50 protein-coding genes and 1 pseudogene (2 of these 51 only partly in view) are annotated in these 56154 nt (G+C 72.7%); 19 read left to right on the forward strand and 32 right to left on the reverse strand.

From position 1 onward, the window contains the following. The 8 genes from AB0F68_RS19620 to AB0F68_RS19655 all read left to right on the forward strand — a co-directional run. On the forward strand, positions 1 to 148 hold the end of the coding sequence (locus tag AB0F68_RS19620; protein WP_357340091.1) for a metal-dependent hydrolase. The gene continues 662 nt to the left of window position 1, outside the view; 148 of the gene's 810 nt are visible here — the last part of the coding sequence; its start codon lies beyond the left edge, outside the window; its stop codon occupies positions 146 to 148. Then, the gene (locus AB0F68_RS19625; protein WP_357340093.1) at positions 145 to 1074 is read left to right on the forward strand and encodes an amidohydrolase family protein; all 930 of its coding nucleotides are present in this window, start codon (positions 145 to 147) and stop codon (positions 1072 to 1074) included. The genes AB0F68_RS19620 and AB0F68_RS19625 overlap by 4 nt, the downstream gene beginning before the upstream one ends. Positions 1075 to 1207: 133 nt before the next feature. Next, positions 1208 to 2323: a LacI family DNA-binding transcriptional regulator gene (locus tag AB0F68_RS19630; protein ID WP_357340102.1), complete on the forward strand. Its 1116-nt coding sequence runs from the start codon at positions 1208 to 1210 to the stop codon at positions 2321 to 2323. A 37-nt stretch (positions 2324 to 2360) separates the two neighbouring features. Continuing rightward, complete coding sequence (locus AB0F68_RS19635; protein ID WP_357340104.1) at positions 2361 to 3662, forward strand: extracellular solute-binding protein; 1302 nt, start codon at positions 2361 to 2363, stop codon at positions 3660 to 3662. A 67-nt stretch (positions 3663 to 3729) separates the two neighbouring features. Beyond that, positions 3730 to 4704 carry a sugar ABC transporter permease gene (locus AB0F68_RS19640; RefSeq protein WP_357340106.1) on the forward strand — a complete coding sequence of 325 codons (975 nt, stop codon included), beginning with the start codon at positions 3730 to 3732 and terminating at the stop codon, positions 4702 to 4704. Then, positions 4704 to 5582, forward strand: a complete 879-nt coding sequence (locus AB0F68_RS19645; protein WP_357340108.1) for a carbohydrate ABC transporter permease — start codon at positions 4704 to 4706, stop codon at positions 5580 to 5582. The genes AB0F68_RS19640 and AB0F68_RS19645 overlap by 1 nt, the downstream gene beginning before the upstream one ends. Then, complete coding sequence (gene yicI / locus AB0F68_RS19650; RefSeq protein WP_357340110.1) at positions 5579 to 7801, forward strand: alpha-xylosidase; 2223 nt, start codon at positions 5579 to 5581, stop codon at positions 7799 to 7801. The genes AB0F68_RS19645 and yicI overlap by 4 nt, the downstream gene beginning before the upstream one ends. Further along, positions 7798 to 9201: a GH1 family beta-glucosidase gene (locus tag AB0F68_RS19655; RefSeq protein WP_357340112.1), complete on the forward strand. Its 1404-nt coding sequence runs from the start codon at positions 7798 to 7800 to the stop codon at positions 9199 to 9201. The genes yicI and AB0F68_RS19655 overlap by 4 nt, the downstream gene beginning before the upstream one ends. A 3-nt stretch (positions 9202 to 9204) precedes the next feature. Here AB0F68_RS19655 and AB0F68_RS19660 read toward each other — a convergent pair whose 3' ends face one another. The 11 genes from AB0F68_RS19660 to AB0F68_RS19710 all read right to left on the reverse strand — a co-directional run bounded on the left by AB0F68_RS19660 (position 9205) and on the right by AB0F68_RS19710 (position 19425). Further along, entirely contained in the window at positions 9205 to 10245 is a 1041-nt protein-coding gene (locus tag AB0F68_RS19660) for a phosphotransferase (RefSeq protein WP_357340114.1), read from the reverse strand. A 36-nt stretch (positions 10246 to 10281) separates the two neighbouring features. Next, positions 10282 to 10614, reverse strand: a complete 333-nt coding sequence (locus AB0F68_RS19665; RefSeq protein ID WP_357340116.1) for a TfoX/Sxy family protein — start codon at positions 10612 to 10614, stop codon at positions 10282 to 10284. Positions 10615 to 10682: 68 nt separating this feature from the next. Further along, entirely contained in the window at positions 10683 to 10907 is a 225-nt protein-coding gene (locus AB0F68_RS19670) for a GntR family transcriptional regulator (protein WP_357340120.1), read from the reverse strand. A gap of 145 nt (positions 10908 to 11052) precedes the next feature. Beyond that, positions 11053 to 11811, reverse strand: a complete 759-nt coding sequence (locus AB0F68_RS19675) for a hypothetical protein (protein ID WP_357340125.1) — start codon at positions 11809 to 11811, stop codon at positions 11053 to 11055. Between the two features lie 59 nt (positions 11812 to 11870). Next, a complete protein-coding gene (locus AB0F68_RS19680) occupies positions 11871 to 12464 on the reverse strand; it encodes a nucleotidyltransferase family protein (protein ID WP_357340127.1) in 594 nt (197 codons plus the stop codon). Between the two features lie 143 nt (positions 12465 to 12607). Beyond that, positions 12608 to 14311 (reverse strand): bifunctional 3'-5' exonuclease/DNA polymerase, encoded by a 1704-nt coding sequence (locus tag AB0F68_RS19685; protein WP_357340254.1) that lies wholly within the window; start codon positions 14309 to 14311, stop codon positions 12608 to 12610. A 34-nt stretch (positions 14312 to 14345) separates the two neighbouring features. After that, a complete protein-coding gene (locus tag AB0F68_RS19690) occupies positions 14346 to 15146 on the reverse strand; it encodes a carbohydrate ABC transporter permease (protein ID WP_357340256.1) in 801 nt (266 codons plus the stop codon). A gap of 169 nt (positions 15147 to 15315) precedes the next feature. Continuing rightward, positions 15316 to 16257 (reverse strand): sugar ABC transporter permease, encoded by a 942-nt coding sequence (locus tag AB0F68_RS19695; protein ID WP_357340129.1) that lies wholly within the window; start codon positions 16255 to 16257, stop codon positions 15316 to 15318. 22 nt (positions 16258 to 16279) lie between these two features. Further along, complete coding sequence (ngcE, locus tag AB0F68_RS19700; RefSeq protein ID WP_357340131.1) at positions 16280 to 17692, reverse strand: N-acetylglucosamine/diacetylchitobiose ABC transporter substrate-binding protein; 1413 nt, start codon at positions 17690 to 17692, stop codon at positions 16280 to 16282. Positions 17693 to 17716: 24 nt separating this feature from the next. Next, the gene (locus AB0F68_RS19705; protein ID WP_357340133.1) at positions 17717 to 18466 is read right to left on the reverse strand and encodes an SIS domain-containing protein; all 750 of its coding nucleotides are present in this window, start codon (positions 18464 to 18466) and stop codon (positions 17717 to 17719) included. Continuing rightward, positions 18463 to 19425 carry a MurR/RpiR family transcriptional regulator gene (locus tag AB0F68_RS19710; RefSeq protein ID WP_357340135.1) on the reverse strand — a complete coding sequence of 321 codons (963 nt, stop codon included), beginning with the start codon at positions 19423 to 19425 and terminating at the stop codon, positions 18463 to 18465. Before AB0F68_RS19710 ends, AB0F68_RS19705 begins: the two co-directional genes overlap by 4 nt. A gap of 153 nt (positions 19426 to 19578) precedes the next feature. Here AB0F68_RS19710 and AB0F68_RS19715 point away from each other — a divergent pair, with 153 nt between their 5' ends. Continuing rightward, a complete protein-coding gene (locus AB0F68_RS19715; RefSeq protein WP_357340136.1) occupies positions 19579 to 20565 on the forward strand; it encodes a BadF/BadG/BcrA/BcrD ATPase family protein in 987 nt (328 codons plus the stop codon). Between the two features lie 335 nt (positions 20566 to 20900). Here AB0F68_RS19715 and AB0F68_RS19720 read toward each other — a convergent pair whose 3' ends face one another. The 4 genes from AB0F68_RS19720 to ngcE (AB0F68_RS19735) all read right to left on the reverse strand — a co-directional run bounded on the left by AB0F68_RS19720 (position 20901) and on the right by ngcE (AB0F68_RS19735) (position 24956). Further along, positions 20901 to 21557 carry a hypothetical protein gene (locus tag AB0F68_RS19720; protein WP_357340139.1) on the reverse strand — a complete coding sequence of 219 codons (657 nt, stop codon included), beginning with the start codon at positions 21555 to 21557 and terminating at the stop codon, positions 20901 to 20903. 108 nt (positions 21558 to 21665) lie between these two features. Then, a complete protein-coding gene (locus AB0F68_RS19725) occupies positions 21666 to 22571 on the reverse strand; it encodes a carbohydrate ABC transporter permease (protein ID WP_357340141.1) in 906 nt (301 codons plus the stop codon). Continuing rightward, positions 22568 to 23476 carry a sugar ABC transporter permease gene (locus AB0F68_RS19730; RefSeq protein WP_357340143.1) on the reverse strand — a complete coding sequence of 303 codons (909 nt, stop codon included), beginning with the start codon at positions 23474 to 23476 and terminating at the stop codon, positions 22568 to 22570. Before AB0F68_RS19730 ends, AB0F68_RS19725 begins: the two co-directional genes overlap by 4 nt. 61 nt (positions 23477 to 23537) lie before the next feature. Beyond that, a complete protein-coding gene (ngcE, locus tag AB0F68_RS19735) occupies positions 23538 to 24956 on the reverse strand; it encodes an N-acetylglucosamine/diacetylchitobiose ABC transporter substrate-binding protein (protein ID WP_357340145.1) in 1419 nt (472 codons plus the stop codon). Between the two features lie 209 nt (positions 24957 to 25165). On the opposite strand from ngcE (AB0F68_RS19735), the gene AB0F68_RS19740 reads away from it, so the two are divergent. Then, positions 25166 to 26569 carry an acyltransferase gene (locus AB0F68_RS19740; RefSeq protein ID WP_357340149.1) on the forward strand — a complete coding sequence of 468 codons (1404 nt, stop codon included), beginning with the start codon at positions 25166 to 25168 and terminating at the stop codon, positions 26567 to 26569. Here AB0F68_RS19740 and AB0F68_RS19745 read toward each other — a convergent pair. Together AB0F68_RS19745 and AB0F68_RS19750 are read right to left on the reverse strand one after the other, a co-directional pair. After that, positions 26541 to 28034: a CoA-acylating methylmalonate-semialdehyde dehydrogenase gene (locus tag AB0F68_RS19745; RefSeq protein WP_357340152.1), complete on the reverse strand. Its 1494-nt coding sequence runs from the start codon at positions 28032 to 28034 to the stop codon at positions 26541 to 26543. The genes AB0F68_RS19740 and AB0F68_RS19745 overlap by 29 nt on opposite strands. Then, positions 28031 to 29338, reverse strand: coding sequence for an aspartate aminotransferase family protein (locus tag AB0F68_RS19750; RefSeq protein ID WP_357340155.1), 1308 nt, complete (start codon positions 29336 to 29338; stop codon positions 28031 to 28033). The genes AB0F68_RS19745 and AB0F68_RS19750 overlap by 4 nt, the downstream gene beginning before the upstream one ends. 244 nt (positions 29339 to 29582) lie before the next feature. On the opposite strand from AB0F68_RS19750, the gene AB0F68_RS19755 reads away from it, so the two are divergent. Further along, positions 29583 to 30482, forward strand: a complete 900-nt coding sequence (locus AB0F68_RS19755; protein WP_357340159.1) for a glutamate cyclase domain-containing protein — start codon at positions 29583 to 29585, stop codon at positions 30480 to 30482. An 18-nt stretch (positions 30483 to 30500) separates the two neighbouring features. Here the strand turns inward: AB0F68_RS19755 and AB0F68_RS19760 are convergent, their stop codons facing one another. After that, complete coding sequence (locus AB0F68_RS19760) at positions 30501 to 31307, reverse strand: hypothetical protein (RefSeq protein ID WP_357340162.1); 807 nt, start codon at positions 31305 to 31307, stop codon at positions 30501 to 30503. Between the two features lie 6 nt (positions 31308 to 31313). Beyond that, the gene (locus AB0F68_RS19765; RefSeq protein ID WP_357340175.1) at positions 31314 to 32171 is read right to left on the reverse strand and encodes a hypothetical protein; all 858 of its coding nucleotides are present in this window, start codon (positions 32169 to 32171) and stop codon (positions 31314 to 31316) included. Between the two features lie 103 nt (positions 32172 to 32274). On the opposite strand from AB0F68_RS19765, the gene AB0F68_RS19770 reads away from it, so the two are divergent. After that, entirely contained in the window at positions 32275 to 33252 is a 978-nt protein-coding gene (locus AB0F68_RS19770; protein ID WP_357340177.1) for a hypothetical protein, read from the forward strand. 59 nt (positions 33253 to 33311) lie between these two features. Here AB0F68_RS19770 and AB0F68_RS19775 read toward each other — a convergent pair whose 3' ends face one another. Both AB0F68_RS19775 and murD read right to left on the reverse strand, forming a co-directional pair. Beyond that, positions 33312 to 33554, reverse strand: coding sequence for a hypothetical protein (locus AB0F68_RS19775; protein ID WP_357340179.1), 243 nt, complete (start codon positions 33552 to 33554; stop codon positions 33312 to 33314). A gap of 72 nt (positions 33555 to 33626) precedes the next feature. Then, a complete protein-coding gene (gene murD, locus AB0F68_RS19780; protein ID WP_357340181.1) occupies positions 33627 to 34973 on the reverse strand; it encodes a UDP-N-acetylmuramoyl-L-alanine--D-glutamate ligase in 1347 nt (448 codons plus the stop codon). Positions 34974 to 35175: 202 nt separating this feature from the next. Here murD and AB0F68_RS19785 point away from each other — a divergent pair, with 202 nt between their 5' ends. Together AB0F68_RS19785 and AB0F68_RS19790 are read left to right on the forward strand one after the other, a co-directional pair. After that, complete coding sequence (locus AB0F68_RS19785; protein WP_357340183.1) at positions 35176 to 36633, forward strand: transposase; 1458 nt, start codon at positions 35176 to 35178, stop codon at positions 36631 to 36633. Between the two features lie 36 nt (positions 36634 to 36669). Further along, complete coding sequence (locus tag AB0F68_RS19790; RefSeq protein WP_357340185.1) at positions 36670 to 38019, forward strand: hypothetical protein; 1350 nt, start codon at positions 36670 to 36672, stop codon at positions 38017 to 38019. A gap of 98 nt (positions 38020 to 38117) precedes the next feature. On the opposite strand, the gene AB0F68_RS19795 is transcribed toward AB0F68_RS19790, so the two are convergent. The 3 genes and pseudogenes from AB0F68_RS19795 to AB0F68_RS19805 form a co-directional block, all read right to left on the reverse strand. After that, the gene (locus AB0F68_RS19795; RefSeq protein WP_357340258.1) at positions 38118 to 38561 is read right to left on the reverse strand and encodes a helix-turn-helix domain-containing protein; all 444 of its coding nucleotides are present in this window, start codon (positions 38559 to 38561) and stop codon (positions 38118 to 38120) included. 153 nt (positions 38562 to 38714) lie between these two features. Then, positions 38715 to 40160 (reverse strand): annotated as a pseudogene (locus AB0F68_RS19800) (PucR family transcriptional regulator ligand-binding domain-containing protein); the annotation flags it as partial. Between the two features lie 53 nt (positions 40161 to 40213). Beyond that, positions 40214 to 41023, reverse strand: coding sequence for an RNA methyltransferase (locus AB0F68_RS19805; RefSeq protein ID WP_357340191.1), 810 nt, complete (start codon positions 41021 to 41023; stop codon positions 40214 to 40216). 111 nt (positions 41024 to 41134) lie between these two features. Here AB0F68_RS19805 and AB0F68_RS19810 point away from each other — a divergent pair, with 111 nt between their 5' ends. Beyond that, positions 41135 to 42973, forward strand: coding sequence for a thiamine pyrophosphate-requiring protein (locus tag AB0F68_RS19810; protein WP_357340194.1), 1839 nt, complete (start codon positions 41135 to 41137; stop codon positions 42971 to 42973). A gap of 4 nt (positions 42974 to 42977) precedes the next feature. On the opposite strand, the gene AB0F68_RS19815 is transcribed toward AB0F68_RS19810, so the two are convergent. Beyond that, complete coding sequence (locus AB0F68_RS19815) at positions 42978 to 43535, reverse strand: dihydrofolate reductase family protein (RefSeq protein WP_357340196.1); 558 nt, start codon at positions 43533 to 43535, stop codon at positions 42978 to 42980. Between the two features lie 129 nt (positions 43536 to 43664). Between AB0F68_RS19815 and AB0F68_RS19820 the strand changes: the two genes are divergently transcribed. Beyond that, positions 43665 to 44267, forward strand: coding sequence for a dTMP kinase (locus tag AB0F68_RS19820; protein WP_357340198.1), 603 nt, complete (start codon positions 43665 to 43667; stop codon positions 44265 to 44267). 15 nt (positions 44268 to 44282) lie between these two features. On the opposite strand, the gene AB0F68_RS19825 is transcribed toward AB0F68_RS19820, so the two are convergent. From AB0F68_RS19825 to AB0F68_RS19840, 4 genes are all read right to left on the reverse strand, one after another. Continuing rightward, positions 44283 to 46487 (reverse strand): transglycosylase domain-containing protein, encoded by a 2205-nt coding sequence (locus AB0F68_RS19825; protein ID WP_357340200.1) that lies wholly within the window; start codon positions 46485 to 46487, stop codon positions 44283 to 44285. A 112-nt stretch (positions 46488 to 46599) separates the two neighbouring features. Beyond that, complete coding sequence (locus AB0F68_RS19830; RefSeq protein ID WP_357340202.1) at positions 46600 to 47397, reverse strand: hypothetical protein; 798 nt, start codon at positions 47395 to 47397, stop codon at positions 46600 to 46602. 136 nt (positions 47398 to 47533) lie between these two features. Beyond that, positions 47534 to 48640, reverse strand: coding sequence for an SPFH domain-containing protein (locus AB0F68_RS19835; protein WP_357340204.1), 1107 nt, complete (start codon positions 48638 to 48640; stop codon positions 47534 to 47536). Positions 48641 to 48644: 4 nt separating this feature from the next. Next, a complete protein-coding gene (locus tag AB0F68_RS19840; protein ID WP_357340207.1) occupies positions 48645 to 49118 on the reverse strand; it encodes an NfeD family protein in 474 nt (157 codons plus the stop codon). Between the two features lie 91 nt (positions 49119 to 49209). On the opposite strand from AB0F68_RS19840, the gene AB0F68_RS19845 reads away from it, so the two are divergent. Next, positions 49210 to 50529, forward strand: a complete 1320-nt coding sequence (locus AB0F68_RS19845; RefSeq protein ID WP_357340211.1) for a serine hydrolase domain-containing protein — start codon at positions 49210 to 49212, stop codon at positions 50527 to 50529. On the opposite strand, the gene tnpB is transcribed toward AB0F68_RS19845, so the two are convergent. Next, on the reverse strand, positions 50510 to 51895 hold the full coding sequence (gene tnpB / locus AB0F68_RS19850; protein WP_357340215.1) for an IS607 family element RNA-guided endonuclease TnpB: 1386 nt from the start codon (positions 51893 to 51895) through the stop codon (positions 50510 to 50512). The genes AB0F68_RS19845 and tnpB overlap by 20 nt on opposite strands. A gap of 349 nt (positions 51896 to 52244) precedes the next feature. On the opposite strand from tnpB, the gene AB0F68_RS19855 reads away from it, so the two are divergent. Next, the gene (locus AB0F68_RS19855) at positions 52245 to 53708 is read left to right on the forward strand and encodes an NF041680 family putative transposase (RefSeq protein ID WP_357340217.1); all 1464 of its coding nucleotides are present in this window, start codon (positions 52245 to 52247) and stop codon (positions 53706 to 53708) included. On the opposite strand, the gene AB0F68_RS19860 is transcribed toward AB0F68_RS19855, so the two are convergent. Beyond that, entirely contained in the window at positions 53705 to 54526 is an 822-nt protein-coding gene (locus tag AB0F68_RS19860) for a DUF3097 domain-containing protein (protein WP_357340219.1), read from the reverse strand. The genes AB0F68_RS19855 and AB0F68_RS19860 overlap by 4 nt on opposite strands. Positions 54527 to 54687: 161 nt before the next feature. On the opposite strand from AB0F68_RS19860, the gene AB0F68_RS19865 reads away from it, so the two are divergent. Further along, positions 54688 to 55482, forward strand: a complete 795-nt coding sequence (locus AB0F68_RS19865) for a hypothetical protein (RefSeq protein WP_357340222.1) — start codon at positions 54688 to 54690, stop codon at positions 55480 to 55482. Between the two features lie 7 nt (positions 55483 to 55489). On the opposite strand, the gene AB0F68_RS19870 is transcribed toward AB0F68_RS19865, so the two are convergent. Then, positions 55490 to 56154, reverse strand: the 3' portion of a protein-coding gene (locus tag AB0F68_RS19870) for an HAD-IIA family hydrolase (RefSeq protein WP_357340260.1). 202 nt of this gene lie beyond the right edge of the window; only the last 665 of its 867 coding nucleotides appear in the window; its start codon lies off the right edge, out of view; its stop codon occupies positions 55490 to 55492.

The following is a 56154-nucleotide window of genomic DNA, read 5'->3' on the forward strand; positions in this document are numbered from 1 at the left end:
GATCGGGCTGCCCAACGGCATCGCGCTGCGTACCGGGAGCAAGGCCGAGACGATCGTGCTGCGCGCGGCGCTGACCGTGCTCGCCGTGCTCGCCGCGGTGGGGCTGGTCGCGCCCTCGGTGCTGCACCGGTTCAATATCGAGGTGTGACGGACCCGGTGGACGGCGAGGGGCCGGCGGACCACACCGGGCCGCCGGCCGAGGACGCGGCCGTGCCGGAGTTCTGGTGGCGGCTCGGGTTGCCCGGGCTCGCCGACGTGCACACCCACTTCCTGCCGCCCCGCATGCTGCGCAAGGTGTGGGCGTACTTCGACGCGGCCGGGCCGCTGGTCGGCACCGAGTGGCCGATCCGCTACCGGTGGGACGACGCGGCGCGGGTGGCGCACCTGCGTCGGCTCGGCGTGCGGGCGTTCACCGCGCTGGCGTACCCGCACCGGCCCGGCATGGCCGAGTCGCTGAACGCCTGGACGCTGGAGTTCGCGGCGCGTACGCCGGGTTGCCTGCCCTCGGCGACCTTCTTCCCGGAGCCGGCGGCCGCGCGCTACGTGGCGGACGCCCTGGCGGCCGGCGCCCGGGTGTTCAAGGTGCACGTCCAGGTGGGCGGCTTCGCGCCGACCGACCCCGCGCTGGACGCCGTGTGGGGGCTGCTGGCCGAGGCCGGCGTGCCGGTGGTGGTGCACGCCGGGCACGCGCCGGTCGGCACCGCCCACACCGGACCGGCCTCGTTCGCGGCGCTGCTCTCCCGGCACCCGGGGCTGCCCGCGATCGTGGCGCACCTGGGCGCGCCCGACTACTCGGCCTTCCTGAAGCTGGCCGAGCGGTACCGGCACGTGCGGCTGGACACCACGATGGCGTTCACCTCGTTCTTCGACCGGTTCGTGCCGTTTCCCGCGGCGGAGCTGCCGCGGCTGCGGGAGCTGGGGCTGGCCGGCAAGGTGCTGCTCGGCAGCGACTTCCCGAACATCCCCTACCCGTACGCCAGCCAGCTGACCGGGCTGGCCCGGCTCGACCTCGGCGACGACTGGCTGCGGGCGGTCTGCTGGGACGCGGCCGCCACGCTGTTCGACCTGGCCTGAGCCGGCCGCCGCGCCGGCGGCGGCATCTTGTCACCGGCTATTGACGTGCCCGCAACACCTGGCCTACCTTGCTGTCGAAACGCTTCGTCGAAGCGCTTCGACAACCGCCCGGAAGCGCCGGAGGAGGTGTGGGATGGCCACCATGCAGGACGTCGCCCGCCGCGCCGGCGTGTCGGTCAGCACCGTGTCGTACGTGCTCACCGGCGCCCGCCCGATCTCCCAGGCCACCCGGGACAAGGTGCACGCCGCGATGGCGGACCTGGACTACCAGCCCAACGCGATGGCCCGGGGGCTGGCCAGCCGGCGCAGCCGGATCCTCGGGCTGCTCATGCCGATGGACGAGCGCGGCTTGGGCGCCACCGAGACCGCCTTCGTCACCGGCGCGGCGGCCGCCGCCAGCGCCGCCGGCTACCACCTGGTGCTCTCCCCGATCGGCGCGGGTGACAGCGACGAGCTCCGCCGGCTGGCCAGCCAGCGGATGATCGACGGGGCGCTGCTCATGGAGGTGCAGCTCGACGACCCCCGGGTGGACCTGCTGCGCGAGCTGGGCGTCCCGCTGGTGCTGATCGGGCGCACTGCCGACACCACCGGCCTGTCGTACGTCGACATCGACTTCGACCGCACGGTCCGGGACGCCGTCGACCACCTGGTCGGGCTTGGGCACCGGCGGATCGTCTACGTCAACCACTCCACGGCGACCATCGCGCAGGGCTACGGCCCGGCGCTGCGCACCCGGGATGCCTTCGTGGCGGCGATGACCGGGCACGGCCTCGATCCACTCATGATCGCCGCGGAGGACAGTGCGGCCGGCGGGCGGGCCGCGCTGAGCGACGCGTTCGGCCGGGCGCCCGACCTCACCGCGGTCCTCGCCATGAACGAGAACGCCGTCTTCGGCATCCTCGGGGAGCTGGTCGGGCGGGGTCTGAGCGTGCCGGGCGACGTCTCGGTGATCTCGATGGTCACCTCACCCCAGGTCGCCGAGCTGGCGACACCGGCGCTGACCGCGATGACCTCACCCGGCTCCGCGCTGGGCCGGATCGCGGTCGAGACGCTGCTGCGGCACCTCGATGCCGGCAGCGGCGAGATCCACCAGCAACTGCTCCCCTGCGTCCTGGAGGTCCGCGGCTCGAGCGGACCACCCGGTGCGGCGGGTGGCGACAGCACCACCGGGGCCGGGCCTGCCAGGCCGGCGCCGGCGCGTACCGAGGAAGCAGCCCGCCGCCGCGCTGCCACGCGACGACGGGCCTGAGGGAGTACCGGCTCGATACTCATCAAGGAGACTAGCAATGCAGCGACTCCGGAGAGTCGCCGCGGCGGCCGTGGTGGCCGCGCTCGCGGCGACCGGCGTGACCGCCTGCGGCGACGACGGCGAAGAGGGCAGTGGGGCGAAGGTCCTCAAGCTCTGGCACTACGAGAGCGCCAACAGCGCGATGGGCGTCGCCTGGGACAAGGCGATCGAGATCTTCAAGCAGGAGCACCCCGGCGTGGAGGTCCGCTTCGAGCGCAAGGCGTTCGAGCAGATCCAGCAGAACGCCGGCATGATCATCAACTCGTCCGAGGGCCCGGACATCATGGAGTACAACAAGGGCAACGCCACCGCGGGCCTGCTCTCTTCCCAGGGCCTGCTCACCGACCTGACCGGCGAGGCCACCAAGCGCGGCTGGGACAAGGCGCTCAGCCCCAGCCTGCAGACCACCGCCCGCTACGACGACAAGGGCGTGATGGGCTCGGGCAACTGGTTCGGCGTGCCGAACTACGGCGAGTACGTGATGGTCTACTACAACAAGGACCTGTTCACGAAGTACGGCGTCAAGGTGCCGACCACGCTCGACGAGATGACCGCGGCGATGGACACCTTCGTCGGCAAGGGCGTCACCCCGCTGGGCACGGCGGGCGCCGAGTATCCGGCCGGGCAGCTCTTCTACCAGCTCGCCCTGTCGAAGGCGGACCGGGCGTTCGTGAACGACTACCAGCTCTACAAGAACCCGGTCGACTTCCACGCCGACCCGCTGAAGTACGGCGCGGAGACCTTCGCGCAGTGGGTGGGCAAGGGCTACGTGTCGAAGGACTCCGCCAGCGCGAAGGCGGAGGACATGGGGACCGCGTTCATCGCCGGCAAGACCCCGATGATCGTCTCCGGCAGCTGGTGGTACGGCCGGTTCAAGGACGAGATCAAGTTCGACTGGGACACCTTCCTCTTCCCCGGCAACAAGCTCAACGCCGGCTCGTCGGGCAACCTCTGGGTGGTCCCGGCCAGCAGCAAGGCCAAGAGCCTGGCGTACGACTTCGTCGACATCACGCTGCGCCCGGAGGTCCAGGCGCTGATCGGCAACAACGGCGGCGTCCCGGTCGCCGGTGACCCGACCAAGATCAGCGACCCGAAGGACAAGAAGCTGATTGAGAACTTCAACGCGATCAGCGGCCAGGACGGCCTGGCCTTCTACCCGGACTGGCCGGTGCCCGGCTACTACGACGTGCTCGTCTCCGGCTTCCAGGGGCTGATCAACCGGTCCAAGTCGCCCGAGCAGGTGCTCGACGCGATCGCCAAGCCCTACCAGGACGGCGTCGCGGAGATCAAGCGCGACTGACGACGGCGCGGGGCGGCGGCGCCCGGCGCGACCGGGCGCCGCCGCCCCACCGCGGAAGGACCCTCCCATGGCAGTGCCCGACACCGTGGCCGCCCCCGAGCGCGCGACCACGCCACCCCCGCCGGCGGTGACCGCCCGGCGTCGCCGCCCCCGCCCCGACCGGGCGTACTGGCTCTACCTGCTCCCCGGCGCGGTGCTCTTCCTGCTGGTCATCGGCGGCCCGCTGGCCTACACCGGCTACCTCTCGCTCACCCGCTGGTCCGGGGTCGGCGACCCCACCTTCATCGGCCTGGAGAACTACCAGAACCTGCTGCACGACGACGTCTTCTGGGCCTCGTTCCGCAACACCCTGGCGATGATCGTCGCCATGGTGGTGCTGCCCACCCTGATCGGCCTGGTGCTCGCCGCGGTGCTCTTCGACGCCATCGGCCGCCGGTTCCGGCCCCGCACGGCCGCCGCGCTGCGGGCCGCCTTCTACCTGCCGCAGGTGCTCCCGGTCGTGGTGGCCGGCATCGTCTGGGGCTGGATCCTGCGGCCGGACGGCGCGTTCAACGGGCTGCTCGACGCGGTCGGGCTCGGCGCGCTGCGGCACGACTGGCTCGGCGACCCGGACACCGCGCTGCCCGCGGTGATGGCGGTGATGATCTGGGTGCAGATCGGCTATCCGGTGGTCGTCTTCATGGCGGCGCTGGAACGGGTCGACCCGGAGCTCTACGAGGCCGCCGAGATGGACGGCGCCGGCTGGTTCCGCCGGTTCCGGGCGATCACCCTCCCGCAGATCCGGCCCGAGACGTTCGTGGTCGGGCTGACCTGCACCATCGCGGCCATGAAGGTGTTCGGGCCGATCTACGCGCTCACCCGGGGCGGGCCGGAGAACGCCACCAACGTCCCGTCCTACTTCGCCTACTACACCTTTTTCAAGAAGCTGCACGTCGGCTACGGCTCGGCGATCTCCATGGTGCTCACGCTGATCATCGTGGCGGTGAGCGTGCTCTTCATCCGGGCGCAGAACCGGGCCGAGCGACGGGACGGAGGGCTCTGATGGCCGTCACGACCACCCCGGCCGCCGGCCGGGCCCCACGGGTCCGGGACCGGCACGACCGCGGCGCCGGCCGCTGGGCGGTGCTCGCCCTGGTCACCGTTGCGGCGCTGGCCATGCTGGTGCCGTTCGCGTTCATGCTGCTCAACGCCTTCAAATCCCCCGGCGACTACTCGACGAACGGCCCGCTGAGCTGGCCGTCGGAGTTCTACACCAAGGGGTTGCGGACCTACTGGGAGCAGGTCGACTTCCCGGTGAAGCTGTGGAACTCGGTCCTCATCTCCGGCTCGGTCGCCGTGGCCGGCGTGCTGGTCTCCCTGCTGAACGCGTACGCGCTGGGCATCGGCCGGGTCCGCGGCCGGCTCTGGATCATCGGGCTCTTCCTGCTGGCCAACATGCTGCCGCAGGAGGCGCTGGTCTACCCGCTCTACCACTTCGCCAAGGAGGCCGGGCTCTACAACACCCGGCTCGCCGTGATCATCATCTTCACGGTCATCCAGAGCGCCTTCGGCACCTACCTGCTCGCCTCGGTGCTGAGCACCTTCCCCCGCCAACTGCTGGAGGCGGCGGCGCTGGACGGCGCCGGCAAGTGGCGGATCCTCTGGCGGGTGGTGCTGCCGAACCTGCGACCCACCCTCGCCGTGCTGCTGGTCTTCTTCTTCATCTGGACCTGGAACGAGTTCCTCATCCCGCTGGTCATGCTCATCGACAACCAGACCCAGACCGTCCCGGTGGCGCTCGCCTCGTTGCAGGGCGACCGGCTGATGGACGCCCCCACCACCAACGCCGGCGCGCTGCTCAGCCTGGTGCCGGCGATCCTGTTCTTCCTCATCTTCCAGCGCACCCTGGCGCGCGGCATCACGGCAGGAGCCGAGCGATGAAGTTCACCGACGGGTACTGGCAACTGCGCCCCGGGGTCCGCGTGCTGCGGCCCGGCACGGTCGAGTCGGTGGAGCCGGACGAGCGCGGATTCACCGTGTTCGCCCCGACCGGCCGGATCGCCGGACGCGGCGACACCCTCAACCGGCCGGTGGTCACCGTCCGGTTCTTCTCCCCGGCGCCCGGGGTGATCGGGGTGACCATCGGCCACCACACCGGCGGGCTGCCCAAGCAGCCCCGCTTCGCCCTCGCCGACTCCGCCGAGCACCCGGTGCACGTCGAGGTCACCGGGCTGCACGCCCTGCTGACCACCGGCGAACTGACCGTCCGGGTGGCCCTCACCGGCCGCTGGCGGGTCGACTTCCTGCGCGGCGACCGGCTGGTCACCTCGTCCACCGAGCGTAGCGTCGGCATCGTCACCGACGCCGAGGGCGGCACGTACGTGCACGAGCGGCTCACGCTCGGCGTCGGCGAGACCATCCACGGCCTCGGCGAGCGGTTCGGGGCGTACGTCAAGAACGGCCAGACCGTCGACATCTGGAACGCCGACGCCGGCACCGCCAGCGAGCAGGCGTACAAGAACGTGCCGTTCTACCTGAGCAGCGCCGGGCACGGGGTCTTCGTCGACCACCCCGAGCACGTCTCCTTCGAGATCGGCTCGGAGGTGGTGTCGCAGACCCAGTTCAGCGTGGCGGGGCAGTCGCTCACCTACCACCTGATCGACGGCCCCACCCCGAAGGACGTGCTGCGCCGGTACACCGCGCTGACCGGCCGCCCGGCCCGGGTGCCCGCCTGGTCCTACGGGCTCTGGCTGTCCACCTCGTTCACCACCTCGTACGACGAGAAGACGGTGAACGAGTTCATCGACGGGATGGCCGAGCGGGACGTGCCGCTGTCGGTGTTCCACTTCGACTGCTTCTGGATGCGCCAGTTCCACTGGGTCGACTTCATCTGGGACCCGGCGACCTTCCCCGACCCGGAGGGCATGCTGCGCCGGCTGCACGAGCGCGGCCTGAAGGTCTGCGTCTGGATCAACCCGTACATCGCACAGCGGTCGTACCTGTTCGAGGAGGGCCGGCAGGCCGGCTACCTGGTGCGCCGGCCGGACGGCTCGATCTGGCAGTGGGACATGTGGCAGGCCGGCATGGCGCTGGTCGACTTCACCAACCCGGACGCGGCCGCCTGGTACGCCGGCAAGCTCAAGGTGCTGCTCGACATGGGCGTCGACTGCTTCAAGACCGACTTCGGCGAGCGGATCCCGACCGACGTGGTCTGGCACGACGGCGCCGACCCACAGCGGATGCACAACTACTACTCCTACCTCTACAACAAGACGGTCTTCGAGCTGCTGGAGGCCGAACGCGGCGAGGGTGAGGCGGTCCTCTTCGCCCGGTCGGCCACCGCCGGCGGGCAGCAGTTCCCGGTGCACTGGGGCGGCGACTGCGAGTCCACCTTCGAGGCGATGGCCGAGTCGCTGCGCGGCGGGCTGTCGCTGGCCGCGTCGGGCTTCGGCTACTGGAGCCACGACATCGGCGGCTTCGAGGGCACCCCGGACGCCACGGTGTTCAAGCGGTGGATCGCCTTCGGGCTGCTCTCCTCGCACTCGCGCCTGCACGGCTCCGGCTCCTACCGGGTGCCGTGGGCGTTCGACGACGAGGCGGTGGACGTGCTGCGCCACTTCACCCGGCTCAAGCTGCGCCTGATGCCGTACCTGGCGGCCGCCGCCGAGGAGGCGCACCGGGAGGGCCTGCCGATCATGCGGCCGATGCTGCTGGAGTTCCCGGACGACCCGACCACCGCGTACCTCGACCGGCAGTACATGCTCGGCCCGGACCTGCTGGTGGCGCCGGTGCTGAGCGCGGACGGCCAGGTGACCTACTACGTGCCGGCCGGCACCTGGACCCACCTGGTCACCGGCGAGCGGGTGAGCGGCCCGGGCTGGGTGACCGAGAAGCACGACCCGGACAGCGTGCCGGTGCTCGTCCGGCCCGGCGCGGTGATCCCGACCGGGGCGCGCGACGACCGGCCGGACTACGCCTGGGCCGACGGCGTGCGGCTGCGGCTGTTCGCGCCGGTCGAGGGGCAGCGGACCCGGGTACGGGTGCCGGCCCCGGACGGCGGGCCGGGCGCCGAGTTCGAGGTGCGCTACCGGGACGGTGCGGCCGACGCCGAGCTGGTGTCGGGGTCTTCGTCGGGATACGTGGTGGAGGTGACGGGATGAGCAGGGTCGAGTTTCCCGAGGGCTTCGTCTGGGGTACGGCCACGGCGGCCTACCAGATCGAGGGGGCGGCGAAGGAGGACGGCCGGGGACCGTCCATCTGGGACACCTACAGCCACACGCCGGGGCTGACCCGCAACGGGGACACCGGCGACGTGGCCGCCAACCACTACCACCGGTGGGCGGAGGACCTGCGCCACCTGGCCGAGCTCGGGGTCGGGGCGTACCGGTTCTCGATCTCCTGGCCCCGGGTCCAGCCGGGCGGTGCCGGCCGGCTCAACCCGGCCGGGGTGGACTTCTACTCGCGGCTGGTGGACCGGCTGCTCGAGCTCGGCATCCAGCCGGTCGCCACGATGTACCACTGGGACCTGCCGCAGGAGCTGGAGGACGCGGGCGGCTGGCCGGCCCGGGACACGGCGCTGCGGTTCGCCGACTACGCCGTCGGGATCGTCGGGGCGCTCGGCGACCGGGTGCACACCTGGACCACGCTCAACGAGCCGTGGTGCTCGGCCTACCTCGGGTACGCCTCCGGCGTGCACGCCCCGGGCCGGACCGAGCCGGCCGCGGCGCTGGCCGCCGTGCACCACCTGAACCTGGCGCACGGCCTGGCCGGACGCCGGGTCCGCGAGCTGGCCCCGGCCGCCCTGCTCTCGGTCACGCTGAACCTGCACGTGATCCGGCCGGCCTCGGACTCGGCCGCCGACCACGACGCGGTACGCCGGATCGACGCGCTGGCCAACCGGGCGTTCCTCGGCCCGATGCTGACCGGGGGGTACCCGGCCGACCTGCTGGCCGACACCGCCGCGGTGACCGACTGGTCCTTCGTGCAGGACGGCGACGAGCGGACCGCCGCCGTGCCGCTGGACGTGCTGGGCGTCAACTACTACTCCAGCACCCTGGTGCGGGCCTGGGACGGGACGTCGCCCCGGTCCGACGCCGACGGGCACGGCGCTTCGGCCCACACCCCGTGGGTGGGTGCCGGCGACGTCGACTTCCTGCCCCAGCCCGGTCCGCACACCGCGATGGGCTGGAACATCGACCCGGGCGGGATGAGCGAGCTGCTGCTGCGCCTGCACCGGGAGCACCCGGACCAGCCGCTGATGATCACGGAGAACGGGGCGGCGTTCGAGGACGTGGTCTCCCCCGACGGCGCGGTGCACGACGACCGGCGGGTGGACTACCTGCGCCGGCACGTCGGCGCGGTGGCGGACGCGATCGCGGCGGGCGCCGACGTCCGCGGCTACTTCGTCTGGTCGCTGCTGGACAACTTCGAGTGGGCGTACGGGTACGACCGCCGGTTCGGCATCATCCGGGTCGACTACGAGACCCAGGCGCGCACCTGGAAGGACAGCGCCCACTGGTACCGGCGCCTGGCCACCACGAACCGGCTGCCGGACGCCTGACGGTCACCGGAGCTGCTCGTCCGCCCAGCGGGCGAGCAGCTCCAGCACCGGCCGGCGGCCGGCGAAGATCGCCGCCTCGTCGCGCCGGTCGTAGGTCTGGCCGGTCGCGCCGCCGGCCCGGTTGAGCATCACCGGTGCGAGCCAGAAGTACTTGGCCGCGCCGGTGAGCCGGACCGCACGGGCCGCCAGCACCGGGTCGACCGCGCCGCGCAGCCCCTCGACGTAGCCGGCGAGCACGGCGTCGGCGACTTCGGGCAGGCGCGCGATGTCGACCAGACCGTCGAAGAAGGTGTCCAGTACGAGGTTCGCCGCGTCCTCACCGATCGGCCCCGGCCCGACGAAGGACCAGTCCAGCAGCACCGGGCCGCCGTCGCTCAGCACCAGGTTCGTCGGCCAGACGTCGTGGTGGCAGAGGGTACGGGGAAGACGGTCCGTGGCCGCCAGCAGTTCTTGCCGCCGCTCCCAGAGCCCCCGCAGCGCGGCCCGCAGCGGTGCGGGCCAGGCCGCCACGGCGACGGGATGGTTCCACGGCACCGGCTCGGTCACCGGGCGACTCAGCGTGTAGTCGCGCAGCCAGTCCCGGGCGAGCCAATCGTGGCCGGACAGCTCGCCGGTCCGGCCCAGCCAGTCGGCGTGCGCGGCCCCGAGCCGGCGGGCCAGCTCGGCGAAGTCGCCCACCGTGCCAGCGGTCCCCGGCCGTCCGTCCGCCTCGGCCAGCCACAGCGCGACCGTGCCGTCCGGCCGCTCCTCGACCGCGAGCACGCCTGGCCCGGCCAGGCCCGCGCCAGCCCAAGCGGTGGTGGCGAGCCCGCTGCGGTACGCCTCGACCTCGCGCCGCCAGTAGTTCCAGTGCCCCGGATCGGCGCTCGCCGCCCAGTGCGCCGGGCCGGCGTCGCCACCGGGCGGCGTGATCAGCTTGAGCACCGCCGGCCGTCCGTCCCGGCGGGTCCGCCAGATGCCGCCGGTCACCCCGTTGAGCGGGTTGTGGGTCAACCCGTCTGCCGGCACATCGGCGGGGACGAGGTCGGGCGGGGGGCGGGTCATCGCGGGCAGCCTACCGGCGGAACGAAGGCGGTCGCATCACTTCGCGGGCAGGGTCCCGGCGTAGCGGAGCCCTCGATCAACCCACCGGGCCAGATCGGCACCATCCGCGCAGGCCGATGGATCCACCGTGATCCAGCCACGCATCGGCCGCCCCCGCATCACCGTCGCCTGTGCGCCGGGCTCCTCCTCCAGCCGCTCGGACTCCGCCGGGTCGACCCGGACCATGAGGCCGCCGGCGCCACGGACGACCACCGCCATGTTGCCGTTCACCATCATCGCCAGGCCACCGAACATGCGCCGCTCGGCAAGTCCGGGTTCGCGCCCGACCAGTTCTCGGACCCGGTTCGCGAGGTTCTCGTCATACGGCATCCCCGCATCCTGACACCCACGTGAGCACCGATGGCCGCCCGGACGGACAGATCGGGACGACGCTGCGTCTATTCAGGCTCAGCGACAAACACGCCATGGCCCTGCTGCCCGTAGATCAGATTGCGAGCATGCAGTTCCCTAACTGCCCGATAGGCCGTTGACCGGGCCACGTTGTACAGCTCGCCGATCTCTGAGACCGACGGCAGTTGTTGCCCTGGCGCGTACTCGCCCGAACGAATCCTGCCCTCGATGTCATCCGCTACGCGCCGGTAGTGCGGTGGTCTGGTTGGCATGATCGGCTCTCCGGAACTTCAGCGGAGATCATGTTTCCAGCCCGGAGGCGATCAGGACAAGCCGACAACCCAGGTAACAGAAGACGCCGAGGACTTGACCACAGTGAGACCTACGCCCCTCGGCCACGGAGAGCTCTGTCGACGGTCACGGCCTGGGCAGGTCGGCGCAGAGCTTCCTCGGGAAGGCCGGCGCGGCAGTGCGGACACGTCCGCAACCGGCCTCCGTCGAACTGGCGATCGTGGCCCAGCCGCGCTCGCCGGTCCAGCGCAGGAAATAGCGGCGCACGTTGACCGACGGCGTGCAGCCCGGCCTCGCCTCGGCACCGCACGGCACCGGATCGAACGGCACCGTCATGACCAGCCAGGCGCCGTCGCAGCCCTCGGGCGAGCCGACGGAGTGCCGGGACACGTCCATGCCGCGGACGGCGACGCTGATCCACGCGGGGTCACAGTGGTCCGCCGGCATCGGATCGCAGCCGAACGCCGGGTCGCAGCGGCGGTACTCCGCACCGTCGCGTTTCCACGGCTCCTGGTTGAGCACGACGAGGCGGCCGGCGATCGGCCCTGGAGCCGTCAACGTCACCTCGCCAGGCGTGTGGGTGGGGCAGGCACCTACCACCTCGGACAGGCGCGAGTCCTGCACCACGTTGGCGTAGATGCGGTTGTTCTCCTCGGTGAAGTAGGTGATTCGCGGACTTCGGGAGCATCCGTCGGCGTCACCCAGCAGCGCCACGGTCAGCACGAGCGAGCGCGGGTCGGGGCTGACCCGAACGGCGGTGACGTCAGCCTGGTAGGTGACCCAGCGGGTGTCCCCGGAGGAGGCGTCCCGCGCGGGCGCGGCGCCCGGCTTGGCGCAGCTCACGAGCGCGGCCAGGCACAGCAGGGCGGTAACGAGTCGACGCATGGCAACGAGTATCGGCCGCCCCGCGGACCCGGCACATCCGTACGGGTACTCAGCCCACCTCAGACGCCGACCCGCTGCTCCGGGATGCTCAGGCCGTAGAGCGCCATCAGCTCCGGGCTGTCGATCCGGCTGCCGTCGGCCACCGAGTCGCAGGCGATGTCCACGATCTGGTCCTTGTGCGCCAGCAGGTAGGGCCGGGCGCCGACGTCGGCGCTGGCCAGCGTGGCGATGCCGGACCAGTGCCGGCGGCCGAAGAGCATCGGGTAGCCGCGCAGCCCGTCGTAGGTGGCGCAGACCAGCACGTCCGGGTAGGGCAGGGCGGCGACCCGGCGGATCGCCGCGGCGGTGAGCCCGGGCATGTCCACCGGCACCACGACGACCGCCTCGATGGTCTCGTCGGTCAGCGCGGCCAGCCCGGCCCGGATCGAGGAGCCGACCCCGGTCCCCCAGGCCCGGTTGACCACCACGGTGGCGGCGGTCAGGTCGGTCGTCTGCCGCACCTGGTCCGCCGCCGCGCCCAGCACGACCACGACCTCCACGCAGCCCGCCTCGGCCATCGTGTCGATCATCTGGCTGACCAGCGGCTTCTTCCCCTGGTGCAGCAGCGCCTCGGGCCCGCCGATCCGGCGGCCCCCACCAGCGGCGATGATCATTCCTGCGATCCGGTTCAGCGGTGCCCCCTCGACCTGGGGGATGGGCCGGAGGCAGCAGCGCCCGGTCCGTCCCGTCGTACGCACACCGGGCCCAACGAGCGCGCCCGGGAGCGGGTAGCGGGGCAAAACGGAAAATTGACCGACTATGCCGCGTCGGCGTAGCAGTCCACGACGGACAGGTCGAGCGGGAAGCGGACCGGCGTCTCGCCGAACAGCAGCCGGGTGGCCCGCTCCCCGGCCTCGGTGACCGCGGCGGCGACCGACTCGGCCGCCTCGGCTGGGCAGTGCACGATCACCTCGTCGTGCTGGAAGAAGACCAGCTCTGCCCGGGTGCCGGCCAGCTCGGTGCGGAGCGTGGCCAGCAGCGTGGAGGCCCACTCGGCGGCGGTGGCCTGGATGACGAAGTTGCGGGTGAACCGCCCGCGCGAGCGGGCCGCCCGGGCGCGCGGGCTCTGCGGATCCGCCCCTGCGTCCGCCGCCGCCTCGTCGCCGTCGTCGAAGCCGGCCGACCCCGGCGGGCAGGTACGCCCCAGCCACGACCGGACCAGCCCGCCCGCCTCGCCGGTGCGGGCGGCCGCCTCGACGTGGCCGAACGCGGTCGGGTAGTTCTTCCTGAGCACCGCCAGGGCCGGCACCGCGGCGCCGCCGGTCTGCCCGTACATGGCGCCGAGCAGGGCCACCTTGGCCCGGGCCCGGTCACCGGCGAAGGCGTCCCGGGCCAGCGCGGCGTAGAGGTCACCGGCGCCCCCGGCGGCGGCCAGCCGCTCGTCGCCGGAGACCGCGGCGAGCACCCGCGGTTCGAGCTGGCCCGCGTCGGCCACCACGAAGGTCCAGCCCGGGTCGGCCACCACGGCCCGCCGGATCACCTTCGGGATCTGCAACGCCCCGCCGCCCCGGGTGGCCCACCGGCCGGAGACCACGCCGCCCGGCACGTACTCCGGGTGGAAGCGGCCGCCGGAGACCCAGGCGTCGCGCCAGGCCCAGCCGTGCGCCGTCCAGATCCGGTAGAGCTCCTTGTATTCCAGGACCAGCGGCACCGCCGGATGCTCCACCCCGCGCAGCACCCAGGCCCGGGTGTTCGGCACCTCCACGCCGGCCCGGGCGAACGCCTTCAGCAGCTCGGCCGGAGAGTCGGCGTGCACCTGGCGGACGCCGAACGCCTCGGCGATCCGGGCAGCCAGCTCGGCCAGCCGGCGGGGCGGCCCGCCGACCGGGGACGCCTCGCCGAGCAGGTCGGCCAGGATCGCGTCGTGCACGTCGGCGCGCCAGGGCAGCCCGGCCGCGCCCATCTCGGCGGCGATCAGCGCGCCCGCCGACTCGGCGGCCACCAGCAACCGGAACCGGCCGGGGTGCCCGGTCCGCGCGATCCGGGCGAGCTGGTCCGCGTACACCCGGGTCAACGCCGCGACGCCCGGGCCGGGCGGGCCGGACGGCGCGTCGAAGAGCGCGCCCTGGCCGTGGCCGGGCGGCTCCGGCGGGCGGGGCGCCGGGTCCGGCGGGACCGGCGCCCCGGTGAGCCGGGCCCAGGCCGCAGCGAGCGAGCGCGGCTCGCCCCAGCGGCCGGCGTGCCCGAGCAGCAGCGCCTCGGTCAGCTCGACGTCGTGGCACCGGTCGAGCCGGACGCCGGCGCGCAGCAGCGCCGGGTAGAGGGTGGCGCCGGTGGCCCAGACCCAGCGGGGCCGGTCGGCGGCCTCCCGGGCGGCCACCGCGGCGGCCAGATCGGCCACCGGCTCGGCCGGGCCGGTGGGGCGGCCGGCCGGGTCGAGCGGTTGCAGCACTCCGCCGCCCCGCTCGTCCGACTCCACCGCCACCAGCACGGACGCGATTCTGCCCGGCCCCTCCGACAGACGTGGGAGGGACCGGGCAGCGGGGTTGCGGGGGTTACTTGCCGACGCCGGCGGTGAGGCCCGACTGCACCTGGCGCTGGAACACGATGTACACGATCAGCACCGGCAGCATGGCCATGGTGACCCCGGCGAAGAGGCCGGACCAGTCGGACTTGTAGCCCTGGTTGACCGAGAGCTCGATCAACCCCTGGGCGATCACCTGGTGCTTCGGCTCGCCGGCGACCGACTGCATGAGCAGGGTCGGCAGGTACCACTGGTTCCACTGGCCGAGCACGTTGAAGATGCCGATGCTGATCAGGCCGGGCTTGGCCATCGGCAGCATCACGCTGAAGAACGTCCTGGTGTGCGAGGCGCCGTCGACCTGGGCCGCCTCGGCGATCGTGTCGGGCAGCGTCCGGAAGAACGAGTGCATGAAGAAGACGGTGAACGACAGCGACCAGGCCACATAGACCAGAATCAGCGTGACGTGCTTGTTCGGGCCGAGCAGCGGAAACACCACGTTCATGTTGTAGACGCCCTTGAACAGTGGCACCGCGGCGAGGTAGACCGGCAGGGTCAGCCCCGACAGGAACATCCAGTAGATCAGCCGGTTGCCCCTGAACTCGTAGCGGGCCAGCGCGTACGCCGCCATCGAGCCCAGCAGCATCGTCAGGGTCACGCTGAAGACCAGCACGAGCAGCGTGTTCAGGAAGAAGCTGTCGATCCCGGCCGTCCACGCCCGGGCGAAGTTGTCCCACTGCAGCGACTCGGGGATCAGCGAGAGCGGCTCGCGGATCACCTCGGAGTCGGTCTTGAGTGCGGACATCACCACCCAGAGCAGCGGGTAGACCACCATGATCGCCCACACCGCCAGGAACAGGTGTGAGAAGCCGTTGAATATCCGGCCGCCGATGCTGCCGGCGGTGGATCCCGCCCGTCGGCCCCCTGCGGGACCGGTCGGCGGCGCCGCGTCGGGTCGCCTCTGGTCGGAGGTGTGGGTCACCGTGCTCATCGTCCAGGCCTCCTCAGAACTCGATCCGCTCACGGCGGGTAATCCTCAGCTGGAGGGCGGCCAGCAGGATGGTGAAGATGGCCAGCGCCACGGCGATCGCGCAGGCGTAGCCGAACTGGCCCTTCTGGAACGCGTTGAACTGGATCACCGAGGCGAAGATCTCGCTGGCGTGGTTCGGGCCGCCCTGGCTCGGGGTCATGACGAAGACCAGGGCGTACATGTCCAGGGCGATGAAGCCCAGGTAGACCCACGCGACCGAGATGGTGTCCCGGAGCAGCGGCAGGGTGACCCGGAAGAAGGTGTGGAACCGGCCCGCCCCGTCGAGGATCGCCGCCTCGTAGATGTCCTTCGGGATCGACTGCATGGCCGCGGAGAAGAGCACCATGTAGAAACCGGCGCCGCTCCAGACCGCGATCAGCAGCAGCCACCACAGCACCGCCGGGACGCCGAGGAACGGCTCCGGGTCGGCCGTGAAGGCGATCGGGTTCTCCGCGTCGATCAGCCCGATCTTGATGAGCAGGCCGTTGATCAGGCCCTGCTGGTCGGTCCGGTAGATCTGCTGCCACATGACGGCGATGACCACCAGCGACAGCACCTGCGGGAAGAAGAAGATGACCTTGTAGAGGGCGGAGCCGAACACCCCGCGGATGCCGGCCCTGTCCTCGCGTCCGCCCACGTTGAGCAGAAACGCGAGGAACAGGGCCAGCGCGATGGTGAACAGCGGCACGGTGACCAGGAAGAAAACGTTGTGCCAGAACGCCTTCCGGATCAGCTCGTCGGAGAGCAGCCGGACGTAGTTGTCCAGCCCGACGAAGTTCTGGGAATCCGAATACCCGCCCCAGTCGGTCAGCGAGTATCCCGCCGCCTGCGCGAACGGCCACACCACGTAGAACAGGTACAGCGCGACGGGCAGGGCCAGGAAGCCCGTGACGAAACGCGCGACTCCGTGCCGCATTGGACTCACTCTCTCCGTCTGATCAGGCGGTGCGGGTCTGCTTCTTGATCGACGAGTCCTTGGCGACCTTGTCGGCGGCCGCCTGCATCTTGTCGACGAACTGCTGCGCGGTGAGCCGGCCGGCCATCAACTCCTCGGAGAGGTTCTGGCTCTCCTTGTCCAGGTCGGCGTAGAAGTCCTGGAACTTGACCGAGATCAGCTCGGTGCCGCCGTTCTTCATCAGGTTGTTGGCGCTGGCGAGCGCGGTGTCCTGCACGTTGTCGCCGGAGCCCTTGGTGGAGGCCAGCGACTTGGTCAGCTCGGCGAACTTGGCCGAGCCCGCCTTGGACAGCATCGCCCGCAGGAACTCCTTCGCGGCCTCCTTGTTCGGGGCCTTGCTCGGCACGACGAAGCCCTCACCGGACGCCGCGAACACGTCCTTCGGCGCCTTGTCGTCGGCGTTGTGCCAGTAGTCGGACAGGGTCAGCTCGAAGCCCGGCGGGATGGTGGCGGCCATCTCGTTCTTCAGCCACGTGCCGACCTGGATGAACGCCGCCTTGCCGTCGAGCCAGGCCTGCTGCGACTGGGTGTGGTCGAGCTTGCCCGGCAGCAGCAGCCGGTCCTTGACCAGCTTCTCCCACGGCTCCAGCGCCTTGAGCACGCCGTCGGCCTTCCAGGCGTTCTCCTTCAGGTTGTCGATGTCGACGACGACCTGCTTGCCGGCGGTCTTCCAGATGCTGGCCATGAGCGCCCAGCGCGGGTAGTAGCCGTGCGCGGCGTCGTGCACGTACGGCGCCATGCCCTTGGCCTTGATCTTCGGGGCCAGGGCGAAGAACTCGTCCCAGGTGGTCGGCGCCTGCCAACCCTCCTTCTTGAACAGCGCGGCGTTGTACCAGTTGCCCCACACCGTGTAGGCCACGTTCACGACGTAGAACTTGCCGTTCTGGGTGCCGTCGCCGACCGTGCCCGGCAGCAGCGAGTCCGCCACGGTGCCCTCGCCGTCCCAGGCGGGCGCGGTGAGCAGGTCGTCGAGCGGCTCGATGGCGCCCTCGTTGATCAGCGTGCTGCGGTCCATCATGTCGGCGCCCGAGTTCATGACCAGGTCACTCGGCTGCGTCGCCATCTTCGGCTGCTCTTCGGTCTTGATCTTCTGAGTGGAAGACATGTTGACCGTGACGTTGGGGTGCTTGGCGCTGAAGATGACCTTGTCTTCCTTGGCCCACTGGTCGCCCAGGCCGCCGTTGAAGACGACCACCTTGACGGCGCTGCCGTCCTTGACGCCGAACGGGTTGTCCTTGCTCTTGGCCGCGCCGCCGGTGTCGGACTTCTCCGGCTCGCTGCCGGCGCAGGCGCTGAGCAGGCCCATCGCCGGGGCGGCGAGGAGGCCGGCCGCGGCGGCCCGCTGAAGCAGGGTCCGGCGGCTGAGGTCGCCGAGGTTCTCGGGGGTAACCGACATCTTTGTCTCTCCTTGTGTGACGGGTCAGGCGGTCCGCCGGAGGCGCCCGGCGTACCGCGACTCGAGGGCGAGGTTGTGCTCGTCCCCACCGGGGACGTTGGCGGAGAGGTAGATAGGGGGTACCTCACCGGCCTGGTGGAACCGTCGCACGACCTCGGCGGTCAGCAGCTGCGCCAGCAGCGCCGCGGTGACCGACGAGACCGCACAGACCGCGCCGCCGCCCTCGAGCGGCAGCAGTGCGTCGCCGTACGGCGCGCCATTGTCCAGCACGACGTCGGCGAGGTCGGCGAGCCGCTGACCGGACGGGTGCCGCGGGGCGACCCGAGCAGTGTGCTCGACCGAGGTGACCGCGATCAACGGGTGGCCGTGCTCCCGGACCAGCGTCGCCAGCTCGACCACCGAGCCGTTGATGCCGGACTGCGAGGCGACCACGAACACATCCTCCGGCTGCGGCGCCGCCAGGGCGTAGAGCTGGTGCGCCACGGCCGGGTCGCGTTCCAGCTTGGGGTCGGCGAGCACGTCGCGGGGCGCGTCGCCGTGCAGCACGAGGTCGTGCAGGGAGAGTCGGTTGGTCGGGACCAGGCCGCCGGCCCGGGCCACCAGCTCGGCGGCGAAGGCCTCGGAGTGGCCGGCGCCGAAGGCCTGGAGCACGCCGCCGGCGCGCAGCCCGCGGGCGATCACGTCGGCCGCCCGGTCGACCGCCTCCGCCTGGGTGTCGACCAGCCGGTCGAGCACCGGGCGGACGGCGTCCGCGTAGCGCTGGGCACTGATCATGAGGTGGCCCCCTTCTCGGCCTTGTGCCCGTCGACGGCCTGGGCGGTACGCCGGAAGGCCGCGTGGGCGCGGTCGTGGGTGCGCTGCGCCACCGCGATGTAGAGCAGGTCGAGCACCACGAGTTGGGGGTGCCGCGCGGAGAGCGCGTCGGGCCGGAAGGTGGTGGCCTGGCTGGCGGTGACCAGCACGATGTCGGCCAGCTCGGCCAGCGGCGAGCGGGGGAAGCCGGTCAGCGCGACGGTGGTGGCTCCCCGACTGCCGGCCTCGGCGAGCATCTCGATGGTCTCCCGGGTCTGCCCGGTGTGCGAGATGCCGAGCGCGACGTCGCCGACGCCGAGCAGCGCGGCGCTGGCCAGCCCCTCGTGCACGTCGCTCCAGGCCCAGGCGGCCACCCCGATGCGGTGCAGGCTGAACTGCATCTCCTCGCCGACCAGGGCGCTGCCGCTGGCGCCGAAGATGTTCACCCGGCTGGCCCCGGCGATGGCCACCGCCGCCCGCTCCACCTCGCGGAGGTCGAGCAGCGCGGCGGTGTCGTGCATGGCCCGGGTGTCGGCGGCCATGATCTGGTCGAGCACCCGGGACAGCGGGTCGCTGGGCTGGATCTCCCGGCCGATGTCGACAGTCCAGCCCGCCGAGCGGGCCCGGCCCGTCTCCGCGGCGATCCCGAGCCGCAGGTCGGCGTAGCCCTCGAAGCCCATGGCCCGGCAGAAGCGGGTGATGGTCGCCGGCGAGGTGCCACTACGCTCGGCCAGCTCGACGATCGTGGCCCGGGCCGCCGCCTCCGGGTCGCTGAGCACGTGCTCGGCGACCCGGCGCAACGCCCCCGTCAGCTCCCCCGCCCCGGCCCGGACCCTGGCCAGCACGCCGTCGGAGGAGACGATCACCGCACCCCGCCGGTCGACCGCGTCGGCGTCGACCACCGCGGTCCCCGCGGGGGTGTCCACCTCGTGATCAACCATGGGATGCCTTTCGGAAAAGAGTGTTAACTGTTAGTGGTAAAAGTTCTTACTGAAGGCCCCTCTGTGTCAAGAGCGTGGGCGAAGTTTTCAAACTGTTACCTGGCGCACAGCCCGGATCTTGCGCCCGGAAGCCCGGCCGACCAGCATGAAGGGATGTCGGACACCGTCGTGGTCGGCCTCGACGTCGGGGGTACGTCCACCCGCGCCGCCGCCCTCACTCTCGACGGGTCACGCCTCGGCACCGGACGCGCCGGCGGCGGCAACCCGACCAGCCACGGCGCCGAGCGGGCCGCCGCCGAACTCCTCACCGCGCTGCGCGCCGCGCTCACCGACGTCGACCCGACCCGGGTCCGCGCCGGCGTCATCGGGCTGGCCGGGGCCGGCCGGCTCCTCGCCGATCCGCAGGGCCGCGCCGCCTTCGACCGGGCCTGGGCCGACGCCGGCCTGAGCTGCCCGTACGCCGTGCACGGCGACGCCCTGGTCGCCTACGCCTCCGGCACGGCGGCCCCGGACGGCACCGTGCTCATCGCCGGCACCGGCGCGATCGCCGCCCAGGTACGCGACCTGCGCCTCGACCGCACCGCCGACGGGCACGGCTGGCTGCTCGGCGACGCCGGCTCCGGGTTCTGGCTGGGCCGGGAGGCGGTCCGCGGGCTGCTCACCGACCTCGACCGGGCCGACCCGCCGGGCGACCTGGCCCGCCAGGTGCTCGCCGAACTGACCGGCACCACCGAGGTGGCCGCCCGCCCCCGGGCGACCGCCGAGGCGGTGGTGCAGGCGGTGACCCGGCGACCCCCGGTCGAACTGGCCCGGCTCGCGCCGCTGGTCGTCGCGGCGGCCCGCGCGGGCGAGCCGACCGGCGTGGCCCTGGTCGCCGAGGCGGCCGCGCTGCTGGCCGAGAGCGTCTCCCGGATCCGGCCGCCCGGCGCGACCGACCCGGTGGTGCTCGGCGGCGGCCTGCTCACCGGGGACACCCCGCTCGCCGCCGCGGTCCGCGCCGAACTGGCCCGCCGGTGGCCGGACGCCCCGCTGCGCAGCGCCGGTGACGGGGCGGCCGCGGCCGCCTGGCTGGCCGCCCGCGACCTGCCCGAGGTCGCCGACCCGGCGGCACTGCACGCCCTCCTGGTCCCCCCGGCCTGAGCCGCACCACCGCCGCGCCAGCTTGCCCGGCCCCTGGAACTCGACGACGTTTCGCAGTGCCGCAGGCTTGTCCACCCGGCCACGCTGGCTCCGGATCTTGGAGAGTTGTTGTTCACCACGAACGGTAAGTCGCCAAGATCTGATGTACGGCGGGCGGAGGAGGAACCGATGCGGGCGACCGGGGCGCGATAGCTCGAATCGGTGGTCAAAATCGGTCAGACCCCGCGAGCCGGCTCCGCCAGCTTGCCGACGTGGCACCTTGGGGCGGGGGCCGAGACGAAAGCAGCGGGCCGGTCGACAGCGTGTCGACCGGCCCGCTTCGCGGGGTGCGAGGCTCAGGCGTTCGGGTAGCCCGGGTGCCCCTGGGGCTGGCTGTACTGACCCTGCTGCTGGCCGTACTGGCCCTGGGGCTGGCTGTACTGACCCTGCTGCTGGCCGTACTGGCCCTGGGGCTGGCCGTACTGACCCTGCTGCTGGCCGTACTGACCCTGGGGCTGGCCGTACTGACCCTGCTGCTGGCCGTACTGGCCCTGCGGGGCCTGCTGGCCGTACGGCGCCTGCGGGTGGCCGGGCTGGCCCGGCTGCTGCGGGGCCTGGCCGTAGTGGCCCTGCGGCGCCTGGCCGTACGGGTCGGGTTGGCCCTGCGGGGCCGGCCAGCCCTGGGCCGGCTGGCCCGGGGCGGACGGGGCGAACTGGCCGGGCTGGGGCGCGCCGGCGAACTGGTGCGCCGCGGCCTGCTCGCGGGCCTCCTTGCGGGCCTTCACCGCGCGCACGATCAGCAGGATCGGCAGGATGAAGGCGTAGAAGAAGATCGTGTACCTACTGCCCACGGGAGCGAGGAACATCAGGTAGAAGCCGTAGCCGAAGAAGCCGAGGCCCACGACGACGTTCAAGATCCGAGAGCCGGTGCCCTGCTCCTTGATGGCGATGCCGATGGCGACCATCGCGATGCCGCCGAGAATCAGCAGGAGCTCGTAGACAAGTTCAAACATGTGATTCCTGTCGATCGGTGAAGGTGCCGGCCCACGATAGAGGAGCCTTCAGCGGTCCCGCTGCCCCGTTGCCTGTGGCAACCACCACCTCACGGCAGCCGGGGCACCTCACTTGAGCTGACCGGCGGTGAGGCCCGCCTGGATCTGCCGCTGGAAACTCACGTAGACCACCAGGACCGGCAGCACCGCGATGGTCAGGCCGGCGAAGAGCTGGGCGTAGTCGCCGGCGTACCCCTGGTTGACGGCGAGCGCGTTGAGCCCCTGGGCGAGCATCCACTTCGACTCGTCGCCCTGCATGAGCACCTGCGGCAGCAGGAACTGGTTCCAGTGGCTGAGGAAGTTGAAGATCCCGACGCTGATCAGTCCCGGACGCGCCATCGGCAGCATCACCCGGAAGAAGAGCCGGAAGTGGCCGCAGCCGTCGATCAGCGCGGCCTCGGCGATCGCGGTCGGCAGGGTGCGGAAGAACGCGGTCAGGAAGAACACCGTGAACGGCAGCGAGTAGGCGGTGTAGACCAGGATCAGGCCGGTCCAGGTTCCGAAGAGGCCGGCGTTGCGGACCACGAAGAAGAGCGGCACCAGGGCGAGGAAGACCGGGAACATCATCCCGCCGACGAACAGGTAGTAGACCACCTGGCGGCCACGGAACTCGTAGCGCGCGAAGACGTACGCGGCGGCGGCGCCGAGGAGCATGGTCAGGGTCAGCGAGCCGGCCACCACCACGGCGCTGTTGAGGAAGTAGCGACCGATGTGCGCCTTGGTCCAGGCCCGCGCCCAGTTGTCCAGGTGCAGCGCCCCGGGCAGCCCCCACGGGTCGGTCAGGATGTCGCTGTTGCTCTTCAGCGAGCTGAGCACCATCCAGGCCAGCGGCAACACGGTCATCGCCGCCCAGAGCAGCAGAAAGCCGTGCGAGAAGACGTTCGCCACGCCCAGTTCCCGGCGCGGCGGCCGGCCGGTCGTCGGCTCGGCGAGCGCCGCCGGGGCCGGCCGGGTGCCGGAGTCCACACTGGTCATGAGTACTCGATCCGATCGCGCCGGGCGGCCCGCAGCGCCAGCACCGCCACCGACAGGGTCAGGAAGAACATCACCACGCCGATCGCCGAGGCGTAGCCGAACTTGGTCTCGCTGCCGAACGCGGTGTCGTACATCCGCATGCCGATCACGTCGGTGGAGAAGTTCGGGCCGCCGTTGGTCATGAGCTGGACCAGGATGAACCCGTCCAGCGCGGCGATGGCCAGGTAGATCCACGCCACCTGGACGGTGTCCCAGAGCAGCGGGATGGTGATCTTGCGCAGCATCACCGCCCGGGACGCCCCGTCGAGCATCACGGCCTCGTAGATGTCGCGCGGGATGGCCTGCATGGCCGCCCCGAAGAGCACCACGTAGAAGCCGACGTTGCTCCACACCATCACGGCCAGCACGCACCAGAAGGCGAACCGCGGGTCGCCCAGCCAGGCCGGGGTGGGCAGGCCGAGCGCGTGCAGCGCGCCGTTGAGCAGGCCGCTGCGCGGGTTGTAGATCTCCTTCCAGAGCAGCGCGATGATGACCACCGAGAGCACCTGCGGGAAGAAGTAGACCAGCTGGTAGATCGCGGTGCCCCGGACGCCGGTCACGCCGGCCCGGCCCTTGCGGCCGCCCATGGTGAGCATGGTGGCGAAGAACAGGCCGAGCGCGATGGTCAGCACCGGCACCACGAGGAGCAGGACCGCGTTGTTCGTCAACGCGTTCCAGACGTAGCCGTCGTGCAGCATGGTGCGGAAGTTCGCCATGCCCACCGGGTCGGCCTGCGCGGAGTAGCCCAGCCAGTTGGTGGTCGAGATCTGAAAGGCCTGAAGGTACGGCGAGAGCACGAAGACGCCGTACAGCACCAGCGGCGGCAGCAGGAAGCTGACGATCAGCGGGTATCTGCCATGTCGCACCTGGCGACCCCTCCCTGGTTCGACCGGTGGGGGTGGGCGGACCCACCCCCACCGGGGCACGTCACGCGGCCCGCTTGTACTTCTTGATCGAGCTGTCCTGGGCGATCGAGTCGGCGCCCTTCTGGCACTGGTCGAGGAAGTCGGCCGGCCCGATCCGGCCGCTGAAGAACTCGCCGCAGGCGGCGTCGACCAGGTTGCGCTCGAGCTTGCGGTAGTAGTTGTTGTAGACCCAGTTGAAGCCGTTGGACCCGGACGCGTCCAGCGCCTTTACCACGGTGCTCAGCCCGAACGGCAGCTCGACGCCCTCGGTCGTGCCGGCCACCACGGTGAGGCTGGCGACCTTCTTGGTGAAGTCCTGGGCGCCCTTCTTGGACAGCATGGTCCGGAAGTACTCCAGCCCGCCGGCCACGTTCTTGGCCTTGGCCGGGACGATGAACGGCTCGCCCGCGGTGCCCCGGATCGCCTCGAACGGCAGCTTGTCGCCGCTGCCCAGGCTCGGGGTCGGCGCCACGGTCATGTTGAAGCCGGCCGGGGTGACGTCCTTCTGCTCGCTCTCCAGCCAGGAGCCGCAGGAGATGAAGGCGGCCTTGCCCTGGCACCAGGCGGTCTGCGACTGCTTGTGGTCCAGGCCGGGCGAGCCCTCCAGGATGTACTTGTCCTTGACGATCTGGTACCAGGCGTCCGCGGCGGCCTTCATGGCGTCGGACTTCCAGGCGTTGGGCTCCAGGTTGTCGATGGCCAGCGCCACCGACGGCCCGCCGAGCTTGATCGCGGTGGAGATCAGCGGCCAGCTCATGTAGCGCGGGTGCAGGCCGGCGTACGTCCAGGGGGCGATGCCGGCGGCCTTGATCTGCTTGCAGAGCGCGATGTGCTCGTCCCAGGTCTTGGCGTACTGCCAGCCGCGGTCGGCGAAGAGCTTGGTGGAGTGCCAGATGCCGTACACCGTGTAGGTGTAGTTCATCACCAGGAACTTGCCGTCGTAGGAGCCGACCTCGACGGCGCCGGGGAGCAGGGTGTCCTTGACCGTCTTGCCGGGGATGTCGAGGCTGGGCGCGGCGAGCAGGTCACCGAGGTCGGCCAGGGCGTTCTGGGAGACCAGGCCGTTGGGATCGATCTGCCCGGCGCCGGAGTTGTTCACCACGTCCGGCGGGGTGCCGTCGACGAAGCGCGGCTGGAGCGTCTTGCTGATCTCCTGGGTGGCCGAGTGGTTGATCTTCGCCTTCGGGTACTTCTCCTTGTACATGGCCTCGTGGGCCTTGGCGTACTCCTCGCCGAAGCCGCCGTTGAAGATCACCACCTCGAGCGGGGCGTCCTCCTTGACACCGAGCGGGTTCTGCTCGCTCTTGGTGCCCTTGTAGGCGCTGGAGTCGCCCTTGTCGTCGTCGCCACCGGAGGTGGCGCAGCCGGCGAGCAGGCCGGCGGCGGGGGTGGCCAGGAGGCCGGTGGCGGCGGTCCGCCGGAGGATTTCACGCCTGTTCATCGCATCTCCTCGGTTCGGGTACGCACGGCCCGCCGGGTCTGGGGGAACGGCGGCCGCGGCGTCGAGGCTCTGGGGGTGTCAGCTGTTGCTTGTCTTCAATTCAGTTGATGTTGCTGAAGAATTTCTACGGCAGCGCGGCCCGGACCACAAGACCTCACGACCGAACCGTTATCCGTACCAGTTGGCGGCGGCTGGCATAGCCTGAGCCCATGCGCCGCCTCCGGCAGCTCGCCGAACGCACGCCGGCCGGCCGGGAGCGCTACGTCGACCTGCTGCGGGCGCTCGCCATCACCATGGTCGTGCTCGGCCACTGGGGCGTCACCGTCATCGACTACGACCGGGCCGGCCGCCCCGCCGGCCACTCCGCCCTCGGCGACCTGCCCTGGGCCTGGCCGCTGACCTGGGTGGCCCAGGTGATACCGGTGTTCTTCCTGGTCGGCGGCTACGCCAACGCCGCCTCGCTGACCGCCCGCCGCGACCGGGGCGGCACCGCCACCGGCTGGCTGATCGACCGCAGCGCCCGGCTGGTCCGGCCGACCACCGCGCTGCTGGTGGTGCTGGCGGCCGGCGCCGCGGCGGCCACGCTGCGCGGCGCCGACCCGGCCCAGGTCCGCACGGTGGTCTGGTTCGCCACCATCCCGCTCTGGTTCCTGGTGGCCTACCTGGTGGTGGTGCCGCTGACCCCGCCGATGTACGCCCTGCACCGCCGCTTCGGGCTGGCCGTGCCGCTGGTGCTGATCGCCCTGGTCGCGCTCGGCGACCTGGGGCGGATCTTCGGCCCGGCGGGCCTGGCGACCGGCAACTACCTGTTCGGCTGGCTGGCCGTACATCAACTCGGCTTCGCCTGGTACGACACCCGCGCCCCGGCCGGGCGCCCCGACGACCCGACGGCCGGGCCGGTCGACGCCAGGCCGCGCGGCCTGCTCGGGCGCCGGCTGCCGCTGTCCCGCCGGGCGGGGGCGGCCCTGCTCGCCGGCGGGCTGGTCGCGCTGGTGCTCCTGACGGTGGTCGGGCCGTACCCGGTGGCGATGCTCAACGTGCCCGGCGAGCGGCTGGACAACGCGGCCCCGCCGAGCCTGGCGCTGCTCGCCGCGGCGGCCGCCCAGCTCGGCCTGATCCTGCTGCTGCGCGAGCCGGCGCAGCGCCGGCTCCGGCGCTCCCGGCCATGGCAGGCGGTGATCGCGGTGAACGCCGTGGTGCTCACCGTCTTCCTCTGGCACCTGACCGCGGCGGTGCTGCTCACCGGGCTGCTGGACGCGCTGGGCGTGCTGCCCACTCCCCCAGTCGGCTCGGCGGCCTGGTGGGGCTGGCGGATCCCCTGGCTGCTCGCCCTCACCGTGGTGCTGGCCGCGCTGGTCGCCGTCTTCGGCCCGATCGAGGCCCGCACCCGCCGCCCGCCCGCGACCGGCCCGGCCGGCGAGGGCGCCCGCCGGCTCCGCACCGCGCTGGCCGTCCTCGGGTACGCCGGGCTCGTCACCGGGCTGCTGCTGAACAGCCTCACCCGCAAGGCCGCGCCCGAGCCCCTGGGGCTGCCCGCCCCGGCGCTGGTGGCGTACCTGGCCGGGGCGGGAGTGCTGCGGCTGCTCAGGTCTGGGTGGGGAAGCCGAGGTTGACCCCGCCGTGTCGCGGGTCCAGCCAGCGGCTGGTGACCACCTTGCCCCGGGTGAAGAAGGCGACCCCGTCGGCGCCGTGCGCGTGCAGGTCACCGAAGAGGGAGGCCTTCCAGCCGCCGAACGAGTAGTAGGCCATCGGCACGGGAATCGGCACGTTGACGCCGATCATGCCGACCTCCACCTCGTGCTGGTAGCGCCGGGCGGCCCCACCGTCGTTGGTGAAGATCGCCGTGCCGTTGCCGTACGGGTTGGCGTTGACCAGCTCGACCGCCTCGTCGTACGAGCCGACCCGGACCACGCTGAGCACCGGGCCGAAGATCTCGTCGGTGTAGATCGACATCTCCGGGGTGACGTGGTCGAAGAGGGTCGGGCCGAGCCAGAACCCGTCGACGTCCCCGTCCGGGGTCACCTCGCGCCCGTCCACCACCGGCACCGCGCCGGCCGCGATGCCCGACTCCACGTAGGAGCGGACCCGCTCGGCATGCGCGGCGGTGACCAACGGGCCCATGTCGCAGCCCCGCCGGCCGTCCCCGGTGCGCAGCCGGCCCATCCGCTCGGCGATCCGGGCGACCAGGGCGTCGGCCACCGGCTCCACGGCGACCAGCGCGGAGATCGCCATGCACCGCTCCCCCGCCGAACCGAAGCCGGCGTTGACCGCCGCGTCGGCGGCCAGGTCCAGGTCGGCGTCCGGGAGCACCACCATGTGGTTCTTCGCCCCGCCCAGCGCCTGCACCCGCTTGCCGGCCAGCGAGCCGCGCTGATGCACGTACCGGGCCACCGGGGTGGAGCCGACGAACGACACCGCCTTCACACCGGGGTGGTCGAGCAGCGCGTCGACCGCCTCCTTGTCGCCGTTGACCACGTTCAGCACGCCGTCCGGCAGCCCGGCCTCGCTGAACCACTCGGCCAGCAGCAGCGCCGCGCTCGGGTCCTTCTCGCTGGGCTTGAGCACCACGGCGTTGCCGCAGGCGATCGCCACCGGGACGAACCAGAGCGGCACCATCACCGGGAAGTTGAACGGGGAGATCACCGCCACCACGCCCAGCGGCTGCCGCAGGCTGTACGAGTCGACCTCGGTGGAGACGTTCTCGCTGAAGCCGCCGCGCAGCGCCGAGGGGATGCCGCAGGCGTACTCGATCACCTCCAGGCCGCGCTGCACCTCGCCGGCGGCGTCCGCGAGGACCTTGCCGTGCTCGGCCGTGATCACCTCGGCGAGCCGGTCGCGGCGGGCGTTGACCAGCTCGCGGAAGGCGAACATGACCGCGGTCCGCTTGGCCAGCGAGGCGTCCCGCCAGGACCGGGCGGCCCGCTCGGCCGCCTCGACGGCGCTCGCCACGTCGGCGGCGGAGGCCAGCGCCACCTGCCCGGTACGCCGTCCGGTGGCCGGGTCGAAGACGTCCCCGCGCCGCTCGGAGTCCCCGCTGACCCGCTTTCCGTCGACGAAGTGCCCGATGGTGGTGGTCATGCGGTCACCTCCGCGGCGACGGAGGAACGGATGGCCTCGACCAGGATGGCCAGGCCCTCGCGGGCCTCGTCCTCGGTCAGGGTCAGCGGTGGGCCCATCCGCACCACGTTGCCGTGCAGGCCGCCCTTGCCGACCAGCAGGCCGCCCTCGCGGCAGGCCTCGAAGACCCGGGTGGTGAGCGCCGGGTCCGGCTCGGTGGTGCCCGGGCGGACGAACTCGACGCCGAGCATGAGGCCCTTGCCGCGGACCTCGGCGACGCGGTCGAGACCGGCGGTGGCGGCCCGCAGGCCGTCGCCGAGGATCGCGCCGACCCGCGCCGCGTTGGCCTGGAGGTCGTGGTCGAGCAGGTAGTCGAGGACGGCGTTGCCGGCCGCCGTGGAGACCGGGTTGCCGCCGAAGGTGGAGAAGCTGATCGCCGGCACCGCCTCCAGCACGTCGGCCCGGCCGACCACGCCGGCCAGGGCGAAGCCGTTGCCGATGCCCTTGGCGAAGGTGAGCAGGTCCGGGGTGACCCCGTGCGCCTGGTAGCCCCAGAAGTGCTCGCCGGTGCGGCCCCAGCCGGTCTGCACCTCGTCGGAGACGAGCAGGATGCCGTGCTCGTCGAGCACCTTCTTCCAGCCGGCGAAGAGCCCGTCCGGGCCGTGCACGAAGCCGCCGACGCCCTGGATCGGCTCGGCGATCAGGCAGGCCACGTCGCCGGCGGTCTGGGTGGCGAGCACCTCGCGCAGGTCCTCCACCGCCGCGTCGATCCGGTCGTCCTCGTCGAGCCGGGCCAGCAGGCCGCGCAGCCGCTCACCCGAGTGCAGCCAGGCCACCTGGAGCGGGTTGAGCGCGCTGGCCGACCAGCCCCGGTTGCCGGTGACGCCCATGGCCGCGTACGACCGGCCGTGGTAGCTGTTGCGCACGGCGAGGATCTGGTGCGAGCGGCGGTAGTTGGTGGCGACCAGCAGGGCCGCCTCGTTGGCCTCGGTGCCGGAGTTGGTGAAGAAGACCCGGGCGTCGGGGATGCCGGAGACCCGGGCGATCTTCTCGGCCAGCTCGACCTGCTGCCGGATCAGATAGAGCGTCGAGCTGTGCACGATGCCGGTGCGCAGTTGCCGCTCGACCGCCTCCCGGATCTCCGGGATGTCGTAGCCGATCATGTTGGTCAGCACGCCGCCGAAGAAGTCCAGGTAGCTGCGTCCGGCCGCGTCGGTCACCCGGCGGCCGGAGCCGGAGACCAGCTCGAGCGGTTCGGCGTAGTAGAGCGGCATCCAGGACGGGAGCACGGCCCGGTGCCGGGCCAGCAGGTCGTCGGAGGTCATCGGCGCACCCTTCAGCGGCGGTTGGTCTCCGCACGCTCTCACCACGGGGAGGCAGGGACAACTGTCACTGTGTAGCGCAGCGGGGCTGCCCACCTGACACCGCGTCAAGCGACCCACTGCGGTTTCCGGAGCGCAATCCGAGCGGCATGCATCATTTCGCTGGTCGGCGGCCTGCGCGACCACTTGATCCGCAGTGGTGGAGCCGAGTGTCTACCCTGGGCCCGTCGCCGGCGGAGGGAGCGTCATGCGGGTCGAGGAAGCCGTCGCCGAGCTGGCCCGGGTCGCCGCCCGGGAGGTGGGCCGGGGCAGCGAGGCGCTCGCCGTACCGACGGCCGGCGGGCTGCTCACCGCCGCCCGGTCGCTCGCCGGCCGGCCCGCGCCGGACGCCGCCGTGCTGACCGGCTTCTTCATCCCCGGCGCCGACCCGCCCGCCGCCGAGACCGACGGCCCGATCGGCGCCGTGCAGCTCGCCGCCGCGCTGCGCGCGCTCGGCGGGCAGGCCCGGCTGGTCACCGACGCGCCCTGCGCGCCGGTGGTCGAGGCCGCGATCGCCGCCGGCGCGCCCGGCGTCCCGCTCGACGTGGCGCCACTGCGCGGGTACGACGACTGGGCCGCGACCATGCTGCCCCGTTACGCGCGCCTGTCGCACGTGATCGCCTGCGAGCGGGTCGGCCCGGGCGTCGACGGCCGGCCCCGCAACATGCGCGGCGAGGACATCGGCGGGCACAGCGCCCCGCTCGACCGGCTCTTCACCGCCGGGCCCGCGTTCCGGATCGGCATCGGCGACGGCGGCAACGAGCTGGGCATGGGCCTGCTGCCGGCCGAACTGGTGACCCGGGTGGTCGACCGCGGCGAGCGGATCCGCTGCGTGGTCGGCTGCGAGACGCTGCTGGTCGGCGGCACCTCCAACTGGGCGGCCGCCGCGCTGGTCGGCGCGCTGGCGGTGCTGCGCCCCGAGGTGCCCGCCCTGCGCGAGCTGCTCCGCCCCGAGTGGTCCGCCGAGGTGCTGACCGCGATCGTCGCGCGGGCCGGCGCCGTGGACGGCGTACGCCGGCGGGCGACGCCCAGCGTGGACGGCCTGGACTGGCCCGCGTACGCCGAGCCCCTGGCGCGGATCGCGGAGCTGGTGGCGGCCGCGGCCTGAACCCCGGCGGCGGGTCGGTCAGGTGGCCGCGGGGCGCTCGGGGCCGGGCAGCGGCCGGCGGCCCGGACGCGGCTCGACGCGCTCCGGCCCGGTCTGCGCGGCGGCCGGCGGGGCGGGTCGGCGGCGGGGCAGGTGCAGGGCGGCGGAGACCAGCGCGAAGGCGGCCCAGCCGCCGGCCAGGGCGAGGGCCGGCGAGGTGTCCTGGAGGTAGTGGTAACCGGCGAGGAAGCCGATCAGGCCGAGGCTGTTGCGGGCGAAGTGCCGGCTGAACTCGGCGAGCTGGTGGCGGGCCTCGACGGCGACCAGCACCCCCGAGTAGGGGAAGGTGACCACCATGCCCCGCAGCAGCTCGCCGAGCAGCCCGGTGAGCAGCGCGCCGACGAAGATGACCACCAGCTTGACCGGCGCGGCCAGGCCGTCCCGCCGGTTCTCCGCCGGCCCCGGTGGCGGCGCGGCGGCGGCCCGGCGGCGCAGCAGCACCATGGTCAGCGCCCAGAGCGCCACGGTGCCGGCCAGCGCCGCCTCGAACGGCACCGGCACCGCCAGCACTCCGGCGCTGAGCGCCACGTAGACCGCGACGCCGGCCAGGTCGGCCAGGAGGATCGGCCAGCGCAGCCGGCGGTGGGTGAGTGCCACCGTGACGAAGAAGAGGTTGAGGCCGACCACCCCGAACAGCTGCGGCCCGTCCACCCGGTGGCCGGTGGTGATCAGGGCGAGGGTCATGGGCAGCGGCAGGCTGTAGACGAACGCGCGCACCCGGACCGAGCGGATCACGCTGACCGCCCAGACCACGGCGGTCACCAGCAGGACGGCACTCCACGTCATGGCGCCTCAGTCCTGGAAGGTGGCGATGTCGGCGCAGAGCCGGAAGGCCCGGGTCAGCCGCTCCACGTCGGCCGGGTGGACGGAGAACTCGTTCTCGCTGATCTCGCCGTGCGCGGTCATCTTGGCCTCCCAGCAGCTCGACCCGTCCCAGACCGCCAGGTTGATGTGCAGGTGCGGGCTGACCGCGCCGAGCGGCAACAGGCCCACCCGTACGCCGGCCCGCCGTTGCGTCTCCACCAGCTCGGACAGCTCCGGGCTGAGGGTGGCGTAGGTGAAGATCCGGGTGATTCGCACGCCCCGCTCCAAGGCGGCCAGGTTGGCTTCCCAGTAGCGCCGGCCGACATCCCCGCGCCACCAGCTCAGCTCGCCGCTGACCCGGGGCATGACGTTGGTCAGCGCGACCAGCTCCCGGGTGCAGTCCCGGGTGGCGCCGAGCAGGTCCTCGTCGTCGTCGCCGCGCCGGATGATCCGGCCCGCGGCGAGCTGCTCCGCCTCCCGGCGGAACTCCTCGAAGCGCCGCTGCGCCTCGGCCGCCACCCGGGTCCCGGCGTGCCGCTCGGCGGCCTCGCGGAGCGCGCCGGCGAGCTGCGGGGTGGCGCGGACCAGCCAGGGCGGCCCGTCCAGCAGCGTGCGCAGGTGGAACCGGCGCTCGGCCCGGGCCAGCGAATCGAGCACCAGCGAGATGGTGATTCCCATCAGCCCGGCGAGCAGCGACTCGACCCCGGTGGCCGCGTTGGTCAGGTCGAGCGTCACGGACAGCAGGATCGAGAGCGTGATGCCGACCAGAGCCACCGGGTCGGTGTGCGCGACCAGCCGCACCAGGTTCTCCGCCGAGCCGCTCCGGCCCCGCGCCCGTCGCCGCATCGCCTCACCCGCCATCGGCCACCCCCGATCACTCGTGTGCTCAGCGTAGCCACGATCCACAACGGCCGGTCGGCCGCCGCCCGCCGCCGGTAGCATCCGCCTGGTGCGGACGACGGAGGTGGCGCTGCCGGCCGGCGCGGCGGGGACGACCCGGGCGGAACTGGCGGCGGGGATCCGGGCCTGGGCGGACTCGCCGCCGATGCGGGCCCTGGTCGGGCACTTCGGCGGCGACTGGCCGGCCGGAGACCTGAGCGCGGTGCTGGCCGGGCTGGACGACTTCTCCGCCCGGCACTGGGACTTCCGCGACGGGCGGGAACGCCCCGACGCCCGGGAGCCGGCGTTCGACCCGGCCACGGTCGGGCTGGTGCTCGACGCGGCGACGGCGCTGGGCCTGGTCCGGGCCGTCCCGCCAACCCTGCCCCGGTACGCGCACCTGCTCGTCCTCGGCGGCCTGGCGCACGCCTGCCTGCGGCGCACCGCGTACGCCGCGCACCTGGCCCGGGCGGTCGCCGGGGTCGCCGGCGAGGTGGCGGTGCTGGGCAGCTTCCGGCCCCTCTCCCCGGTCGAGTCGCGGCTGCTCGCCGACGTCGGGGTGCACGGCTGCACCACCGAGGTGGACGCCCTGGACGCCGGGGTGCGGCTGGCGTTCGGGGTGGACGCGCCGAGCGAGGAGACCGGCGAGACCGCGGACCACCCGCACCGGGCCTGGTCGTCGCGCACCTACCGGCCCGCCGGGCTGCCGCCGGTCCGGGTGCTGGCCGCCCCGTCCAGCGAGCCGGACCACCGGCGGGCGCACACCGCCGACACCCAGCGGTTCTGGGCCGCGCACGTCCGGCTGCGCGCGGACGATCCGGTGCTGATGGTGACGGCCCCGATCTACGTGCCGTTCCAGCACTGCGACGCGCTGCGCACCCTCGCCGTGCCGTTCGGCTGCGGGATCGACACGGTCGGGGTGGATCCGGCGCTGGCCCCGCCGGTCCCGGTGCCGGAGCCCACCCTCACCGCCGGGCGCTACCTCCAGGAGATCCGCTCGGCGGTCCGATCGATGCGCGCCCTGCACACGGCACTGGCGGCCGGCTGACCGGCGCACGGCGGGGCCGGTGCCCGGCGAACCACCGCGCACCGGCCCGTGGACGGGGGTCAGTTGACGTAGACGGGGTTGCCCGCCTGGGTGGCGTCCTGCACCGGCGAGTACGTCGCGGAGAAGTACGCGGTGCCGAAGCAGAGGCTCGGCCCTGACGACTTGGTCAGCACCTGGTTGGTGAAGGCGATCGAGTTGGTGGCGTTGGCCGCCGTGCCGGTGATGCTGTTGGTGCCGGTCCGGTAGACGCAGGTGATCGGGCCGAGCAGGCTGTTCAGCAGGACCGTGCTCTGGATCGGCACGCCGGCGGACGACGCCGACCCCGCGTTGCCGCCCGGCGCGGAGTCCCCGGCCCCCGGCCGACCGGGGCTGAGTCAGCGGGCGGTGTCGACCACCGCCTGCGCGAAGACCTCGGAGCGGTGCTCGTAGTTGCGGAACTGGCCGTAACTCGGCGCGGCCGGGGAGAGCAGCACCACCCCGCCGGCCGGGGTGAGCTTGCGGGCCAGCCCCACGGCGGCGACGAGGTCCTCGGCGATCTCCGTCCGCACCGCCGGCAGCCCCGCCAGGGCGTCGACGATCCGGGGGCCGCTGTCCGGGATGCCGATCACGGTGATCTCCCGCTCGGCCAGGTGGTCGCGGAGCGGGGTGTAGTCCAGCCCCCGGTCCGTCCCGCCAACGATCACGGTCAACGGCCGCCCCTCGTACGCGTCGATCGCGTGCATGGCCGCGTACGGGCTGGTGGCCAGGGTGTCGTCGACGAAGGTGAGCCCGGACGCGTCGGGAATCTCGGTGAGCCGGTGGGCGAGGCCCTGGAACCCGGCGACCGCGATGGCGAGGCTGTCCTTGCCCGCCACCACGTCGACGCCGAGCGCGTCGAGCACCGCCAGCGCGACGCAGAGGTTGCCCTCGTTGTGCCGGCCGACCAGGGGCAGCACCGCGCGCGGGAAGAGCGGGGTGTCCCGCAGGTGGAACCAGGGGGCGCCGTCCGGGCCGCTCGCCACGTGGGTGGTGTCCGGCGAGCCGGCCCGGACCGCCGCCCGGTCTCCCAGTTCGAGCGCCAGCCGCGGGTCGGCGCCGTTGACCACCACGGTGTGCGGGCCGTGCGCCAGCAGGTTGAGCTTGTCCCGGTAGTACTCCCGCTCGCCGCCGTGCGCGTCGAGGTGCTCGGGGAAGAGGGCGGTCACCACGGCCACCCGGGGCGAGTCGGTCAGGTCGGCGCACTGGTAGCTGGAGAGCTCCAGCACGTACAGCCCCGCCTCGGGCAGGTCGAGCAGCGGCACGCCGATGTTGCCGCCGAAGACGTTCGGCCGGTCCATCGCGGTGAGCAGGTGGCTGATCAGGCTGGAGGTGGTGCTCTTGCCCTTGCTGCCGGTCACCCCGACGGTCCGGTCCGCGTGGTCGGCCATCCAGAGGGCGCTGCCCTGGGTGACCGGAACGGCTCGACGGCGCAGCTCCATCATCCACGGGTGGGTGTTCGGCACCCCGGGCGAGCGGACCACCACGTCGGCGGCGGCCAGCCGGGCGAAGCCCTCCTCACCGGTCACCAGCGGCGCGGCCTCGGCGAGCGGGCCCTCCCACGGCAGGGTGAGGAAGTTCGCGCTGTCGTCGACGGCGACCAGGCCGGCCGGGCCGTGCGCGGCGATCGCGGTGACCGCGGCCCGGCCCTCCCGGCCGGCGCCCCAGACGGCGACATGACGTCCGCGCAGATCAGACAGGCGCACAGGCTCTCCTCGTTGACATCCTCCCCCTCATGAAGAATGAGGGCGATTCCAGCCTATACAGGCTGAGGTTCACGGCCGTTCGAACGGCTGGTGGCCGCTGTCGCCCATCCGGCACCGGCTGTTCTTCGGGGGCAGGGGATTCCGCCCTGTCCTGCAGCGACGTTAACTGTTGTGTCGTAGGTGGCAGGCATGCTGTGGGGCTGTGGGGAGGTTTACCGCGTTCCGGTTCACAGCTGACCCGTCACCGTCGCAGGTGGTGGTGTTGGTCCGTCATACGGGGGCGGCTCGGTTCGCGTTCAACCAGTGCCTGGCTCTGGTGAAGGACGCCCTGGATGCGAAGCATCGGGGCGGGTCGGTGGTGGTGCCATGGTCGGGTTTCGACCTGATCAACGCGTTCAACTCGTGGAAGACCTCGGCGCAGGCGGGTCGCCGCTTCGTGGTCGACTCGGCCGGTTCGGCCGAGATCGTGGCGACGGGGTTGTCGTGGCGGACGCAGGTGTGTCAGCAGGTGTGTGAGGAAGCCGCTGTCGACTTGGGCCGCGCCCTGACCGCCTGGGCCGACTCCCGGCGGGGGAAACGGCCGGGCCGCCGGGTGGGGTTCCCGACATTCAAACGCAAGAGCCGCACCCAGCCGTCGTTCCGGATCCGCTGCAAAACCAAGGCGGGTCGGGCGAGCATCCGGGTGGGGGATCCGACGGCGGGGCCTCGGAGTATCTGTCTGCCGAGGATCGGGGTCCTGAGGGTACGGGAGGACACCCGCCGACTCCGGCGGATGATGCGCACAGGCCGAGCCCACATCCGGTATGCCACCGCCTCGTGCCGGGCCGGCCGATGGACCATCACCGTGACAGTGGAGGCGGCGGATTTGCATCCCGCCCGCCAGCACCCGCCCCGCCCCGACGCCGACTGCGGTGGTTGGGTAGGCATCGACCGAGGCCTCGCTGCCCTCGTCGTGGCCGCCGACACCACCGGCCGACAGCGGCTGCGCGTCACTGATCCACCGCGCCCGCTGCGGACCGCCCTGCCCCGGCTACGGCGGCTATCCCGCCAGGTCACCCGCAAACAGCGAGGCTCGCGCAATCGGGCCGAGGCGGTCGCCCGGCTGACTCGTGCCCACCACCGTGTCGCGAATGTGCGTCGCCACTTTCTGCACAAGGTCGCCAACCGGCTGGTCAAGACCCACGACCGGCTGGCTCTGGAAGACCTGTACACCGCCGGTCTGCTGCGCAACCGGCGTCTGGCCGCCGCCATCTCCGATGCGGGTTGGGCTGAACTGGCCCGCATCATCGGCTACAAACAGCGCTGGCGGGGCGGGCAGGCCACCCGGGCGCCCCGCTGGTACCCGTCCACCAGAATGTGCAGTGCCTGCCGCACCATCGGCCCCGCCCTACCCCTGTCCATACGCATCTTCCGCTGCGACGAGTGCGGGCATACGGCGGACCGGGACGTCAACGCGGCGGTCAACCTCGCCGTCTGGGCCGAGCAACACCTTGCCCAGACCCGGGACCCCGAAGCACGAGGCCCGGTCACCAACGCCTCCCGAGGGAACGGCTCTGGCCAGCGCCCACGCGCCGGCGCAACCAGCCCTGATGATGGAGGAACCCCACCGCCACGAACACCCGCGACGGCAGGGACGCCCGAGAAGGGCGGTGTCTCATGACCCAACGGACTATTGAGACACGCTGTAGTATGGCGTGTGCCCAACGAGCAGCTCCGGCGGATGGACGCCTTCACCTTCCCGTCCTACTCGATCGACTTCGCCACCGGCGAGGTGTTGTTCGACTACGCCCTGACCGGCCCCGACGGCGAGCAGCGGTTCACCGAGGTGGTCACCCTTCCCCTGCCGGCGGAGCCGGTGTCCGACGAGACCGCGGCCACCCTCGCCCGGGTCCTCGAACTGCTGCACGTGGTCGCCGGGGTCAGCTACTACAAGGCCGCCGCGCCGCCCCGGCTGGTGCTGCCGGCGCCGCTGGGCGCGGCCGCCGCCGAGCTGGTCACGGCCGTCTACACCAAGGGTCTCGCCGAGTACGCGTACCGCAACCAGCTGCCGCACGTGCTGGAGCTGCGCCCGGAGGTGCCGGCCGGCGAGGTCGCCGCGCCGCGCGTGTACGACGACTCGGACCGCCGGCCGCTCTCGGCCGTCGGCGGCGGCAAGGACTCCATCGTCACGCTGGAGGCGCTGCGCCGCGCCGGCTTCGACCCGGTGCCCTTCTCGGTCAACCCGAACCACGTCATCGTCTCGGTCAACGAGGCGTCCGACCTGGTGCCGCTCGCCGCCCGCCGGCGGATCGACCCGGTGCTGTTCGACCTCAACGCGGCCGGCGCCCTGAACGGGCACATTCCCGTCACCGCGATCAACTCGCTGATCGCGGTCGCCACCGCCGTGCTGCACGGGCTCGGGCCGGTGGTGATGTCCAACGAGCGTTCGGCGTCCGACCCGAACCTGGTCTGGCAGGGCCACGAGATCAACCACCAGTGGTCCAAGGGCGTCGAGGCGGAAGGCCTGCTGCGGGCCGCGCTGGCCGAGCACGCCGGCCTCACCGAGCCGTACTTCTCGCTGCTGCGGTCGCTGTCCGAGCTGCACATCGCCCGGCTCTTCGCCGAGACCGACCGGTACGACGCGGTGGTGACCAGCTGCAACGCCGCCTTCAAGCTGCGCGACGCGAGCGAACGCTGGTGCCGCGACTGCCCGAAGTGCCGGTTCGTGTTCCTGGCCATGGCGCCGTTCATGTCCCGCGACCGGATCACCGCCATCTTCGGCGGCGACCTGCTGGCCGACGAGTCTCAGATTCCCGGCTACCGGGAGCTGCTCGGGGTGGACGGGCACAAGCCGTTCGAGTGCGTCGGCGAGGTCGAGGAGTCGGTGGTCGCGCTGAGCCTGCTCGCCGAGCAGGAGCAGTGGCGCGACGCCCCCGTGGTCCGCGCCCTGGTCGACGCGGTGCCGCCGACGGCCTGGTCGGCCGCCGCCACCTCCGACGTCTTCACCCCCGGCGGCCCCACCTACGTCCCCGCCCCCTACGCCAAGGCCCTGACGGCCCTCACCTGACCCTGCCCACCCACCCCGCCCGCCCCGTTGATCATGAGGTTAGCGGGGCGGATCGCCCGGATTGTCGCCGCCAACTTCATGATCACCGAGGATGGCGGTCAGGGGGTGCGGACGGCGTCCAGGGCTAGCAGGGCCACGTGGAGGGACAGGCACTGCTCCACCGAGTCGAGGTCGACGTCGAGGATGCGGCCGATGCGGGCCAGGCGTTCGTAGAAGGCCGGCCGGGACAGGTGGGCGGCGGCGGCCGCGGCGGACTTGTTGCGGCCCTGCTCCAGATACGCGCGGAGGGTGCCGAGCAGTTGCTCCCGGGGGTGCTGGGCGTCGTACGCGAGCAGCCCGCCCAGCTCCCGCTCGACGAAGGTCTGCAACCGCGGCTCGTCCCGGAGCAGGTGCAGCAGGCCGGCCAGCCCGACGTGCGGGAGCCGGAAGTAGGGCAGGTCCCGCCGGTCCCGCCGGGCCGCCTCGGCGATCTGCCGGGCCTCGACCAGTGAGCGGCGCGCCTCCCGCAGGCTGCCCACCCCGGACCCGGCCGCGACGATCACGGCCGGGCCGGCCGGGCGCGGGCGGGACGCCGGATCCGCGGCGCGCAGCGCGCCGACCGTCCCCGTCCGGGCGGCCGAATCGGCGGGGCGGGCGGACCGGGGCGTCGGCGGGCGGGCCGGGTCGGCGTCGAGGCGTACCCGGCGCAACGCGGCGGCGAACGCGGCGAGCGCCTTCTCCTCGGCGGCCGGGTCGGGCAGCGCCAGCAACGCGCCGACCGCCTGGTCGTCGACGGCGCTGGTCAGCGCGGTGAGCTTGGCCTCGCGCAGCGCCTGGCCGACCGCCTCGGCGAGGTCGCGCAGCCGGGCCGGACCGGCCTCGGGGCCGGCGTCCGGGCCCGGGCCGCCGCCCTCGGTCGGGTCGTCGGCCCGGTGCCGGACCACCACGCCGACCAGGTGGCGGCGGTCCAGTGTCACGCCGAGCGCCTTGGCCCGCAGCGCCACCTCGTCCACCGGGCGGGAGTGGTCGATCAGGGCGGTGAGCAGGGTGCGGTGGATTTGGCGTTCCAGCCCCTCGGCGTCGCGCCGGATGAGCCGGCCCAGGGCGAGGGTGGAGGCGGCCCGCTCGATCAGGATGGTGAGCCGGGTGGGTGGGGTCGCGCCCGGTCCCCCGCTGAAGCCCGGGTCCCGACGCGGATGCGGTGGCGTCCAGCCGCCGACCGGCGCGGTGTCGACCGGCGCCGCGTCGACGGACGCCGCGTCGACCGGGGCGGCGCCGGCGCTCGGCTGACCGCGGTCGGCGTCGTACCCGCCGGACGGCCGGCCGGTCGCCCCGGCGGCGGCCTCCCCGGCCGTCGTGGCCGGGAAGGCGTCGGACGCCGGTCGGTCATCCGCGCCGGCCGACGGCCGGTCGGGACCGCGCGTGGTCAGCTCGTCGCCCCCGGCCGGCCAGCGCAGCAGCAGGCGCCCCCAGTCCTGGCCCCGGGCGCCGACGGTGGTCACCAGCCACCCGCTGTCCGGGTCGTACGCGGTGCGCCCGGCCGGCCGGATCCGCCGGGAGTGCTGCTCCCAGCCGTCCAGCAGCAACTCGGCGTTCTCCCCCGCCGGGTCGTACGCCAGCACCTGCCGGGACAGGTTCTCCAGCACCACCGGGCAGCCGGCCAGCTCGGCGGCCTGCCGCACCACCTCGGCCGGCTCGGCGCCCTCGACCGACAGCTCGGTGAACCGCTGGTGGATCTCCTCGGTGGCGCGCAGCTCGGTGAGCTGGGCGTCCACGATCAGCGCGTGCACCGCCTCGGTGATCCGCACGAACGGGGTGGCCCGGCGCAGCTCGACCAGGGGCAGCCCGCGCCGCTCGGCGGCGGCCGCCATGACCCGGGGCACTCCGCTGACGTAGCGGCGGCCCAGCTCCACCACCAGCCCGGAGACCCCGACGTCGGCCAGGTCGCCGATGAACGCCCGCAGCCCGGCGTCGTCGGCGGGCAGCCCGATCCCGGTGGTGAGCACCAGCTCGCCGCCGCCGAGCAGGGTGGCGATGTCGGGCACCTCGGCCACGTGTACCCAGCGCACCGGCCGGTCCAGGCCCGCGTCCCCGGCGACCAGGCGCGGCGCGCCGTGGCGCACCGGCACCAGGGCGAGCACCTCACGGACGGTAGGGAACACGGGCGACACGCTACCCTGCGTCACCGCCGATTCCGAGCGCCGCCGGCCGGGGGTCACAGCGGGTCGTCGCGGCCCAGCTCCCAGCAGGCCACCGCGGTGGCGGCGGCGACGTTGAGCGAGTCCACTCCGCGCCGCATCGGGATCACCACCCGGACGTCGCTGGCGGCCATGGCGGCCCGGGTGAGGCCGGCCCCCTCGGCCCCCATGAGCAGGGCCGCGCGGGCCCGCTGCCCGGCGTCCAGCCGCTGGATCGGCACCGCGTCCGGGGCGGGCGTCATGGCCAGTACCGTGAAACCCGCCGCCCGGACCTGGCCGAGCGCGTCCGGCCAGGGCTCCAGCTTCGCGTACGGGATGGCGAAGACCTCGCCCATGCTGACCCGGACGCTGCGCCGGTAGAGCGGATCGGCGCAGGTCGGCGAGAGCAGCACGGCGTCCACCCCGAGCGCCGCCACGGCCCGGAAGATCGCGCCGAGGTTGGTGTGGTTGTTGACGTCCTCGAGGATGACCACCCGCCGGGCGGTGGCCAGCACCTCGGCGGCGGACGGCAGCGGCTTGCGGCGGAACGAGGCGAGCACGCCCCGGTGCACGTGGAAGCCGGTGGCCCGCTGGAGCACCTCCTGGGTGGCCGCGTAGACCGGGGTGTCGCCGGTGTCCAGGTCGGCGAGCTGGTCCACCCGCTTGGCGTCCACCAGGTACGACCGGGCCGGGTAGCCGGCCCGCAGCGCCCGCCGCAGCACCAGCTCCCCCTCGGCGATGAACAGCCCGTGCGGCGGCTCCCAGCGGGTCCGCAGCTCCACGTCGGTCAGCGCGCGATAGTCGGCGATCCGGTCGTCGTCGGGGTCGGTGATCTCGTGGACGGGCACCGGACGATTCTGCCTGGTCCGTCCGGTGGGTCCGGCGCGGCCTCGGGTTTCCGTCGCCTTGGTCGGGGAACGGAGCCCGGGAAACCGGACGGCGACGAAGGGACCACCACGATGAGCGCGGACCCCACCGGCGACGGCCGGCTGCCCCGGGACGCCACGGTCGCCGACTACATCGTGGCCCGGCTGGCCGAGTGGGGTGTGCACCGCTACTACGGCTACCCCGGAGACGGCATCAACGGGATGACCTCCGCGCTGCAACGGGCCGCCGGCCGGGCCCAGTTCATCCAGGTCCGGCACGAGGAGACGGCCGGCTTCGCGGCCAGCGCCCACGTTAAGTACGGCGGCGGTCCTCTGGGCTGCGTGGTGGTGACCAGCGGTCCGGGCGCGATCCACGTGCTCAACGGCCTTTACGACGCCAAGCTCGACCACCAGCCGGTGGTGGCGCTGCTCGGGCACACCGCGCTGCCCGCCGAGGGCGGCGGCTACTACCAGGAGGTCGACCTGCTCGCCCTCTACAAGGACGTGGCGTCGGCCTTCCTCGCCCAGCTCGACGACCCGTCGCAGGCGCGGCACCTGGTGGACCGGGCCTGCCGGACGGCCCTGGCCCGGCGTACGGTCACCGCCCTGGTGCTCCCCTCCGACGTGCAGGACGAGCCGGCGGTGCCGGAGCCGCCGCACGCGCACGGCTACTACCACACCAGCGCGGTGCCGAGCAGCACGCCGACCGTGCCACCGGAGGAGGAGGTGCGCCGGGCGGCCGAGGTGCTGCGCGGCGGGCAGAAGGTCGCCATGCTGGTCGGGCAGGGCGCCCTCGGCGCGGAGGACGAGGTCCGCCGGGTCGCCGACCGGCTCGGCGCCGGGGTCGCCACCGCCCTGCTCGGCTTCGCCGCCGTCGACCACCGGGAACCCTGGGTGACCGGCGCGATCGGCCTGCTCGGCAGCCGCCCGAGCTGGCAGCTCATGCAGGAGTGCGACCGGCTGCTGATCGTGGGCAGCCAGATGCCGTACTCGGAGTTCTACCCGCCGCAGGGGCAGGCCCGGGCGGTGCAGATCGACCTGGACGGCAGCCGGATGGGGCTGCGCTATCCGACCGAGGTGAACCTGACCGGCGACGCCGCGCCGACCCTGCGGGCGCTGCTGCGCGAGCTGGGCACCGGGCCGGTGCCGGCCACCTGGCGGGCCACGCTGGCCGACGCCACCGGGAAGTGGCGGCAGGCCCAGCGGGAACTGGCCGAGCAGACGGCCGACCCGGTGAACCCGCAGCTGCTCTTCGCCACCCTGGACGACGCCCTGCCCGACGACGCCATGCTGGCGGTGGACTGCGGCACCGCGACCGCCTGGTACGCCCGCCACGTCCGGGTCCGCCCCGGCATGCTGGCCAGCCTCTCCGGCACCCTGCTCTCGATGGGCGGGGCCATGCCGTACGCGATCAGCGCGAAGTTCGCCCACCCGGACCGCCCGCTGGTCGCGCTGATCGGCGACGGCGCGATGCAGATGAACGGGGTCAACGAGCTGATCACCGTGGCGAAGTACTGGCGGGAGTGGGCGGACCCCCGCTTTGTGGTGCTGGTGCTCAACAACCGCGACCTGTCCTTCGTCAGCTGGGAGCAGCGCTCCGGCGAGGGGACGCCGATGTTCCCGGCGAGCCAGGACCTGCCGGACGTGGGCTACCACAAGTGGGCCGAGGTGCTGGGGCTCGAGGGTGTGCTGGTCGACTCCCCCGACCAGGTGCCGGACCTGTGGCAGCGGGCGCTCAGCGCCGACCGGCCGGTGGTGGTGAACGCGGTCGTGGACCCGGCCGAGCTGATGCTGCCGCCGCACTCCACCGTCGAGCAGGCCCGCAAGACGGCCGCCGCGGTGCTGCGCGGGGACAGCGACCGGACGGAGATCCTCCGGCGGGGACTGCCCTCGGTACTCGCCACGTACCGTCCCCGCCGCCGCGACCGGTGAGGCGTCAGGCCCGCTCGTAGCGCAGCAGCACCGACCGCCCGTCGAAGCCCCGGGTCCCGGTCAGCCGCAGGTCGAGGCGGTCCTTGCCGGGGAAGACCGGGGTGCCGCCGCCCAGCACGACCGGGTGCACCACCACCTGGTACTCGTCGATCAGCCCCAGCTCGGTCAGGGCCGCCGCCGCGCCGGCGCCACCGGTGAGCAGCAGATCCCTGCCCGGCTGCGCCTTCAGCTCGGCGACCTCGGCGGCCAGGTCGCGGCCGATCACCCGGGCGCCGTACTCGGCGCTCTCCAGCGTGCGCGAGATGACGATCTTCGGGGTGCGGGCCCAGATCGGGGCGAACCGCAGGTCGTGCGGGTCCTGGGAGATCTGCTCGGCGCGCGGCCAGTACCAGGACATCAACCCCCACACCTTGCGGCCGTAGAGGAAGGCGTCGGCCCGGTCGGTCAGCTCGAAGGAGTACGCGGACAGCTCCCGCCCCATGACCGGCCAGTCGAACTCCCCGTTCGGCCCCTCGATGAAGCCGTCGACCGACTGGTGCACCCAGTGGATGAGCTTGCGCATGGTGTCTCTCCTCGCTCGGTGACGCCCCGGCGGGCGCGCTCACCGGTGGGTCGGAGCCGGCCGACCGGATCCGACAGCCGGCGCGGATCTTTTCCGGAGATTTGCCGAGGGCGACTACCGTCCGGATCCGTGGCCCGTTCCGTGATGATCGCCCTGGTCGGTGTCGACGGCTCCGGCAAGAGCACCCAGGCCAGGGCGCTCGCCCGCCGGCTGACGGCCGGGGGGATCCCGGCGACCTACTTAGAGAACGCCGGCGGCCGGCCGCTGTGGAACCGGCTGGCCCGCGCGCTCGGCCGGCCGGACGGGGTGGCGCTGTTCGGCCGTACCCTCTATCCGGCGCTGGAGGCGACGGTCCGCGCGCTGGCGATGGCCCGCACGGTGCTGGTGGCCCGGCTGACCGGGCGCACCGCGGTGCTGGACCGGTGGACCTGGTGCCAGGACGTCATCATGGCCGCCCGCGGCGACCGGGGGCGGCGGGCGGTCCGGGCCGCGTACGCGATCTTCCCGCGCCCGGCGGTGGTCTGCTTCCTGGCCGCCTCGCCGGAGGTGGCGCAGCGGCGGGTGGCGGCCCGGGGCATCGACACCGAGGAGTTGGGTCACCTGCGCGCGCTGGACGCCGCCTACCGGTCCCTGCCCGACTTCGGCTCGTTCGTGGTGCTCGACGGCGACGCCGAGCCCGACGAGGTGGCGGCGGCCCTGGACCGCGCGGTGTCACCCCTGGTGGCGGGGTGACACCGCGGATCGAGGTCAGCCGCGGCCGCGGCCCTGGAGCCAGCGGAGCAGGTCCGAGGGGAGGTTGTCCCGGTCCTGCTGGCGCCGCTCGGGTTGCGGGGTGGGACGCGGCTGCGGGCGCTGCGGGTCGCCGGCCAGCTCGCGGCTCGGCGCGGTGAAGTCCCGCACCGGCTTGCCGTCCACCGCCGTCCTGATCACCCGGGCCACGGCGTCGATCACCTTGGCCTGCACCGCCGAGCCGACCAGGTCGGTCGAGTCGTCGGGGTTGGCCGCGATGCCGGCCACGGCCACCTGCGGGGTGAACCCGACGAAGGTCTCGGTGGCGTTCTGCTCGGAGCTACCCGTCTTGCCCGCCACCGGTCGGCCGACGAGCCGGTCGACCGAGGTGGCGGTGCCGCCGTTGCACTGCCCGTACGCCGACTGCTGGCCGACCGGGCAGCGGGCCGCGTCGGTCGCCGCCCGGGCCACGTCGGCGTCCAGCACCTTCCGGCAGGAGGGCTGGCCGACGTCGACCTTCTCGCCGTTGGCGGCGGTCACCGAGACCACCGGCAGCAGCGAGCAGTACGTCCCCTCGGCGGCCACGGTGGCGTAGGCGTTGGCCAGGTCCAGCGGGGTGGTGGCGGCCACGCCGAGGGTGAACGCGCCCCAGTTCTCCGCGTTGTCCTTGGCGAAGGTGGCGTCGGAGTCGGCCCGGAAGGTGATGCCGAGCCGCTGCGCCATCTCCACCACCTTGTCCTCGCCGACCTGCTCGGCCAGCCAGACGAAGTAGGTGTTCACGGAGCGGCCGAAGCCGTCCCACATCATCCGGTAGCCGTCCATCCACTCCGGGTTGGCGTTGGCCGGGCACCACTTGCCGGCGCAGTTGCCCTCGGCGTCGGAGGCGTAGCGGGTGGGCAGCTTGGCCGGGGCGTCGAAGCCGGTGGCGAGCGGCTTGCCGGCCTCCAGGGCGGCGAGCATGGTGAACAGCTTGAAGGTCGAGCCGGCCTGGTAGCCGTCGACGCTGGCGCCGCCGGAGATCAGCGGGTTGACGGTGTTCGGGTGGTTGGCCTGCCCGGCCGGGTTGTCGGCGAGGCTGTAGTGCCGGTTGACCGCCATGGCGAGCACCCGCCCGGTGCCCGGCTCGACCGCGGCGATCGGCAGGGCGCGCCTGTTGCCGTAGCCGTAGACGGAGGTGGCCTGCTTCTGCGCGGTCTGCTGGATCTTCGGGTCGAGGGTGGTGACCACGGTGTAGCCACCCCGGCGCAGCGCCTGCTCGCGCTCCTTGACCGTGTCCCCGAAGGCCGGCTGGGCGAGCCACCACTGGCGCAGGTAGTCGCAGAAGAAGCCCCAGTCGTCGTGGCCCGCGGCGGTCGCGGTGCACCCGTTGGGCTGGGCGGTCGGGTGCAGGGTGAGCGGCTCCGCCCTGGCCGCGGCGGCCTGCTGGGCGGTGATCGCGCCGGTGGCGGCCATCGAGTCGAGCACGTAGCCCCGGCGGGCGAGCGCCTGGTCCTTGTCGCCGTCGATCGGGCTGTACTCGTCGGGCGACTGGACCAGCCCGGCCAGCAGCGCCGCCTCGCCCAGGGTCAGGTCGGCCGGGGCCTTGCCGAAGTAGCGCTGGCTGGCCGCGGCGACGCCGTACGCCCCGGAGCCGAAGTACGCGATGTTGAGGTAGCGGTTGAGGATCTCGTCCTTGCTGAGCGTCTTCTCCAGCGCGTTCGCGTACCGGATCTCCTGGAGCTTGCGCCCGACGGTCTGCTCGGTGGCGGCCTGCCGCTCCTCGGCGGTGCGGGTCGGGTCGGTCTTGAGCACGTTGCGGACGTACTGCATGGTCAGCGTGGAGCCGCCCTGCTCGGTGCCGCCGCCCTTGACGTTGGCGACCAGGGCGCGGGCGATGCCCCGCAGGTCGGCCCCACCGTGGGAGTAGAAGCGGCGGTCCTCGGCCGCGATGATCGCCTGCCGCATCACCGGGGCGATCTCGGCCAGCGGCACGTCGGTGCGGTTGACGTCGTAGAACGTGGTGATCAGGGTCTTGCCGTCGTTGGCGTAGAGGTAGGAGCGCTGCGGCTGCGCGGGGGTGCGCAGCGCGTCGGGCAGCTCCGCGTACGCGCCCAGGCCGGCCTTGGCGGCGAGCCCGCCGAGCAGGCCGCTCGGGAGCGCGGCGACCGCGAGGACCAGCCCGGCGAGGACGCCGGCGAGCAGCACGGTGAAGAGCCGCGACAGTGGCGACCGGGGAGACGGCATGGACTCCAGGATTGCCGCGAATGTCGCCAACCGGCCACCCCGCCAGGCAACTGTCAGTTACCTCACGGCGACCTCCCAGCTCCGGCGGAGACGCGGAACCGGGCGGAACCGGTCAGCCGGCGGCGAGCGGGCCGTTGGGGGGCGGAGCCGGGGTGGCGGCCACGCTGGCCGCGACGGTGTCGCGGGCGATCGTGGCGGGCACGAGGCGCCCGGAGCGGTAGCCGATGCCGATGCCGGCGACCAGCACGAAGATCGCGCCGAAGGTCTGCAACGAGCCGATCAGCGCGCCGCCCAGGCCCAGCAGCGGGGCGGCGATCATCAGCATCGTCCCGTCGCCGTAGGAGAACATCCCCGACCGGGCGACCGACCAGCCGACGAGGAGCCAGCCCAGGCTGTAGAAGGTCGAGCCGACCAGGACCAGGGTGCGCGCGGTGGTGCCGAAGACCGGCGCCTGCTCGGCCAGCCCGGCGAAGGGCAGCATCAGCACCATCCCGCCGATGCTGGCCAGCAGCCCGACCAGGGCGATCCGCCGGCACCGGGTGGCGGCGAGCAGGCCGGCGAGCGCCAGCAGGGCGAGCAGCCCGAGCCAGACCGAGGCCACCCACCCCACGAGGTAGAGCGGCTGCCCCTCGGCCGGGTAGGGGTCGTTGCCCACCCCGCCGTCGCTGGCCATCGCCACCAGGCCGTAGAGGACCGCGTACGCGGGCAGCAGCCAGACCGCCGCGCGGGCGAACCGCCGCACCGACCAGGCCCAGCTCGCGTCGGTGGCCGGGGCGGCCGGCCCGGGCTCGGCGACGAACGGCAGCACCCCGAACCCACCCCCGGTACGCCGGCTGCCGAGCGGCCCGGCCGGGTCGTGCGCGCCGGGGACCGGGGTCCTGGAAAACAGCCGGTTCGCCGGATCCTTCATGCGTCACCTCGCTCCGCGGGCGGCGCGGGACGCGCAACGGCGCCCCGGTCCTGGTCACCACCCGTCCTCAGACCGATCGTGGCAGGCACCGGGGCGCCGCATGAGGGATTCTCGGATTTGCCGGCGACGTCCTCGTTCAGCCCCGTTCGCGCTGGTCGGAGGGGTCGTTGAGCAGGCTCTGCGGGGAGACCGGCTCGGGCGCCGGCAGCCCCTGCGGGGCGTTGCCGCCGGTGGCCTGCGCCTCGGCGACGCGTACCTCGTCGTGGATCTCCTGGGCCGCGGTAGCGGCCGCGTGCGCGGCCTCGGCGGCCTCCCGCTCCACCTCGACGGCGCTCTTGGTGGCCTCCGGCGACGGCACGTCGCCGACCATGTTGGCCAGGCCACCGAGCGCGCCGCCCATGCCCTCCAGGGCCTTGGTCAGCTCGGTCGGGACGATCCAGACCTTGTTGGCGGTGCCGTTGGCGATCTGCGGCAGGGCCTGGAGGTACTGGTAGGCGAGCACCTTCTGGCTCGGGTTGGCCTGGTGGATCGCGTCGAACACGGTGCGGATCGCCTTGGCCTGGCCCTCCGCCTGGAGGATCCGGGCCTGCCGGTCACCGTCGGCGCGCAGCACGGCGGCCTGCTTCTCACCCTCGGCCGTGAGGATCTGCGACTGCTTGTGCCCCTCGGCGTTGAGGATGGCGGCGCGGCGGTCACGCTCGGCGCGCATCTGCTTCTCCATCGAGTCGCGGATGCTCGGCGGCGGCTCGATCGCCTTGATCTCGACCCGGGTCACCTTGATGCCCCACCGGCCCGTGGTCTCGTCCAGCACCCCGGAGAGGTGCCGGTTGATCTCCTCGCGGCTGGTCAGCGCCCGCTCCAGGTCCAGCGAGCCGATCACGTTGCGCAGCGTGGTGACGGTGAGTTGCTCGATGGCCTGGAGGAAGTTGGAGATCTCGTAGGTGGCGCGGACCGAATCGACCACCTTGAAGTAGAGCACCGTGTCGATCGAGACGACGAGGTTGTCCGAGGTGATCACCGGCTGCGGCGGGAAGCTGACCACCTGCTCCCGCATGTCGACCTTGGTCCGCACCGCGTCGACGTACGGCACCAGCAGGTTCAGCCCCGGGCTCAGGGTCCGCTTGTACTTGCCCAGCCGCTCCACCACGTCCTGGCGCTGCTGCGGCACGATCCGCACCGCCTTCACCAGCGTCACCACGACGATCACGGCGACGGCGATCAACAGGATCGCTGCAAACTCCATGCCTTCACCTTTTCCCTTCGGGCAGTCCGCCCGGGGTGGAAATCTCGTCCTGCCAGACCAGGGCGGTCGCGCCCCGGACCTTTATCACCTGCACCCGCTCGCCCGCCGCGTAGCTGCGCGTCGCGTCGTACGACCGGGCCGTCCACAGCTCACCGTCGATCTTGACCAGGCCGCGCTCGGCGTCCACCGGCTCCAGCACCACCGCGCTGGAGCCCTCGATCGCCTCGACCCCGAACGGCTGGTCGCCGCTCTCCAGCGCCGGCATGGCGTGCCGCTTGATGACCGGCCGGACCAGCGCCACCGACAGCGCGGAGACCACCGCGAAGACCAGCGCCTGGAGCGCGACCGGCGCGCCGAGCGCCGCGGCGCCGGCGGCGGCGAAGGCCCCGGCCGCGAACATGATCAGGAAGAGCGTCGTCGTGAAGATCTCGGCGACCGCCAGCAGCACACCCAGCACGATCCAGAACACGGCGTCCACCCTTAGATCGTGACACGCCGACGCACGCAGCAACGACCCCGCATGATCACCTAAGCTCGGCACCGCGCCGAAGACCGCCGAGGAGGACGCCATGGCCCTGCTGCCCGAGACCGCCCGACAGGTGGACCTGCTGGTCGCCCGGGCCCAGGCGGAGGGGCGCGGGCCCTCGCTCGCCCTCGGGGTGGTCCGGGACGGCGACCTGGCGCACGTCGCGCTCGCCGGCGAGCAGCCCCGCCCTGACGCGGACCTCCAGTACCGGATCGGCTCGATCAGCAAGACCATGACGGCCGTGCTGGTGATGCAGCAGCGTGACGCCGGCCAGCTGGCCCTGGACGACCCGCTGGACAAGCACCTGCCCGGCACCCCGGTCGGCGCGCTCACCCTGCGCCAGCTGCTCGGGCACGCCAGCGGCCTGCAGCGGGAGCCCGACGGGCAGTGGTGGGAGCGGGCCGCGGGCGCCGACCTGGCGACCCTGCTCGCCGGGCTCACCCCGGCGAAGATCGCCCACCCGCCGCACCACGTCTACCACTACTCGAACCTGGCGTACGGGCTGCTCGGCGGCGTGCTGGAGCGGATCACCGGCACGCCCTGGGCCGACCTGCTCCGCGAGCGACTGCTCGAACCGCTGGGCATGCGCCGCACCACCTACCACCCGACCGAGCCGTACGCCCGCGGCTACGTGGTGCACCCCTGGCACGACACGCTCCGGGAGGAGCCGCGGACCGACACCGGGGCGATGGCGCCGGCCGGCCAGCTCTGGTCGACGGTCGAGGACCTGGCCCGCTGGGCGGCCTTCCTGGCCGACCCGGCCCCGGATCTGCTCGCCCCGGCGACGCTCACCGAGATGTGCGCGCCCGTGGTGATCAGCGACCTGGACGCCTGGACCGGCGGGCACGGCCTCGGCGTGGAGCTCTACCGGGTCGGCGACCGGGTGTACGTGGGCCACGGCGGCTCGATGCCCGGGTACGTCGCCGGCCTGGCCGTGCACCGCCCCACCCGCACCGGCGTGGTCGATTTCGCCAACTCGTACGGGCTGCGCGCCGGCCACCACGTCGTCGGCCTGGCCCGCGACATCCTCACCCTGGTGCTGGACGCCGAGCCCGCCGCGCCCGCCCCGTGGCGCCCGGCCGAGGCTCCGCCGCCCGCCGACCTGGCCGAGCTGACCGGCCGCTGGTGGTGGATGGGCAACGAGTACGAGTTCCGCATCGACCCCGCCGGCGACCTGGTTGGTGGCCTGGTCGGTAATCCCCAGCTCAGGTTCACCCCGGAGGCCCCCGACCGCTGGCGTGGCCGTTCAGGTTCCCAGGACGGCGAACTCCTCACCGTCATCCGCGACGAGGCGGGGCAAGCGGTCGCTCTCGACATCGCCACCTTCGTCTTCACCAGGACCGTTACTTCCGGTGCGCTTTAGCGAGCACACGATCAGCAGTCCCGCCTTGCGGTGGGACGGTCCCGGTCTTGCCGGCGGATACCGTGCCGGGTTCACGCTTCACAGCCACCTGCCCGCGTGCGCGGGTCTTATGGTCGGCTCCACGTGCTGCCACCGGGCCACTCCCGGCGGTGTCGTACTCAGCCGCCAGCGCGGCCAAGTTGAGTGCGGCGTTGTGGTCACGATCCACGACCAGGCCACACGCCTCACACTGATATTCACGCTCAGACAGGGGCAGCTTGGTTTTCACCGCGCCACAGCCCGAGCACGTTTTCGAGGACGGATACCAGCGGTCGGCGACGACAAGCCGCCCACCGCTCCACTCAGACTTGTAGGCCAACTGCCGGCGCAGCTCACCGAAGCTGGCGTCGGCGATGTGCCGGGCCAGCCGCCGGTTACGCAACATCCCGGCGACGTTGAGGTCTTCCACCACGACCGTGCCGTGCTCCCGCGCGAGCCGGGTGGTCAGCTTGTGCAGGCCGTCACGGCGCAGATTAGCCACCCGAGCGTGAGCGCGACCGAGCCGGAGACAGGCACGCTTCCAACGGCTCGACGGCTGGCGGCCGGTCCGTCGGTCCGGCCCGGTCTTACGGGACATCGCCCGGCCGAGGGTCCGCAGCCGACGTTGAGCGGCATCGAGGTGACGCGGGTTGGGCACCAGTTCGCCCGTGGACAGCACCGCGAGGTGTTTGATACCGACGTCCACGCCGAGAACGCTCGCTGGTCGGGTCGGGACGTTCTCGGCGCGCTCAACCTCAACGCAGAAGGAAACATGCCACCGGCCGCCGTCACGCCGGACGGTTGCGGACATGATCCGGACGGTGCCGTTGTCGATGCGACGGGCCAACTTCCGGGCGGACTCGTGCAGCTTCAACCGTCCCAGGCGGGGCAACACCACATGCTTGCGGTCCGGCTCCACCCGGATCGCGCCAGTCGTGAATCGCACTGATGGCCTTGTGCGACGGCGGGACTTGAACCGGGGGAACCCGACCGGGCGGCCGGCCCGCTTGCCACCACGGGAGTCCGACCAGTTTTTCAACGCGCGGGCCAGCGCGTCGAGGCCAGTGTTGAACGCCTCCTTCGAGCACTCCCGCCACCACGGCGCGACATCTTCCTTGGCGGCATTCCACGCCTTGCGCAGCGCGGGCAGCGACCAACCGACCACCGGAGTCAGCACTTCCTCGGGCACGCCGTAAGTGCGCTCGGCGGCACGCTGCTCCATGACAGCCTTCACCCGCGCCAGCGCCCAGTTATGAGCGACTCGGGCAGCCCCGGCATGCGCCAGCACCCCCCGCTCCTGCGCAGGGGTGAGGTCAAGGGCGAACCGGTACGCCTGCAACGTCTTCACGTCGGCCCGAGCTTTGTGACGATGCCGCCAAGACGAAACGTGGGAACAGGCAACGTCCCTGCCGCGTACTGCCGCCGAGCGGTGATGCACGCGACGCCTTGCGACGTCGCCCACTCCTTAAGATTCACCCAGATCACCACAGGTACTAAGAACGCCAAAGATGTCCGGCACACTCACTGCTGACCGCCCGGAGCCGGGCACGGTCGCCCCGGCCCTGAACCGCAACCACTACTCAGCTTGATCTTTAACCCCCGCAGGTCCTTTAGCGACCCTGGCTGATCACGGAAACAGCCCTTGGTCGATGATCTTCTTGTCTAGGGAAGAACATCGATAACCAAGGGCTGTTCTGGTGACCAGTGTGCATGAGCGTTGTGCGGCTGATGCCGTGGGGGACCTGGACAGGTTCCGGCGAGTGTTCTACGCCTGCTTGACCGCGCGTGCGGACGCGTTGTTCGACCTGACGGACGCGGTGTTGTGCGCCGATGGGCCGGTGCGGTCGCTGGTGGAGTTGTCGCTGGTGGGTGAGCACCGTCGTGGTCACGGGGCGTTGTACGACGCCCTCGCGTGCGGGCGGTTGGACGTCGACCGGCTGCGTACCGCCCTCGCGGGGGTGCCGTTGCCGCGGGCGGCCGACGGGCGTCTCGTGCTGGCGGTGGACATCACCTGCTGGCTGCGGCCGGACGCGCACACCTCGCCGCAGCGGATCCTGTGCCACACCTACGGCCGCGGTAAGGACCAGACGATCATGGTCCCAGGCTGGCCGTATTCCATGGTCGTGGCGCTGGAGCCGGGCCGCAGTTCATGGACCGCGCCGTTGGACGCGGTGCGGCTGGCGCCCGGTGCTGACGCCGCGACGGTCACCGCCGGGCAGCTACGGGACATCGTGGGGCGACTGGTCACGGCCGGGCAGTGGCAGGCCGGGGATCCGGACATCCTGGTCGTGGCCGACGCCGGCTACGACGCGCCCCGCCTGGCGTTCCTCCTGGCCGATCTGCCCGTGCAGGTCCTCGCGCGGATGCGCTCGGACCGGGTACTGCGCCGAGCCACGCCACCCCGGCAGCCCGGGACGATCGGCCGGCCGCCCCGTCACGGCGGCGAGTTCGTCTTCGGTGATCCCGCCACCTGGGGCGAACCCGACGCGGCCACCGTCACCGACACCCGCCTCTACGGCACGGCGTGGGCCCGGGCCTGGAACCGGCTGCACCCCCGGCTGACCCACCGAAACGCCTGGACCAACTCAGCCAAGACACTGCCGGTCATCGAAGGAACGGTCATCCGCTTGGAGGTCGGCCACCTGCCCAGCGGCGCGACCCCGAAACCGGTGTGGCTGTGGTGGTCCGGCGTCGACCCCACCGCCGTTGACGTCGACCGGCTCTGGCAGACGTTCTTGCGCCGCTTCGACATCGAGCACACATTCCGCCTGTTCAAACAGACCCTCGGCTGGACCTGCCCGAAGATCCGCGGTCCGCAGGCCGCCGACCGATGGACCTGGCTGATCCTCGCCGCCTACACCCAGCTCCGCCTCGCCCGCGCCCTGGCCACCGACCTGCGCCGTCCCTGGGAGAAACCAGCACCACCGCAGCGCCTGTCACCCGCCCGCGTCCGGCGGGGATTTCGACACCTCCGCGCGAAGGCCACCTGCCCCGCCGGCGCACCGAAACCCTCCCGACCAGGACCTGGACGGCCACCCGGCCGCCGCAACACCCAGCCCACCCCGCGTCACGACGTCCACATCGCGACCACCAAAAAGACCAACAAACCGGGCATCAAGATAACGAAGACCGCGAATCCCCGTCCACGCCGAACAGGTTAAAGATCAAGCTCAGGCGAAGTCACGAAATCGATCATCCGCTCCACCGCGTTGATCAACGGCGTCTCCACGTCCGCGAAACTGTCCACCCGGGACAGGATGAGCCGCCACATGTCCGCCGGCTCGGCCACCCCGAGGGCCGCGCAGACCCCCTCCTTCCAGGGCCGCCCCGGCGGCACCACCGGCCAGGCCGGGATGCCCAGCGCGCGCGGCTTCACCGCCTGCCACACGTCGACGTACGGGTGCCCGGTGACCAGCACGTGCGGCGAGGTGACCTGCGCGACGATCCGGCTCTCCTTGGAGCCGGGCACCAGGTGGTCGACCAGCACGCCGAGCCGGCGGCCGGGGCCTGGGTCGAAGGCGCGTACCTCGGCGGCGAGGGCGTCGATGCCGTCGAGCGGTTCCACCACCACGCCCTCGATCCGCAGGTCGTCGCCCCAGATCCGCTCGACCAGGGCCGCGTCGTGCACGCCCTCGACCCAGATCCGGCTGGCCTTGGCGACCTGGGCCCGAACGTTGTCGACCGCGGTCGAGCCGGAGGCGGTGCGCCGCCGGGCGGCCGGCGCCGGGGCGCGGGCCGGGCGGCGCAGGGTGACCGGCCGGCCGTCGAGCAGGAACGCGGCGGGCAGCAGCGGGAAGTTGCGTCGCCGGCCGTGCCGGTCCTCCAGCACCACCGCGCCGGCCTCGAAGCCGACCACCGCCCCGCAGAACCCGGAGTCGGCGTCCTCGACCACCAGGTCGGGTTCGGCGTCGACCTCCGGGGTCACCTTCCGCCGCCGCCAGTCGCCCGCCAGCACGTCGCCGTCGTATCGCCCCGCCATGTGGATCACGCTAGCCACCGGCCCGGCGTGTCGCCCGGCGACGCGCCGAGCAGCCGCCCCACCGGTGGCACAGAAAGGGGCGAAGGGGGTAGTTGGGGGCAGGTCACGCCGCCGGAGCGGCAGCCGAGACAGCGACGGCGGCGAGCACGTACCCTTTCGGCATGTCCTCCCCCGCAACGGGCGCGGCCACGCTGGCTCCGCGCCGGTCGAGCCGCTTCGTCGCCTGGGTACGCGCCTGGCGGGCCGGCCTGGTGCCCTTCGACGAGGTCGCCGACGAGATCGCCGGCGACGAGGAGCACCTGGTCGCCGACGCCCCCGGCACCTGGACCGACGTGTCTCTGCGGGACGCGCTGCCCAGCCTGGCCAAGCTCTCCCCGGACGAGATCCGCTTGGTGCTGCCCGCCCCGGGCGACCCGCGCGGGCTGCCCGGCCCCGGCGACTTCGCCGGGGCGGCGCTGCTGGCCGGCGAGGCCGTGGTGGCCAGCGGGCTCGGTTTCGTCCCCGAGGTGCGCACGCACACCTCGGGCTCGGGGATGACCTGGGAGACCGTGCTCTGGCGGGTCTACCCGCTGCCGGTGGACGCGCCGAAGGCATCGCTGATCACGCCCGGCGCGGCCGAGGCGGAGGCCGAACTGGCCGCCGCGCTGGCCGAGACGACCGCCGCGCTGACTCGGCTCGACGTGGCCCAGTGGCGGCCCGAGCTGGCCGGCGCGCTCGCCGCGCTGCGCCGCCCGGACGGCGGGACCGACCTGCCGCCCGGCTTCGACCCGCGGTCCCGCCGGCTGTTCGCCCGCGCGGCCGTGCTGGACCGGGTGCTCGCCCTGGCCGGGGAAAGCGCCCCGGGCGGGGCGGTGAACACCTACGAGGCGCAGCAGCGGGACGCGGCGCTGCGGCCGTTGACGACCGCCTGCCGGCAGGCCCTGGTGGCCGCCTGCAACGCCCCGCTGCGCCCCTGAGCCCGGCTCAGACCTCGTCGATCAGATCGGCCACCGAGTCGACGATCCGCGACGGCCGGTACGGGTAGCGCTCCGCCTCGACCCGGCTGCTGATCCCGGTGAGCACCAGGATCGTCTCCAGCCCCGCCTCCAAGCCGCAGAGGATGTCGGTGTCCATCCGGTCGCCGATCATGGCGGTCGACTCGGAGTGCGCGTCGATGGTGTTCAGCGCCGAGCGCATCATCATCGGGTTCGGCTTGCCGACGAAGTACGGCTCCACGCCGGTCGCCTTGGAGATCATGGCGGCCACCGAACCGGCGGCCGGCAGCGCGCCCTCCACCGACGGGCCGGTCGCGTCCGGGTTGGTGCAGATGAACCGGGCCCCGTCGTTGATCAGCCGGATCGCCTTGGTGATCGCCTCGAAGCTGTAGGTGCGGGTCTCGCCCAGCACCACGTAGTCGGGGGCGAAGTCGCTGAGCACGTAGCCCACCGCGTGCAGCGCCGTGGTGAGACCGGCCTCGCCGATCACGTACGCGGTGCCGCCCGGCCGCTGGTCGGCCAGGAACTGGGCGGTGGCCAGCGCGGACGACCAGATCGCCTCCTCCGGCACGTCCAGCCCCATCCGGGCCAGCCGGGCCTGGAGGTCCCGCGGCGTGTAGATCGAGTTGTTGGTGAGCACCAGGAACGGCTTGC

This window comes from Micromonospora sp. NPDC023966 (genome assembly GCF_040639095.1).
Lineage (GTDB): Bacteria > Actinomycetota > Actinomycetes > Mycobacteriales > Micromonosporaceae > Micromonospora.

What these genes read in the sequence shown, in the direction of transcription:
- AB0F68_RS19630 (WP_357340102.1), top strand. Translation starts at nt 1,208, where the DNA reads ATGGCCACCATGCAGGACGTCGCCCGCCGCGCCGGCGTGTCGGTCAGC.
- AB0F68_RS19635 (WP_357340104.1), top strand. Translation starts at nt 2,361, where the DNA reads ATGCAGCGACTCCGGAGAGTCGCCGCGGCGGCCGTGGTGGCCGCGCTC.
- AB0F68_RS19640 (WP_357340106.1), top strand. Translation starts at nt 3,730, where the DNA reads ATGGCAGTGCCCGACACCGTGGCCGCCCCCGAGCGCGCGACCACGCCA.
- AB0F68_RS19645 (WP_357340108.1), top strand. Translation starts at nt 4,704, where the DNA reads ATGGCCGTCACGACCACCCCGGCCGCCGGCCGGGCCCCACGGGTCCGG.
- yicI (WP_357340110.1), top strand. Translation starts at nt 5,579, where the DNA reads ATGAAGTTCACCGACGGGTACTGGCAACTGCGCCCCGGGGTCCGCGTG.
- AB0F68_RS19655 (WP_357340112.1), top strand. Translation starts at nt 7,798, where the DNA reads ATGAGCAGGGTCGAGTTTCCCGAGGGCTTCGTCTGGGGTACGGCCACG.
- AB0F68_RS19660 (WP_357340114.1), bottom strand. Translation starts at nt 10,245, where the DNA reads ATGACCCGCCCCCCGCCCGACCTCGTCCCCGCCGATGTGCCGGCAGAC.
- AB0F68_RS19665 (WP_357340116.1), bottom strand. Translation starts at nt 10,614, where the DNA reads ATGCCGTATGACGAGAACCTCGCGAACCGGGTCCGAGAACTGGTCGGG.
- AB0F68_RS19670 (WP_357340120.1), bottom strand. Translation starts at nt 10,907, where the DNA reads ATGCCAACCAGACCACCGCACTACCGGCGCGTAGCGGATGACATCGAG.
- AB0F68_RS19675 (WP_357340125.1), bottom strand. Translation starts at nt 11,811, where the DNA reads ATGCGTCGACTCGTTACCGCCCTGCTGTGCCTGGCCGCGCTCGTGAGC.
- AB0F68_RS19680 (WP_357340127.1), bottom strand. Translation starts at nt 12,464, where the DNA reads ATGATCATCGCCGCTGGTGGGGGCCGCCGGATCGGCGGGCCCGAGGCG.
- AB0F68_RS19690 (WP_357340256.1), bottom strand. Translation starts at nt 15,146, where the DNA reads ATGGTGGTCTACCCGCTGCTCTGGGTGGTGATGTCCGCACTCAAGACC.
- AB0F68_RS19695 (WP_357340129.1), bottom strand. Translation starts at nt 16,257, where the DNA reads ATGCGGCACGGAGTCGCGCGTTTCGTCACGGGCTTCCTGGCCCTGCCC.
- ngcE (WP_357340131.1), bottom strand. Translation starts at nt 17,692, where the DNA reads ATGTCGGTTACCCCCGAGAACCTCGGCGACCTCAGCCGCCGGACCCTG.
- AB0F68_RS19705 (WP_357340133.1), bottom strand. Translation starts at nt 18,466, where the DNA reads ATGATCAGTGCCCAGCGCTACGCGGACGCCGTCCGCCCGGTGCTCGAC.
- AB0F68_RS19710 (WP_357340135.1), bottom strand. Translation starts at nt 19,425, where the DNA reads ATGGTTGATCACGAGGTGGACACCCCCGCGGGGACCGCGGTGGTCGAC.
- AB0F68_RS19715 (WP_357340136.1), top strand. Translation starts at nt 19,579, where the DNA reads ATGTCGGACACCGTCGTGGTCGGCCTCGACGTCGGGGGTACGTCCACC.
- AB0F68_RS19720 (WP_357340139.1), bottom strand. Translation starts at nt 21,557, where the DNA reads ATGTTTGAACTTGTCTACGAGCTCCTGCTGATTCTCGGCGGCATCGCG.
- AB0F68_RS19725 (WP_357340141.1), bottom strand. Translation starts at nt 22,571, where the DNA reads ATGACCAGTGTGGACTCCGGCACCCGGCCGGCCCCGGCGGCGCTCGCC.
- ngcE (WP_357340145.1), bottom strand. Translation starts at nt 24,956, where the DNA reads ATGAACAGGCGTGAAATCCTCCGGCGGACCGCCGCCACCGGCCTCCTG.
- AB0F68_RS19740 (WP_357340149.1), top strand. Translation starts at nt 25,166, where the DNA reads ATGCGCCGCCTCCGGCAGCTCGCCGAACGCACGCCGGCCGGCCGGGAG.
- AB0F68_RS19745 (WP_357340152.1), bottom strand. Translation starts at nt 28,034, where the DNA reads ATGACCACCACCATCGGGCACTTCGTCGACGGAAAGCGGGTCAGCGGG.
- AB0F68_RS19750 (WP_357340155.1), bottom strand. Translation starts at nt 29,338, where the DNA reads ATGACCTCCGACGACCTGCTGGCCCGGCACCGGGCCGTGCTCCCGTCC.
- AB0F68_RS19755 (WP_357340159.1), top strand. Translation starts at nt 29,583, where the DNA reads ATGCGGGTCGAGGAAGCCGTCGCCGAGCTGGCCCGGGTCGCCGCCCGG.
- AB0F68_RS19760 (WP_357340162.1), bottom strand. Translation starts at nt 31,307, where the DNA reads ATGACGTGGAGTGCCGTCCTGCTGGTGACCGCCGTGGTCTGGGCGGTC.
- AB0F68_RS19765 (WP_357340175.1), bottom strand. Translation starts at nt 32,171, where the DNA reads ATGCGGCGACGGGCGCGGGGCCGGAGCGGCTCGGCGGAGAACCTGGTG.
- AB0F68_RS19810 (WP_357340194.1), top strand. Translation starts at nt 41,135, where the DNA reads ATGAGCGCGGACCCCACCGGCGACGGCCGGCTGCCCCGGGACGCCACG.
- AB0F68_RS19815 (WP_357340196.1), bottom strand. Translation starts at nt 43,535, where the DNA reads ATGCGCAAGCTCATCCACTGGGTGCACCAGTCGGTCGACGGCTTCATC.
- AB0F68_RS19825 (WP_357340200.1), bottom strand. Translation starts at nt 46,487, where the DNA reads ATGCCGTCTCCCCGGTCGCCACTGTCGCGGCTCTTCACCGTGCTGCTC.
- AB0F68_RS19830 (WP_357340202.1), bottom strand. Translation starts at nt 47,397, where the DNA reads ATGAAGGATCCGGCGAACCGGCTGTTTTCCAGGACCCCGGTCCCCGGC.
- AB0F68_RS19835 (WP_357340204.1), bottom strand. Translation starts at nt 48,640, where the DNA reads ATGGAGTTTGCAGCGATCCTGTTGATCGCCGTCGCCGTGATCGTCGTG.
- AB0F68_RS19845 (WP_357340211.1), top strand. Translation starts at nt 49,210, where the DNA reads ATGGCCCTGCTGCCCGAGACCGCCCGACAGGTGGACCTGCTGGTCGCC.
- AB0F68_RS19860 (WP_357340219.1), bottom strand. Translation starts at nt 54,526, where the DNA reads ATGGCGGGGCGATACGACGGCGACGTGCTGGCGGGCGACTGGCGGCGG.
- AB0F68_RS19865 (WP_357340222.1), top strand. Translation starts at nt 54,688, where the DNA reads ATGTCCTCCCCCGCAACGGGCGCGGCCACGCTGGCTCCGCGCCGGTCG.